This is a genomic window from Chryseobacterium sp. SSA4.19, from assembly GCF_022601875.1.
GTDB lineage: Bacteria > Bacteroidota > Bacteroidia > Flavobacteriales > Weeksellaceae > Chryseobacterium.
The window spans coordinates 1-57,671 of record NZ_JAKVIP010000019.1 but is presented as its reverse complement, the minus strand read 5'-3'; the positions used below and the strand labels follow the sequence as shown (position 1 = coordinate 57,671).

The 57,671-nt window shown below is 37.8% G+C and carries 46 protein-coding genes (1 of these 46 running past the window's edge); 27 read left to right on the top strand and 19 right to left on the bottom strand.

All coding sequences use genetic code 11. The features are described 5' to 3' along the window. The 5 genes from MKJ01_RS13620 to MKJ01_RS13600 form a co-directional block, all read right to left on the bottom strand. Nucleotides 1-1,580, bottom strand: partial view of a prolyl oligopeptidase family protein gene (locus MKJ01_RS13620; RefSeq protein WP_241614646.1) — the 5' portion only. Its footprint begins 532 nt before the window's first position; the window shows 1,580 of its 2,112 coding nt (coding positions 1-1,580); the start codon lies at nt 1,578-1,580; its stop codon lies beyond the left edge, outside the window. A gap of 91 nt (nt 1,581-1,671) precedes the next feature. Then, the gene (locus tag MKJ01_RS13615; RefSeq protein WP_241614645.1) at nt 1,672-3,204 is read right to left on the bottom strand and encodes a T9SS type A sorting domain-containing protein; all 1,533 of its coding nucleotides are present in this window, start codon (nt 3,202-3,204) and stop codon (nt 1,672-1,674) included. Between the two features lie 139 nt (nt 3,205-3,343). Further along, the gene (prfA, locus tag MKJ01_RS13610) at nt 3,344-4,429 is read right to left on the bottom strand and encodes a peptide chain release factor 1 (RefSeq protein ID WP_241614644.1); all 1,086 of its coding nucleotides are present in this window, start codon (nt 4,427-4,429) and stop codon (nt 3,344-3,346) included. 165 nt (nt 4,430-4,594) lie between these two features. Then, nucleotides 4,595-7,432 (bottom strand): alpha-amylase family glycosyl hydrolase, encoded by a 2,838-nt coding sequence (locus MKJ01_RS13605; protein ID WP_241614643.1) that lies wholly within the window; start codon nt 7,430-7,432, stop codon nt 4,595-4,597. A 231-nt stretch (nt 7,433-7,663) separates the two neighbouring features. After that, nucleotides 7,664-9,733: a T9SS type A sorting domain-containing protein gene (locus MKJ01_RS13600; RefSeq protein ID WP_241614642.1), complete on the bottom strand. Its 2,070-nt coding sequence runs from the start codon at nt 9,731-9,733 to the stop codon at nt 7,664-7,666. A 136-nt stretch (nt 9,734-9,869) separates the two neighbouring features. Here MKJ01_RS13600 and MKJ01_RS13595 point away from each other — a divergent pair, with 136 nt between their 5' ends. Continuing rightward, complete coding sequence (locus MKJ01_RS13595; RefSeq protein WP_241614641.1) at nt 9,870-10,736, top strand: helix-turn-helix transcriptional regulator; 867 nt, start codon at nt 9,870-9,872, stop codon at nt 10,734-10,736. Between the two features lie 97 nt (nt 10,737-10,833). On the opposite strand, the gene MKJ01_RS13590 is transcribed toward MKJ01_RS13595, so the two are convergent. The 3 genes from MKJ01_RS13590 to MKJ01_RS13580 form a co-directional block, all read right to left on the bottom strand. After that, nucleotides 10,834-11,127, bottom strand: coding sequence for a hypothetical protein (locus tag MKJ01_RS13590; protein WP_241632656.1), 294 nt, complete (start codon nt 11,125-11,127; stop codon nt 10,834-10,836). A gap of 113 nt (nt 11,128-11,240) precedes the next feature. Beyond that, nucleotides 11,241-12,308, bottom strand: coding sequence for a serine hydrolase (locus MKJ01_RS13585; protein ID WP_241614639.1), 1,068 nt, complete (start codon nt 12,306-12,308; stop codon nt 11,241-11,243). A 75-nt stretch (nt 12,309-12,383) separates the two neighbouring features. Beyond that, nucleotides 12,384-13,991 (bottom strand): fumarate hydratase, encoded by a 1,608-nt coding sequence (locus MKJ01_RS13580; protein ID WP_241614638.1) that lies wholly within the window; start codon nt 13,989-13,991, stop codon nt 12,384-12,386. 170 nt (nt 13,992-14,161) lie between these two features. Between MKJ01_RS13580 and MKJ01_RS13575 the strand changes: the two genes are divergently transcribed. Both MKJ01_RS13575 and fumC read left to right on the top strand, forming a co-directional pair. Then, entirely contained in the window at nt 14,162-14,608 is a 447-nt protein-coding gene (locus MKJ01_RS13575) for a hypothetical protein (RefSeq protein WP_241614637.1), read from the top strand. Nucleotide 14,609: 1 nt separating this feature from the next. Continuing rightward, complete coding sequence (gene fumC / locus MKJ01_RS13570) at nt 14,610-16,004, top strand: class II fumarate hydratase (protein ID WP_241614636.1); 1,395 nt, start codon at nt 14,610-14,612, stop codon at nt 16,002-16,004. A gap of 196 nt (nt 16,005-16,200) precedes the next feature. Here the strand turns inward: fumC and MKJ01_RS13565 are convergent, their stop codons facing one another. The 9 genes from MKJ01_RS13565 to MKJ01_RS13525 form a co-directional block, all read right to left on the bottom strand. Further along, nucleotides 16,201-17,238: an outer membrane beta-barrel protein gene (locus MKJ01_RS13565; RefSeq protein ID WP_241614635.1), complete on the bottom strand. Its 1,038-nt coding sequence runs from the start codon at nt 17,236-17,238 to the stop codon at nt 16,201-16,203. Between the two features lie 29 nt (nt 17,239-17,267). Continuing rightward, complete coding sequence (locus tag MKJ01_RS13560) at nt 17,268-17,873, bottom strand: hypothetical protein (protein ID WP_241614634.1); 606 nt, start codon at nt 17,871-17,873, stop codon at nt 17,268-17,270. After that, nucleotides 17,860-18,420: an RNA polymerase sigma factor gene (locus MKJ01_RS13555; RefSeq protein ID WP_241614633.1), complete on the bottom strand. Its 561-nt coding sequence runs from the start codon at nt 18,418-18,420 to the stop codon at nt 17,860-17,862. The genes MKJ01_RS13560 and MKJ01_RS13555 overlap by 14 nt, the downstream gene beginning before the upstream one ends. Nucleotides 18,421-18,538: 118 nt before the next feature. Then, nucleotides 18,539-19,357: a T9SS type A sorting domain-containing protein gene (locus MKJ01_RS13550; RefSeq protein WP_241614632.1), complete on the bottom strand. Its 819-nt coding sequence runs from the start codon at nt 19,355-19,357 to the stop codon at nt 18,539-18,541. Nucleotides 19,358-19,495: 138 nt separating this feature from the next. Continuing rightward, complete coding sequence (locus MKJ01_RS13545) at nt 19,496-20,716, bottom strand: aminotransferase class V-fold PLP-dependent enzyme (protein WP_241614631.1); 1,221 nt, start codon at nt 20,714-20,716, stop codon at nt 19,496-19,498. Nucleotides 20,717-20,871: 155 nt separating this feature from the next. Then, nucleotides 20,872-21,516 (bottom strand): 50S ribosomal protein L25/general stress protein Ctc, encoded by a 645-nt coding sequence (locus MKJ01_RS13540; RefSeq protein ID WP_241614630.1) that lies wholly within the window; start codon nt 21,514-21,516, stop codon nt 20,872-20,874. 54 nt (nt 21,517-21,570) lie between these two features. After that, entirely contained in the window at nt 21,571-22,509 is a 939-nt protein-coding gene (locus tag MKJ01_RS13535) for a ribose-phosphate pyrophosphokinase (RefSeq protein WP_241614629.1), read from the bottom strand. Between the two features lie 85 nt (nt 22,510-22,594). After that, entirely contained in the window at nt 22,595-24,052 is a 1,458-nt protein-coding gene (locus tag MKJ01_RS13530; RefSeq protein WP_241614628.1) for a hypothetical protein, read from the bottom strand. 9 nt (nt 24,053-24,061) lie between these two features. Next, nucleotides 24,062-25,294, bottom strand: a complete 1,233-nt coding sequence (locus MKJ01_RS13525) for an OmpP1/FadL family transporter (protein ID WP_241614627.1) — start codon at nt 25,292-25,294, stop codon at nt 24,062-24,064. Between the two features lie 274 nt (nt 25,295-25,568). Here MKJ01_RS13525 and MKJ01_RS13520 point away from each other — a divergent pair, with 274 nt between their 5' ends. The 5 genes from MKJ01_RS13520 to MKJ01_RS13500 all read left to right on the top strand — a co-directional run bounded on the left by MKJ01_RS13520 (nt 25,569) and on the right by MKJ01_RS13500 (nt 32,923). After that, the gene (locus MKJ01_RS13520) at nt 25,569-26,993 is read left to right on the top strand and encodes a regulatory iron-sulfur-containing complex subunit RicT (RefSeq protein WP_241614626.1); all 1,425 of its coding nucleotides are present in this window, start codon (nt 25,569-25,571) and stop codon (nt 26,991-26,993) included. Continuing rightward, entirely contained in the window at nt 26,986-27,450 is a 465-nt protein-coding gene (locus tag MKJ01_RS13515; RefSeq protein WP_241614625.1) for a gliding motility lipoprotein GldH, read from the top strand. Before MKJ01_RS13520 ends, MKJ01_RS13515 begins: the two co-directional genes overlap by 8 nt. Nucleotides 27,451-27,456: 6 nt before the next feature. Then, complete coding sequence (locus MKJ01_RS13510) at nt 27,457-29,835, top strand: transglycosylase domain-containing protein (protein ID WP_241614624.1); 2,379 nt, start codon at nt 27,457-27,459, stop codon at nt 29,833-29,835. A gap of 75 nt (nt 29,836-29,910) precedes the next feature. Further along, a complete protein-coding gene (locus tag MKJ01_RS13505) occupies nt 29,911-31,452 on the top strand; it encodes a YdiU family protein (protein ID WP_241614623.1) in 1,542 nt (513 codons plus the stop codon). A 193-nt stretch (nt 31,453-31,645) separates the two neighbouring features. After that, a complete protein-coding gene (locus MKJ01_RS13500) occupies nt 31,646-32,923 on the top strand; it encodes a DUF6080 domain-containing protein (protein ID WP_241614622.1) in 1,278 nt (425 codons plus the stop codon). A gap of 280 nt (nt 32,924-33,203) precedes the next feature. Here the strand turns inward: MKJ01_RS13500 and MKJ01_RS13495 are convergent, their stop codons facing one another. Continuing rightward, nucleotides 33,204-33,743 carry a hypothetical protein gene (locus MKJ01_RS13495; RefSeq protein ID WP_241614621.1) on the bottom strand — a complete coding sequence of 180 codons (540 nt, stop codon included), beginning with the start codon at nt 33,741-33,743 and terminating at the stop codon, nt 33,204-33,206. A 184-nt stretch (nt 33,744-33,927) separates the two neighbouring features. Here MKJ01_RS13495 and MKJ01_RS13490 point away from each other — a divergent pair, with 184 nt between their 5' ends. The 15 genes from MKJ01_RS13490 (at nt 33,928) to MKJ01_RS13420 (ending at nt 52,206) form a co-directional block, all read left to right on the top strand. After that, complete coding sequence (locus MKJ01_RS13490; RefSeq protein ID WP_241614620.1) at nt 33,928-35,292, top strand: c-type cytochrome; 1,365 nt, start codon at nt 33,928-33,930, stop codon at nt 35,290-35,292. Between the two features lie 22 nt (nt 35,293-35,314). Beyond that, complete coding sequence (locus MKJ01_RS13485) at nt 35,315-38,374, top strand: TAT-variant-translocated molybdopterin oxidoreductase (RefSeq protein WP_241614619.1); 3,060 nt, start codon at nt 35,315-35,317, stop codon at nt 38,372-38,374. Nucleotides 38,375-38,399: 25 nt separating this feature from the next. Then, nucleotides 38,400-39,797: an NrfD/PsrC family molybdoenzyme membrane anchor subunit gene (nrfD, locus tag MKJ01_RS13480; RefSeq protein ID WP_027386891.1), complete on the top strand. Its 1,398-nt coding sequence runs from the start codon at nt 38,400-38,402 to the stop codon at nt 39,795-39,797. Continuing rightward, nucleotides 39,784-40,305 (top strand): DUF3341 domain-containing protein, encoded by a 522-nt coding sequence (locus MKJ01_RS13475; protein ID WP_027386890.1) that lies wholly within the window; start codon nt 39,784-39,786, stop codon nt 40,303-40,305. The genes nrfD and MKJ01_RS13475 overlap by 14 nt, the downstream gene beginning before the upstream one ends. Then, on the top strand, nt 40,298-41,032 hold the full coding sequence (locus MKJ01_RS13470; RefSeq protein ID WP_241632652.1) for a cytochrome c: 735 nt from the start codon (nt 40,298-40,300) through the stop codon (nt 41,030-41,032). The genes MKJ01_RS13475 and MKJ01_RS13470 overlap by 8 nt, the downstream gene beginning before the upstream one ends. A gap of 8 nt (nt 41,033-41,040) precedes the next feature. Next, on the top strand, nt 41,041-42,372 hold the full coding sequence (locus MKJ01_RS13465; RefSeq protein WP_241614617.1) for a hypothetical protein: 1,332 nt from the start codon (nt 41,041-41,043) through the stop codon (nt 42,370-42,372). Between the two features lie 129 nt (nt 42,373-42,501). After that, nucleotides 42,502-43,506: a hypothetical protein gene (locus MKJ01_RS13460; RefSeq protein WP_241614616.1), complete on the top strand. Its 1,005-nt coding sequence runs from the start codon at nt 42,502-42,504 to the stop codon at nt 43,504-43,506. 224 nt (nt 43,507-43,730) lie between these two features. Beyond that, nucleotides 43,731-44,747, top strand: a complete 1,017-nt coding sequence (locus MKJ01_RS13455) for a hypothetical protein (protein ID WP_241614615.1) — start codon at nt 43,731-43,733, stop codon at nt 44,745-44,747. A 139-nt stretch (nt 44,748-44,886) separates the two neighbouring features. Next, complete coding sequence (locus MKJ01_RS13450) at nt 44,887-45,756, top strand: GLPGLI family protein (protein ID WP_241614614.1); 870 nt, start codon at nt 44,887-44,889, stop codon at nt 45,754-45,756. Between the two features lie 60 nt (nt 45,757-45,816). Then, nucleotides 45,817-47,016, top strand: a complete 1,200-nt coding sequence (locus tag MKJ01_RS13445; RefSeq protein ID WP_241614613.1) for a hypothetical protein — start codon at nt 45,817-45,819, stop codon at nt 47,014-47,016. A gap of 5 nt (nt 47,017-47,021) precedes the next feature. Further along, the gene (locus tag MKJ01_RS13440; protein ID WP_241614612.1) at nt 47,022-47,558 is read left to right on the top strand and encodes an adenine phosphoribosyltransferase; all 537 of its coding nucleotides are present in this window, start codon (nt 47,022-47,024) and stop codon (nt 47,556-47,558) included. Between the two features lie 206 nt (nt 47,559-47,764). Then, complete coding sequence (locus MKJ01_RS13435) at nt 47,765-48,472, top strand: hypothetical protein (protein WP_241614611.1); 708 nt, start codon at nt 47,765-47,767, stop codon at nt 48,470-48,472. Nucleotides 48,473-48,475: 3 nt separating this feature from the next. Then, nucleotides 48,476-48,994, top strand: a complete 519-nt coding sequence (gene ribH, locus MKJ01_RS13430; protein WP_241614610.1) for a 6,7-dimethyl-8-ribityllumazine synthase — start codon at nt 48,476-48,478, stop codon at nt 48,992-48,994. A 202-nt stretch (nt 48,995-49,196) separates the two neighbouring features. Then, on the top strand, nt 49,197-51,281 hold the full coding sequence (locus MKJ01_RS13425; RefSeq protein ID WP_241614609.1) for an LTA synthase family protein: 2,085 nt from the start codon (nt 49,197-49,199) through the stop codon (nt 51,279-51,281). 73 nt (nt 51,282-51,354) lie between these two features. Further along, complete coding sequence (locus tag MKJ01_RS13420; protein WP_241614608.1) at nt 51,355-52,206, top strand: neutral zinc metallopeptidase; 852 nt, start codon at nt 51,355-51,357, stop codon at nt 52,204-52,206. A 53-nt stretch (nt 52,207-52,259) separates the two neighbouring features. Here MKJ01_RS13420 and MKJ01_RS13415 read toward each other — a convergent pair whose 3' ends face one another. Further along, nucleotides 52,260-53,081 carry a GLPGLI family protein gene (locus MKJ01_RS13415; protein WP_241614607.1) on the bottom strand — a complete coding sequence of 274 codons (822 nt, stop codon included), beginning with the start codon at nt 53,079-53,081 and terminating at the stop codon, nt 52,260-52,262. A gap of 146 nt (nt 53,082-53,227) precedes the next feature. Here MKJ01_RS13415 and MKJ01_RS13410 point away from each other — a divergent pair, with 146 nt between their 5' ends. The 4 genes from MKJ01_RS13410 (at nt 53,228) to sufD (ending at nt 57,396) form a co-directional block, all read left to right on the top strand. Beyond that, nucleotides 53,228-53,557 (top strand): iron-sulfur cluster assembly accessory protein, encoded by a 330-nt coding sequence (locus MKJ01_RS13410; RefSeq protein ID WP_241614606.1) that lies wholly within the window; start codon nt 53,228-53,230, stop codon nt 53,555-53,557. Between the two features lie 66 nt (nt 53,558-53,623). Continuing rightward, nucleotides 53,624-55,072: a Fe-S cluster assembly protein SufB gene (sufB, locus tag MKJ01_RS13405; protein WP_241614605.1), complete on the top strand. Its 1,449-nt coding sequence runs from the start codon at nt 53,624-53,626 to the stop codon at nt 55,070-55,072. Nucleotides 55,073-55,228: 156 nt separating this feature from the next. Further along, complete coding sequence (gene sufC / locus MKJ01_RS13400; protein WP_241614604.1) at nt 55,229-55,972, top strand: Fe-S cluster assembly ATPase SufC; 744 nt, start codon at nt 55,229-55,231, stop codon at nt 55,970-55,972. Between the two features lie 116 nt (nt 55,973-56,088). Continuing rightward, on the top strand, nt 56,089-57,396 hold the full coding sequence (sufD, locus tag MKJ01_RS13395) for a Fe-S cluster assembly protein SufD (protein WP_241632654.1): 1,308 nt from the start codon (nt 56,089-56,091) through the stop codon (nt 57,394-57,396). Nucleotides 57,397-57,671 lie beyond the last annotated feature (275 nt).

The window sequence follows — 57,671 nt, the reverse complement described above, 5'->3', positions numbered from 1 at the left end:
TTGAATACATTTTTCTTATCCATTTTGGTTCCTGCATCATGCCATTTTTTACCGTATTCACCACCACCGCGAATGTTGGGAACTGCGTAAATCCCGCCATTTTCCATCCAGATGGCATTTACAACGGAGAAAGCCGGCTGTAAACTGATGTTGAAGCCTCCATAAGAATAAAGAATCGTCGGGTTTTTACCGTCAAGCTTTGTTCCTTTTTTATAATTGATCATCATCGGGATTTTCGTCCCGTCTTTTGAGGTATAAAACACCTGTTCAGAAATATAGTTATCCGGATTGAACTTTACTTTCGGTTTCTGGTATACTTCTGATTTCCCGGAATCCGCATTGAATTTATAGGTTGTTCCCGGCGTAATGTAATTGGTAAATGAGAAATACAGCTCTTTTTCTTTTTCTTTTCCTCCAAAGCCTGAAATATTTCCTTTTCCGGGAAGGGTAATTTCCCTGACCATTTTTCCGGATCTGTCAAACTGTTTCACCTGATCAATTGCATCAATCATGTAGGTTGCGAAGAAATAACCTCCTCCGGTCGTGATTCCCAACACATTTTCTGTCTGAGGAATTACATCTTTCCAGGTGTCAGGTGACGGATTTTTAATCGTGGTCTTTACCAGACGCATATTCGGTGCATCTTTGTCTGTAAAGATATAGAGATCATCCCCCTGGGTATCCACAATATTCACATTGATGTCAAAACCTTTATTAATCTGAATAAAATCACCTCCGTTTTTTAGATCCTTGATATACAACTCATTCCCGTTTGTGGCATTGGCTGCCGATATTATTAAATACCGCTGATCCTCGGAAACGCCTGCCCCCAGATATCTTCTCGGTGTTTTATCACCTCCGAAAATCAATTGGTCTGACGACTGCTTCGTTCCTAATTTATGAAAGTATACTTTGTGCTTATCGGTCATTCCGGAAAGTACGGTTCCTTCTTTCGGCTTGTCATAGCTTGAATAATAAAACCCTTCATCTCCCTGCCAGGAAATCCCGCTGAATTTCACATCGGTTAATGTTTCATCGATTTGTTTTTTGGAAACGGCATCAATAATGATGATCTTATTCCAATCGCTTCCGCCTTCCGAAATGGAATAGGCTGCTAAATTCCCTTTTTTATTAAAGGACAGCTGAGAAAGTGAAGTTGTTCCTTTTTCTGAGAATTTATTAGGATCCAGGAAAACTTCGGTTGCTTTTGTTTTATTATTTGTCCTGTATAAAACAGATTGGGCCTGAAGGCCATCATTTTTGTAATAATAGGTATAATCTCCTTCTTTGAAAGGTGCTGAAATTTTTTCATAATTCCAGATGTCTCTCAGCTGATTTTTAATCTGGTCTCTGAAAGGAATTTTAGAAAGATAATTCTGGCTGTAGCCCACTTCTTCATCCACCCATTTTTTGGTGGCTTCGGAATCATTTTCCAAGTCTCTGTACGGATCTGCTACGGCAGTCCCGAAATAGGTATCAGTTTGGTTTCCTTTTACGGCTTTAGGATAGGTCATTTTTTGAGAATAGAATGTCGCTGAAAATAATACTCCAGCGGTTAGTAATATTGGTCTGAATTTCATATGAAGCTATTTCTCCAAAAATAAGGAATCTGTTTAAATAAAAAAAGCCATCAGATAGACTGACAGCTTTCTATAATTATTTTCAGGAATATTAGTTTTTGATAAACTTCAATGATTGCCTGATATCTTTTGTCTTTATCTGAATAATATAGTTGCCTTTTTGCAACTCCTGAACATGTGTTTCTGTATTGAACTGAGAACTTCCGTTCTGCACCATTTTTCCGGAAACATCGAAAATACGGTATTCAAAACTGTCATTCCCTTTATTTTTGTTTTGAATGGTCAATGTATTGCCAACAGGATTTGGGTATAACGCTAATGAACTCTGGCCAGTATCAACAGCAGTATCGTTTACTCCTAAGAAACCACCCGTAAATTTAGTTAAATAACTTGAATAGCCATACACTCCGCCACTACTTCCGGAATAGCTGAGTACAAACGAACCGTCACTGAGAACGAACAGCCTTTGAACGTCTTCCGCTTTTACTCCTGTTGACGGCGGTGTCGTATTAAATATCTGGTAGCCGTTGGATGATGTTGAGTAATCAATGGTTCCATTTCCATTGAATCTCATTGAGAACAACTGCGTATTAATATTGGCCGTCCAGAAATTGCTTACATTTCCCATCACCAATATTTTGGAATTCGGAAGCACTTTAATCTGTGAAATATATAAAGTAGGAGCATTGGCAAATGAATAATTCGGTGTTCTTCCTCCGTTTGAAAATCCGGTGACAAATGCACCATCCGAGATTTGGATTTTAGACAAAAATACACTGTCATATCCCCCGGAAGCGTAATGTAAAAGCAAAATAGAATTATTTGAATAATCATATTCAAAATTCGTTACTGCAGATTGAGTACTACTCGGCATAATGATACTTCCGTTATTTCCGAAAGAAGTATCATAGGTTCCATCTGCTAATCTTCTTTCAATATACGACTCATTGATGTTGGTAGAAGTATTCTTTTTTGAACCTACCAGTAGAAATTTTCCATCATTCTGACGATATAATTTTATAGGGTTAAAAGTGCCAAGCGCAAGAATCCCATTGGTTCCGAAACTATTGTCTTTAATTCCATTAGCATTAAATTTCACTATGAAATCTCCCATGTCATAACCAAGTACATAGCTGTTTCCGGCATCATCAACAACGATATCATCTGCCGTACCATTCTGTCCCAAAGATATTTTTGTAAAGCCATTGGTCCCGAAGGTGGTATCTAAAGTCCCATCTAAATTTACTCTTACAATAAACATATTATACAAGCTATAAGTCGGGTTGGCATTGGCTCTTCCGATAATAATTATTTTATTATTGTGCAAAACCATTTTTTTCACAGATTCGCTTTCATTGATCGAACTGTAGCTGTCGACATCAATTATCTTTGTTCCAAAAGCTGCATCAACCACACCATTCTGATTGATTTTATTGATGTTAATATGGGAACTTGAGTTGTATGCCGTCATAAACTGTCCGTCCGGCAGCATAATCGCATCTGAGAGTGTCGTGCTGTTGATTTTTCTATATCCGCTTTCGCCAAAAGAAGCATCCAAGCTGAAGGTCTGCGCTGTTGTAAAATATGAAATTGCTAAAAGCAATAAAAAGTAGTATTTCTTCATGTATTATCAGTTTTATTTAATTATTTTAAATAGTTGTTTATTAAAATATTTTTGCAAATATAACCTTTAAAGATTAACCATATGTCAATAAAAAAGCCTCTAATAACAGAGACTTTAAAATATCTTATAATAAAAAATATTAGTAATTTTCTTCTTCGCCCTTCATCTTCTCAGCATTTTCTGCCATAATCACGGCATCGATCATTTCGCCGATATCGCCATTCATATATGCATCCAGATTGTACATGGATTTATTGATTCTGTGGTCGGTTACCCTTCCCTGAGGATAATTGTAGGTTTTGATCTTTGCCGAACGGTCCCCTGTAGAGACCATCGATTTTCTCTGGGCAGCAATATCACCCTGAACTTTCTGCAATTCGATGTCGTATAGTCTGGTACGAAGCATTTCCATTGCCAATTCTCTGTTCGCCAGCTGGGAACGTGCCTGTTGACAAACAACTACCATCCCTGACGGCTTATGCGTTAACTGTACTTTGGTTTCTACTTTGTTTACGTTTTGTCCACCTGCTCCGCCTGAACGTGAAGTCTGCATTTCGATATCTGCAGGATTTAATTCAAAATCCACTTCTTCAGCTTCCGGAAGAACAGCCACTGTAATAGCCGAAGTGTGAACCCTTCCCTGCGATTCAGTTTCGGGAACACGCTGTACCCGGTGAACTCCTGATTCGAATTTCATGATCCCGTACACCCCTTCGCCTTCTACTTTCATGATTAATTCTTTGTAGCCTTTTGCTGCTTCGTTAGCATCTGTTACTTCATGTCTCCATCCTTTGGTTTTGAAGTACATGGTATATGCCCTGTAGACATCTTCAACGAAAATTGCTGCTTCATCACCACCGGTTCCGGCACGAAGTTCCACAATAACGTTTTTATCGTCTGCAGGATCTTTAGGTATTAAAAGTACCTTCAGTTCTTCTTCAAGGCCCGGAAGTTTAGCCTGAGCTTCAAGTTTTTCTTCTTTCGCCATTTCGACAAGATCCCTGTCTGAACCGTCTGCAATAATTTCTTCAGATTCTGCAATATTGTCTAAGGCGTTTTTATATTGATCGTAAACACGTACAATTTTCCCTAAATCGCTGTATTCTTTGTTTAAAGATGAATATCTTTTCTGATCCGAAATTACGTCTGGCTGTATAATAAGATCTGCGACCTCATTATATCTCTGTTTTATCGCTTCTAATTTTGGAATTAATGATTTAGACATTGTTGAAATTTAATTTGCAAAGATACGGATTGATAGGTAACAAAAAAAGCTCATTTTTATGAGCTTTTTTATATTTCACCTGATGTTTGTTATTATGCTAAATTATTTTAAAAATTAAGTTTATAATTCTATTGATTCAACATAAACATCTGATTTAAAATTTAGTTACTGAATAATCATTTTTTGGATGGCCGTTCCATTATCGGACTTTAAATGTATCAGATAAGTACCTGCCGGATAATCTGCTTTAAGATCATATATTCCGTCTTCATCTTTCAATTTAAATGAATCCAGCTTTTTGCCGCTCAGGTCATAAACCGTAATTTCTCCTTTTTTAGCTTTATGGTAAATTAATTTCGCCATTCCGCTTTTTACGGGATTATCTGCAACCTGAAGTGATAATCTGTTAGATACATTTTCATCAGCTACAGATAATGATCCTGTATAATTTTCGAAAATCCTGAAGTCTCCCGGCTGGAGCGTAACCGGATTTGTGGTTGAGGTGATATTTAAAACCGCATTATCCATTAAATTCTGCCACTGACCCGTATACGGAAAATAAGGGACTACATTTTGTACTGTCGTGGAATAATTTGCCAGAACTACAATATTTTTCACGCCGGCTGTCAACAGATTATCATAAATATAAATTCTTGTAATTAAACCGTTCGGATCATTGGAAAGATTGTTAGATTCAACAGTATATGTTTTTGATCTGAAAACAGGATACGTATTCCGAATACTAATGATTTTCGCCCATGTATCATACACCGATTTTCTGTTGGCATCAGTGTCATAGCCCAAAGAGAAGGCAACCGGCTTTTCATCTGTTCTGCATCCGTTATTAATTGATCCGTCTGCACATCGGTTAATGCTGAATTCATAGCCCAGTTCCCCAAACTGCCAGATCATTTTCGGGCCGGGGATGGTAAAGAATGTTGCTCCAAAAGCTTTCATCCTTTCCAGAGCTGTATTTAAATTCTTAACATCATAGCTTCCATTTACTGCACCATAGGCAAGATTTTTAAACATCAGCCTTTCTTCATCATGACTCTCGCCATATCCTACGGCATTCATATTCGTAAAACCATGAAGTGCATGATTCATTCTGTCAAAGTTGCTGTTTTCTTTATAACCCATGGTATTCTGATTGTAGGATCCGTTTTGGTTATTCCAGAGCATTACGCCTTTCCCCTCTGCGATTCTGTAATTGGCCCATTGCTGCTCTTCCTGATCTGTCCCCAGATGCTCAAAGATTATATAAGAACCAGGATCGATTGCCCATTGTTTGTCTGCGTAATTTTTCAGGATATCTACCCGATCCTGCTGATAGGCATTGGTACAGGCTTCATCGGTTTCAGAACAGTTCTGGGTAAACCCTTTTGTTAAATCCCATCGGAAACCGTCAATTTTATATTCTGTCAGCCATTGCTGAAGACATCTTTCCACATAATATTGCGTGGAAGGACTTGTATGGTTGAAATCATTAAATACATTATAAGAATGTTTAGGAACGGTATTAAAGTAAGGATTGTCAGCTGCTACATTTCCGTAACCATCCCCATCAGGATCTGTATTCCAAAGCCTTACCAATGGCGAACGTCCGGTGGCGTGGTTAAAAGCGACATCCAAAATCACAGCAATTCCGTTCTGGTGGCAGAGATCAACAAATTCCTTAAACTTTTCCGGAGTTCCGTACGCTTTATCCAGGGCATAATGGAAAGAAGTATTGTAGCCCCATGAAAGATTTCCTTCAAACTCCATGATCGGCATCAGCTCGATTGCATTAATATTCAATCCTTTCAGGTAATTGATTTTATTGATCAGTGACTGCCAGTTTTTCTCCTGTGTGAAGTCTCTCAATAATAATTCATACACAACCAGATTTTCTTTTGCCGGACGCTGGAAATTATTTACTTGCCAGTTATAAGCGGCCTGCCCTGTTTTAAACATGGAAACCTCAAAACCCTGTCCTGCAGGAAACGGAGGTAAATTCGGATATGTTGTCAATGATATATACTGATCATCGTAGGAAGATAAAATTTGTGGAGAATATGGATCTGCCACTTTTCTCAGGTCATTGGTTCTGTATTGGAAAGTATACAGTTGCTGTGGTGTCATCCCGCTCAGTTCAATCCAGTATAAATCCGGATTTGTAGTATCTCGTTTCATCAGAAAAGCATCATTCACCATCCAGTTATTGAAACTTCCAATGACATGAACAAAATTTTTAGCCGGTGCATATAAGGCCAGGCCTACTTTTGTATTGTCTGTAGGGTGATAGCTGATTCCCTGCCTGATCCAGCCCGGTATTGCTTCCGAAACTACCGTTCTCGGAACCTGTACCGTAAATGTGGAAGTTTTCGAAGTTGAACCCTGCGTAGCAATCAATTCCATATTCGCATCTTCCGTAACCGTATAAGTGTAAGCATATGAGGTAGCAGGAACCGATGTGGAGTGCACAACAGTTCCGTTAGCCTTTAACTGAAAGGTTGCATTTACATTGGTAGCCGCTGTAATATTGACAGAATTTCCTGTTGCCACAGAGGTCAGACTATTGGGTGCCGGATTAGTCAGAGTCAAGTTTAAAACTCCGACATTCACAAAAATATCGGGTGAGGTCTGGTGATTTCCTGTTTTATCTTTCAGCAGAAAACCGAATCTTCCGATCCCGGTTCTGCCATAGAAGGCAGTAGGTGTAAAGGTTAGCGAATAGGTATCCGTTGCGGAATTATATTGTAACCTGTTCGTCTCATTAGAATTGTTCCAACTGCCGTTGGTCGGGCAATCCTGACTGTTCTGATAGTTAACATCGAGTGACAAGGACCATATATACACTGCATTGTTTGAAATTCCCCATGCCGCTTCATCGATCTGATTCCCGTGTATTGTCAATGTAATGGCATCTGTTTCATTAAACGGATTCGGAGTGATGGTATAGCTTATCTGTCCAAATACAAATGTGATGAGAAATAACAGTGTGCCGGAATAAAATTTTTTCATATCGTTAATTTATGACTAAAATAATCCATTTTCAGCAATCTTTCCGGCTTTTCATGAAAAAGATAAATTTTATAAATTAAACCATCATTTGTTTTAATCCTCTTTATGATTGTAAATAAGCGATCTATTTTATCTCATTAAAAGTTCAGGCGCGGGCTCTGCCCGCGCCTGAACCAGCTATCATTTAAATAGCAGCCTCAACAAACTTTACTGATCATTATTACCATAAAATTAGTTTTTAACTACTTTTTTAGACAAAGTCTGACCATTCCTGAATTTTAATTCCACAATATAGATTCCGTTAGAAAGATTCTGCATATTAATCTGATGATCAGAAAAAGGAACTGACATATTTTGTCCTAAAATATTGCTTACTGTTACCGTTTCAACAGCTAAATCTGTTTTAAGGTACAGAACTCCATGAGTAGGATTAGGATAGATCCCGACAAGTTTAAAAAGAGGTACATTCTCGGAAGTAGACAGTCCGGCAAGGTCCTTCGTGCACCGCACCGATTCTCCCTGTCCTCTTGGGCCTCCCGAACCCGGTGTTACAATAGAAGAACCTATGTATAAATATTTTCCTCCTGAATTCGCTGTCCCTGAACTCCAGTAATATCCTCTTGTTCCCACGTACGTAAATTGACCATTTGTATTGCTTCTGTATCCTGCAGCAGGCAATTTCAGGTAGCTTGCATAGGCCGAGGCCGGATTATTTATTCCTTCTGCAGCTACCAAGCCGGTCCAGTCTGCCTGAGAGGGCAGTCTCCAACCCTGTCCTATGGCATGGCAAGGATCAGCACCGATCGTGGAGGTAACACTTGAACCTGAGGTCGCATTCCACGCATCACTGGTTGCATTGGTGGCCCACCACGAACCTGTTCCTGAACCTAATATAAATGAGCCTGTTCCTGTTAAACCGTCAGGAGAATTCGGAGAAGGAGTTCCAGCAGTCGCAGAATTTCTCAGTTGATGACCGTCATCCCATCTTCCCCACTGGAACAGATCTCCATACGAACTGGCATCATCAGAAGATGTGGCGACCCGGGAACTTCCTAAATTCTGCTGGAGCCATATCTTACCATCTGCTCCCCTTACGGTTGTATAAGATACCGGCTGGCCGCGGTAATTAAATTTGACACATCCGAGATCACCTGTATTGCTATCAGGATCCACATTGTTACAAGGTGTTGTAAGGGATATTCTCTTTACTTTTGTACCATCCTGGGAATAGGCCAGAACCAAATAATTATTGGTTTCATCTACGGCAAGGTCATTAAACTTTGCCTGCCCGTCTGAAATAAAATCTCCTCCGAAGCTTCCCCACGTTTGTGTGGCTGTATCTAATTTATATACTGTGTTCCGTAAAAAATCATCATTTTCCCAGCGGCTTGCCACTACATAAGGAATTCCTTCAGAAGTAACAGCTATAGCGACATGCTGGACCTTACCTGTTGAAAAATTGTTATTTCCCACCTGCAGCCAGCTGGTACCGTCAAATTTTTTAACGTTTAGCTTTTTTCCGTTAGCCGAACTTGATACATACGCTACATATAAGTTATTCTGCGCATCGATAGCAAGATCAGAAGTATACTGTTCACCGGACGATGCTGCATCGACAATACTTCCTCCTACCAGCGACCAGCTGTCAGAAACTGTTGCTGAAGTGGTATTTTCATATACTTTTACTTCGCCGGATGTGCTGCAGGCATACACTTTGTTGTTGGTTCCGATGACCATTTCCGCAAAACTTGATCCGTTAGAAAACCCGGTATTGCCCACCTGTTCCCAGGTTCCATTTACATACCGCTGAACGGTACCTGAGTTATGCGTTGAATAAGTAAACAAAATATTGGCAGGCGAAACTGCAGAAGCCTGATAATTAACCTGTGAAATAGTAGGCTTCGGAAGCTGCGTCCAGACTGAACCACTAAACCGGCGAACTTCCAAACCTGTATCGGGATATCCTGCCTGATTGGTATAATAAAGATTTCCTGACCCGTCAATTGACAATGAATTATAAGTTGCTGTACCTGTCGTAATTCCTGCACTGCCTCCAACGTATGACCATACATTTCCATCAAACATCTGAACAGAACCTTTTGCCACAGAAACATCATAATAGGAAATAAAATATTTCCCTCCATAGATTACCAGATTATTGTAACTGGTTCCGCCTGCAGATACAGACGGTACACCTCCTACATCTTCCCATTGCTGAGCATAGGTAGAATTTTTTAAACAGATTATAAATATCAACAGAATCATTTTCTGTGCTACAAAATATATTTTTCTAAACTTCATAAATATTATTTTTATTTATTCTAAATTATAATTAATTTTGTGCAAAAGTAAACGTCTGTTAGAATTTAAAGTTATCATTTTCAACATTTTTGTTATCGGATATTGATATAACTTAAATTATATTAAGGATTTGTATATGAAGCGAGCCAGTAAAAAAGTAGTATTCAGTTCAGAAGAAATTAAAATTGTAATTCAGGACGATCCTCATCCTAATAAACTCTCAGCTTCTTTCAGTATTCAAAGCAAAGCAAATTTTGACCTTATCTTTTTGTTGAGCCCTGATATCTATCTGATAGGAACCGATTGTGAAAAGAAATTTCTATTTAAGAAAAACCAGTATTTTCTTCATTATTGTCCGTCAGAAAGTCATGCGGAATTGTGGACAGAACATCAGGAAACTTTAAAATATTTTCATATCCAGATCAATTACAATTATATTTTCAACCTTATCAATCCTGAAGTCAGTAATGAAAATGCAGAAATCCTGGCAAGTATGGTTAATAACCAATACATCTTTCTCAATAAATTGGCTCCGCCTTACATGACTGTTGAAATGCATATTATTTTAAAAGAAATCATCAGCTATTCTAAAAAAGGCATGATGCAGAAATTATTTGTTGAAGCTAAAATCATCAAACTTTTGATACTCATATTCGAACAGTTCAATGAAAAAAATACACTTACTGCAATGCCTCAAACCCCGTTAATCATCAGAAGGTTTGTAGATGAAAATTATCAAAGAAATATTAAGGTTGAAGAAATAGGAAAAACAATAGGAATTAATCAAAATACCATCAGAAAATCATTTAAAGCACACTATCATATGACGGTAAGCGATTATATGGCTGAATTAAGAATGCTGAAAGCAAAAAAGCTGATCATCAATAAAGAAATGATGATTAAAGAAATTGCTATAGAATGCGGTTATGAGTATGTACAGAATTTCTCCAGAGCGTTTAAAAAGAAATTCGGTATCTCTCCTGAAAAATTAAGAAATGAATAAACGAAAAAAACCACTTAATAAATAAGTGGTTATATATGTTGTTTTGCTTTGATATTGCTTCCTCAGAATTCAGGTGAGAAAACAATGACAAAATCAATTAATGATGATGTCCGTGACTGTCGTGGCTATGATCATGGATGAATGGACCATGACCTTTAGGCTCATTGTAAATAACCTCTGCACCCTCCTGCTCATATACCATTTTACTTCTGACATCTTCCGGATCAAAAGCTTTTACTTTTCCGAAATATTCTTTTAAGCCTTCGGTTAACCATAAAGGAATGACAAAACCGAAAAACATGAAAATACACCAGAATCCTACTAGGAACATTATAATGAAGAATACGGTCCAAAGGAACTGGTAAAATGGCCAAAATGCTGATAAAATCATTATCATTTCTTAAAGATTTTAGGCAAAAATAGGACTTTTTATTTTTTTATACAAAAGATATGTATCCTAATTTATTATTTATTTTGATTTTAAACTAATCTGCTAAGGCTAAATTATTTTTTTAGATCATTCAGAGCCACTTTTGCAATATCTTTTACAACCTGAGTTGGTGAATGGCAGTCGCAGTTGCTCAACCCGATCACATATAGATCCTCATCAGGAATATAGACGCCCATAGATTTAAAACCGAAAATACTTCCGCCGTGTTCCCTTATTGATATTCCGCCAATATCTTTCAGGTGCCATCCATACCCATAGGTGAACGGTTCTCCGCTATTAAGTCTATATTTTGTAAAAGCTTTTTTAGTATGTATAGCATCAAGAATAAGGTTTTTATTCAGGGCATTATGCCATTTCACCATATCCTCTACGGTAGACATGAGAGATCCTGAAGCAAAAGGAACACTGAAATTAATGACAGTCTTGTTAACATATCCGTCACTCTTCTGGTGATAGCCATATGCTCTATTTTTAATAATTTTCCTGTCGCTTGCATAATAAGAATGATCCATTCCTGCCTTTTCAAAAATATTTTTCTGGATAAAGTCGTCGTATTTTTCACCGGAAACCCGTTCAATAAGATAGCCCAATACTACATATCCTGAATTGTTATAATCAAATTTTTCTCCCGGCCTGAAATCAACCGGCTCATTTTTGAAAAAATTGACCATTGCCTCAGGAGACATTTCCTTCTGAGCTATTTCTGAAAGTGATTTCATTTTAGTAAAATCCTTGATTCCGGAAGTGTGTGTAAGCAGATGATGAATGGTAATAGAATTGCCGGCCGGATAATCCGGCATGTATTTAGAAACAGGATCATTAATATTAAGCTTTCCCTGGGCTTCCAGGATCAGAATGGCAACCGCAGTAAACTGTTTGGTCATCGATCCGATCTGAAAAACATTGTCGGGGGCCATATTGACATCAAGTTCTATATTGGCTTTACCAAATGCCTTTTCATACACAATTTTCCCTTTTTTTGAAACCAGGAAAACTCCGCCGGGACCGTTTGGATCGCTAAATTCAGTTTTGATGAGGCTGTCTATCTTTGAAATAAGCTGTGCATAGGATTGATTAGAGACACAAATACACAATAATAAGCTTAAAAGAAAATTTTTCATAGTTACTACTTTGTATTGCAAAAGTACAGTTTAAAAAAGTACCATGCAATACAAAGTAGTATTTATTTTACATTTTTAGTGTGACAGATCAGCGAAGAAATCATTCCCTTTATCATCGGTAATAATAAATGCCGGAAAGTCTTTTACTTCAATTTTCCTAACGGCTTCCATTCCCAATTCAGGGAAATCCACAACCTCAACAGAAACGATATTGTCTTTAGCTAAAATTGCGGCAGGCCCACCGATTGATCCGAGATAAAAACCGCCATATTTATTACATGCATTGGTTACATCTGTCGTTCTGTTTCCTTTTGCCAGCATGACCATGCTTCCGCCATGGCTCTGGAATTCATCCACATACACATCCATTCTTCCTGCCGTTGTAGGTCCGAAACTTCCTGAAGCCATTCCATCCGGTGTTTTTGCCGGGCCGGCATAATAAATCGGGTGATTTTTGAAATATTCCGGCATAGGCTGCCCGCTATCGATAAGCTCCTTGATTTTTGCATGGGCGATATCTCTTGCCACGATCAGGGTTCCGTTAAGTTTTAACCTTGTTTTAATCGGATATTTAGAAAGCTCAGCTAAGATTTCTGCCATTGGCTGGTTCAGATTAATTTCTACAGCTTCTTCAAGGTGTGGTGGAGTTGCAGGCAAAAATCTTTTCGGATTCTCTTCTAATTGCTCCAGGAAGATGCCTTCTCTGGTAATTTTTCCTTTAATATTACGGTCTGCTGAGCACGAAACCCCCATCCCGACCGGACAGGAAGCAGCATGGCGAGGAAGCCTGATTACCCGCACATCATGGGTAAGGTATTTCCCGCCAAACTGTGCTCCGATTGAACTCTCCTCACAGATTTTCTGGATTCTGGCTTCCCACTCCAGGTCCCTGAAAGCCTGACCGGCTTCATTCCCTTGTGTCGGAAGGTAGTCATAATATTTTGCTGATGCCTTTTTCACTGCAGCGAGGTTTGCTTCCGCAGAAGTGCCACCGATCACCAAAGCCAGATGATATGGAGGACAAGCTGCTGTCCCGAGATCTGAAATTCTTTCTTTTACAAAAGCCTCCAATGATTTTTCATTCAGCAAAGATTTTGTCTTTTGGTACAGGAAAGTTTTATTGGCAGAACCTCCGCCTTTTGTTAAGAATAAAAACTCATAGTAATCTCCTTTTTTAGCATAAATATCAATCTGTGCCGGAAGATTGGATCCTGAATTCTTTTCATCAAACATGGTTAATGGAACGACCTGAGAATATCTTAAGTTTCTTTTCTGATAGGTATTGTAAATTCCTTTGCTTAAATATTCACCATCATCAACCCCGGTATATACATTTTCACCTTTCTTCCCCATCACAATGGCCGTCCCGGTATCCTGGCAGGATGGCAAGGCTCCTTCTGCAGCTACTGCGGCATTCTGCAATAGGTTATAAGCCACAAACCGATCGTTATCGGTAGCTTCAGGATCATCAATAATTCTTTTAAGACTTGCCAAATGGGTAGAACGAAGCATAAAAGAAACATCAGCCATAGCTTCTTCGGCCAGCAGCTCAAGGCCTTTTGGATCAATCGTTACAATTTCTCTATCGCCTAACTGTTCAACTTTCACATAATCTGAAGTTAATTTCCTGTATACCGTATTGTCTTTCTGAATCGGGTACGGATCCTGATATCTAAATTCCATTCTTCTTTTTATTTGGGTGCAAAAATAAAACTTCGTGAAAAATGCAGAACAAAATCATTCATTTAGATTGATATTTATAATCGTTATAAATTGTGAGGTTGTGAGTTTATGATTAATTTTATAAAACATTTTTTAATCTTAATTTTTACAATAATTTTAATTGAAACTTAATGAAAAATATTTTAATCATACTTTTCTTTCTTATTACTTATAGCAATAGCTTTGCTCAGAAAAAATCAGATTTTTCTAATCTTACAGGAATTTGGACAGGAAAGATTGATGAAAATCAAGTCAAATTTGAAGTTTTAGAGAACAATCCAAAATCTTTTACATTTTCATTTATTAATTTTCAAAATGAAAAGTTTATTATAAAAAAATCTGATATTACAACAAATGAAAAAAATGAAATTGTTATCAAAATAAAAGAAGCAAAATTTTCCTCGGAAAGATGGGAAAAATGTGTTTTTTCTACAGGAATTATTACGATTTCCAATTTATCACAAAGCCGTATGACTTTAAACTTAAAATCTGTAGGACCAACGTGTTGGATAATGGATGATGTATCAATAAATATGGACGATATGGATAACACTGAATTAATAAAAAGAAATAAATAAAATGAATTACAGAATAGAAAAAGACACCATGGGTGAAGTGCAGGTTCCTGCTGATAAATTTTGGGGCGCACAGACCGAGCGTTCAAGAAACAATTTCAAAATAGGGCCGGAAGGTTCTATGCCACATGAAATCATTGAAGCTTTTGCGTATTTAAAGAAAGCTGCAGCTTTCGCTAATGCAGACCTGGGAGTTCTTCCTGCTGAAAAAAGAGATATGATTGCTAAAGTCTGTGATGAAATCCTTGAAGGCAAGCTGAACGACCAGTTTCCATTGGTGATCTGGCAGACGGGTTCCGGAACGCAATCCAATATGAATGTAAATGAGGTTGTTTCAAACAGAGCCCACGTCAACAATGGAGGTACTTTAGGAGGTAAATCTGAAATCCATCCTAATGACGATGTGAACAAATCCCAGTCTTCCAACGATACTTATCCGACTGCAATGCATATTGCGGCTTATAAAAAGGTAGTTGACGTAACCATCCCGGCAGTTGAAAAACTGAGAGATACTTTAGCTGAAAAGATGGAAGCTTTTAAAAATATCGTTAAAATCGGCAGAACACACCTAATGGATGCTACTCCATTAACTTTAGGACAGGAATTTTCAGGATACGTGGCCCAATTGAATTACGGAATCAAAGCGTTGAAAAATACACTGCCTCACCTTTCCGAGCTGGCTTTAGGAGGAACTGCAGTAGGAACTGGCTTAAATACACCACAGGGATATGACGTAAAAGTAGCGGAATATATTGCCAGCTTCACAAATCACCCTTTTGTAACGGCTGAAAATAAATTTGAGGCTCTGGCTGCACATGATGCGATTGTAGAATCTCACGGCGCCTTAAAACAACTTGCCGTTTCTTTATATAAAATTGCCCAGGACATCAGGCTGCTGGCTTCAGGGCCGCGTTCGGGAATCGGGGAAATTCATATTCCGGAAAATGAGCCGGGTTCTTCCATCATGCCAGGAAAAGTAAATCCTACTCAAAACGAAGCCATGACAATGATTTGCGCACAGGTTTTAGGAAATGACACCACCATTTCTTTTGCGGGAACCCAAGGAAATTACGAACTAAATGTATTCAAACCGGTAATGGCTTATAATTTCTTACAGTCTGCACAGCTGATTGCAGATGCCTGTATTTCGTTCAATGATCACTGTGCGATAGGCATTGAACCCAATAATGAAAGAATCAAAGAGCTGGTTGATAAATCTTTGATGCTCGTAACTGCTTTGAATACGCATATCGGCTATGAAAATGCTGCTAAAATTGCAAAAACAGCCCACAAGAACGGGACAACTTTGAAAGAAGAAGCGATCAATCTTGGTTTTGTAACTTCCGAGCAGTTTGACGAATGGGTAAAACCGGAAGATATGGTAGGCAGCCTGAAATAGAATTCACCCCATAAAAACAAAACACTCCGTAGAAAATTCTGCGGAGTGTTTTGTTTGTTAATTTGAATGTTGATTATCTTACCTCAATTCATATACCAATTAAATTCTTCTATTTTAATAAATGGTCTTTAAAATAATTTTATGTTTTCCTGAATGTTTGACTTAATGGGATACCCATCAAAATTATCTTTCTGGATTACCATCCCAAAGCAATTCCGAAAACCAAAGCTTTGTCATTTTCAAAGTAAGAATCCTTAAAGAAATTGCTGAAATCTTTTTTAACGAAAAGGCTGATATTGTCATAAGAAACCGTAACCTGCGCACCGTATACAAAAGGGTTTACCTGATAATTTGACCGGTCACGGAAGCTTTGGTTATCTCCTTTCACAATATTATTCGTTGACATTTTAATTCCGCCATAGACATTGGCACTCATTCTCAGCCCGTCCGAATAAGGCCTGTACTGTACATCCATTCCTGCATTTTGCAGCTTTGAAAAATTATACTGAAAACCAAAAGGAACCATCAGGTAACCTGTTCTCAGCTTAGCTTTATCAAGACTTCCTTCATATTTTGCAAGAAAAACATTTTCGTTCTGTTTTGCGAATACCAGGTTGTTGTCTGTACGAACAGTTCTCCATGAGAATCCTAAACCTGAGATCAATCCCCACGGGCTGGTTCTGCTGAACTGATAATTAAATTTCAAGCCAAATTCAAAATTGTTGGCATACCCTAAATTTTTATCCAGGTCGTTGTCTGGTTTATCATTCGTTAAAGTCATGATTCCGTAAGAAATATACCCGTCAAAACTTTTCTTAGGCTGAAATTTTTTCAAAAGCTTTTCTTTTAATTCCTCGTTTGAGCTCACATCAGAATTTAGAAGAGAATATCTTACCTGCTTTTGAATCATCTGATCCAAATCGAATCCCAGTCCTGCAATTCTTGCATCAATCTTTTGAGAGTAAGCATCTGCAATCTGCGCTTTTTGTTTACTGAATTCAGATTTGTCTAAATTTTTAGCCTGCAGAACCGATAATTCAGCTTCCATCAGTTTCTTTTCTTCCTGAATGATTTCATTGATTTTTACTGCATATTCCTCTACTTTTTCCTTTACAATCGGGCTTACTGTAGTATCTTCTTTGGGCTGAAGATTTAAACTCAATGTCCTTCTCTGTGCATTGATTGACGTAATAATAAGGCACAACATTCCTGTGATGATAAATTTCTTAATCATAGTTTTATTATTTTTTAGTTTAATCTGGATTATTTTGTATTCAGATCGATGGTGGCTACATTACTTCCATCCTTCGATTTTTCAATGACATCTTTATGTTCAACGGAGAAAAGCAGTGTAGAAGGATCAACATATCTTTTTTTATTCTGAACCTTTACCGAATCTGTTTTTGCAATGATTTTCAAAGGCGGATTCTGCGTAATTTCAGAAATAATTTCCGGAGAGTTCTCTTTAATCAGAGGACGGTCACTTTTAAGAAAAACTTTTTCTTCGGGTTTTGATTCTGCAAAATTATCTTTATTCTGAGGTAGTTTTTTCTGAAGGCGGGGTACCATTACGGTCTCAGAATTTATTTTTTCAGATTGGTCAGAATATTCTGTTTCTAAAGATGGGCTTTTAACTGAATTTACAATAGGTGCTTCGGATTTTTCATCTTTATTAAAAAATAAAACCGATCCCAAACCAAATATCAAAACAAAACATGCCGCAAATAAAAACCTGTTAAAAACAGGTTTTCCAGAGCCTGTATTAACTGTTTGGGATTGAATTTCTGACCACAAATCTCTTGAAGGATTTATTTCCCTGTCATCAATTTGTTTTTTTATATAACGTTCTATAGGTTTAGCAGTTTTCATTTGCTAGTGCTTTTTGTTGATTAAAATAAAGTTTTCTTAGTTTCTCTTTTGCCCGGAACAACTGTGTTTTACTTACGGCCGTAGAAATATTCAGAAGCTCAGCAATTTCCTGATGTGAAAACTCTTCCAGTACATAGAGGTTAAAAACCATTTTGTAATTATCCGGCAGTTGATCCAGCAGTTCCTGTGCATTAAAATTAAAATCCTGTTCTTCTTCATGAATTTCTTCAAGATAGGAGGAGCTTACCTCATCAAGATAAAAAACGGTTTTACGGCTTTTAATAAAGTTAAGGCATTCATTCACAACAATCCTTCTCGTCCAGCCTTCAAAGCTGCCTTCTTCCCGGAAGCTTTCTATATTTTTGAAAATTTTACAAAATGCTTTAATCAGACAGTCTTCTGCCTGATACAGATCACTGATGTAACTTCTGCTTACACTCAGAAATTTCTTTACATTCTGATCATAAAAGATTCTTTGTGCTGCCGGATCCTGTTTTTTCAGGCGGCTCAGCAAATCCTCTTTTTTATTTCCGATCAAAAGCTTCATAATTATTGTTTCTATTACTAAGACAAAGAAATATAGAAAAAGTTACACTTGTAAAATATTTTTTAAAAAATTTAATTATAAAATAGAAAAAGCTCCTGAAGTTCAGAAGCTTCCATGTTTACTGTTTAATGATTTTTTTCCTTATTTTTAAATGATCAGTCGTAATCTGAATCATATAAGTACCTTTTGAAAGATCTGACAGGTTGTAAGAATCTGATTTTTCCCTAAAAGTTTTTATTATCTTTCCTGACATATCGATTACAGAAATAATATATTTTGATTTTAAATCCGATCTAATAATATAAAGATGATCTTTTACCGGATTGGGATAAATATCAAATATATTTTTGACCGAGACATCAGATGTTGATAAAAGATCTGAATAAATCACCACATCATCGACAACTGCGCCATACGAGTAATCACCGGCATCATCATATATGAATCTGAGTTGGAAGTTGGGACTCATATAAGGAGTTAAGTCAATATCTGTTGCTTCTGCATAAGTATCGACATAAAATACAAAAGCACCAGGATCGAGCCCCCAGTCTCCGGCTTCACCGGCAAAAATAAACACCTGTGCCCATGAAGTCCCGTCAAAAACCTCAACCTTTAAAGTAGAATCATCATTATACATCATATTGGCATATTTAAATGATAATTTCAGACCTGCAGCGGCTGTCAGATTAATTACAGGTGAAGTTAATGTTGCATTGGAATTAACACCTGACTCGCCTGAATTATTGTCATCAAAGAATGCTGCGCCACTCGGAAATGTTGCAAAACTATTTCCAGTTCCTACTGTCCAGTTTTCCGATGTATCGGGATTATTGGCTACCCAGCCGACGGGTAATACTCCACCCTCAAAACTTTCAGAAAATAGCTGCGCATTACTCGATCCGGCAGCGAAAATAAATAAGAATACATATTTTTTCATGATTAAGTGATTTAAAAGTATTATAAATTTAATATTTAATTTTGACTGATACCACACTTATCATTTAAAAAAATTTCATTACTTAAACAGAAAGGCTCCTGAATGGAGCCTCTATTGTAAAATGATGATAAAACTATCCTAGGTTAACATCCGTTGTGCTTTTTTTACACCTTCGACCAACAGATCAATTTCATTAAATGTATTATAAACGGCAAAACTCGCTCTTACGGTCCCGGCAATCTTAAAGAAATCCATAATCGGCTGCGTACAGTGATGCCCCGTTCTTACAGCAATTCCCAATTTATCGAGAATCATCCCGACATCAGAAGCAATTCCTATTCCCTCAAGATTAAAAGAAACGACACCTGTTCTGTTCGCTTTTTCACCATAGATCCTGATTCCTTCCAGTTCCAAAAGATGTTTTTGAGCATATTCAAGTAAGGCATTCTCATGATTGCGGATATTTTCCTGCCCCACCTTCAGGATGAAGTCTACCGCTGCACCCAAAGCAATATTTCCTCCTACATTTGGGGTTCCTGCTTCATACTTAAAGGGCAGTGCTGCATACGTGGTTCCGGTAAACGAGCAGGTAGCAATCATTTCTCCTCCTCCATGAAACGGGGGTAATTCTTCAAGAAGCTGTTGCTTACCGTATAAAATTCCTGTTCCCATCGGAGCATACATTTTATGTCCGGAAAAAACAAAAAAATCGCAATCCATTTTTTGGACGTCCACGGTAAAGTGCGGAGCCGACTGGGCGCCATCGATGACAATATAGGCATCCGTATGTTTTCTGGTTCTTGCTATAATTTCTTCAATTGGATTGATGACTCCCAATGCATTGGAGACATGATTCAAAGAAACTACTTTTGTCTTTTCGCTTAAAAATCCTTCAAACTGGTCAAGGTCAAGAATCCCGTTTTCATCGATAGGGATCACTTTTAACTGCGCGCCTGTTCTTTCACAAAGCAACTGCCAGGGAACAATATTGGAGTGGTGCTCCAGATAAGAGATGATAATCTCATCATTTTTTTTAAGTTTCTGTGTTAAAATATAAGAGATAAGATTCAATCCTTCTGTAGTCCCTTTGGTAAAGATGACTTCAAAATCATGTTCAGCATTAATAAATTTCTGAATTTTCCTTCTGGAACGCTCCATTTCTTCCGTAGCCAACTGACTTAAGGTATGAATTCCCCTGTGTACATTGGCATTAATTTCCGTATAATACCTATTCCAGACTTCTAAAACAGAATCCGGTTTCTGTGATGTTGCTGCATTATCTAAGTAAACCAACGGCTTACCGTTTACCTGCCTGTCTAATATAGAAAACTGACTTCTTACTTCCTGAATGTCAAACATTTATAAAATTTTAAATTAACGTGTCCTTATTTAGAACCCTTCAAATTTACGGCTTTTTTCTGAAAAGTGTCATGCATAAAATCATGATAGATGTAATCTAAAAATAAAAACCTGCCATAAAATGACAGGTTTTATATAATGTAAATAAGTAATTCTTATTCTGCTGCAGTGGTTTCTTCTGCTGCCGGAGCTGCTCCTTCTTCAGTTGCAACTTCTTCTTCTTCATCATCTTCAATTGCTGCCCCTCCTTTCATTGCATTTCTAGACATCTTAACAGCAACTACTACCGCGTTGTCAGGGTGCATGAAAGAATATCCTTCAGTTTTGATTCCTCCGATGTATAACTTGTTACCGATTCTTAACGGAGTAACATCTACAACGATTTCGTCTGGTAAGTTAGCAGGAATAGCTTTTACCTTTAATTTTCTGAAAGACTGACGTAGAACACCACCAGCCACAACACCTTTAGAACGACCCGTAATTCTTACCGGAACTTCCATAACAACCGGCTTGTCATCAGCTAATTGATAGAAATCTGCGTGAAGAATTTTATCTGTGATCGGATGGAACTGAATATCCTGAAGAACAGCCGGAATTGTCTGACCATCAACCTCAATAGATACCGTGTGTGCTTCAGGAGTATATACCAAACCTTTGAATGCTCTCTCTTCTGCAGAGAAATTCAATGGCTCACCACCTCCGTAAACAACACAAGGAACTAATTCAGCATCACGTAAAGCTTTTGTCGACTTTTTGCCCACGCTTTCTCTTTTTGTACCTTGAATTGTAATAGATTTCATTTATAAAATTTTAAAAATTGTTTTAAATCAAAATTGCAAACTATTGAATATCAATTAAATAATAAATTTACTGCTAATTGACTGGTGTTCATGAACCATCTTCATAACGTCCGCAAATAATGGGGCGCAAGATAGCACTTTTATTTTAGTTGACAAATTATTTTTTACAGGAATTGAGTCAGTTACAATCACTTCCAGTAATTTTGAGTTCTCAATATTATCGTACGCCTTTCCTGAAAGTACCCCGTGAGTAGCCATTGCTCTTACAGATTTTGCACCTTTTTCTATCAGGATATCTGCTGCTTTACAAAGCGTTCCAGCCGTATCAATCATATCGTCGATAAGGATCACATTTTTACCTTCCACATCCCCGATAAGGAACATCTCCTCCACTACATTGGCTTTTTTCCTTTCCTTATAAGCAATTACAACGTCTGCCCCCAAGTGGCCGGCATAATTTTTTGCTCTTTTTGCTCCTCCCATATCCGGGGAAGCAATGGTAAGGTCTTCCAGGTTCAGATCTCTGATATAATCCACAAAAATCGTAGATGCATACAAATGATCTACCGGAATCTCAAAGAACCCCTGAATCTGGTCTGCATGGAGATCCATTGTCATTACTCTTGTTGCTCCGGCTGCAGTCAACAGATTTGCTACCAATTTAGCTCCGATGGGTGCTCTTGGCTTGTCTTTCCTGTCTTGTCTGGCAAGCCCGAAATAAGGAAGAACGACTGTAATACTTTTAGCAGAAGCTCTTTTTGCAGCGTCAATCATTAGAAGAAGTTCTAAAAGATTATCTGCCGGGGGAAATGTAGATCCAATCAGGAAAACTCTCCCTCCTCTCACGGATTCATCTAAAACGGGCTCAAATTCTCCGTCGCTGAACTCCTGAAAGTTGATTTTCCCTAATTGCTGCCCGTAATATTGGGCAATTTTCTCTGCCAAGTCCTTACTCGTCCTTGTACAAAATAGATAACTTAACTGATCGGCCATTTTTACTTTTTAAAAGATTTTGCAAATTTAAAAAAAAACCACAAGAATTACTCTTGTGGTTTCTAAGTTTTTATTTTATCAATAATTACGGAAAAGTAACACCGGAATATGTATTCGGATTTACCTGTGGTAATGTGGACTTGTATTTATCATTAATTGTTTTAATGAATTCGTTGGCTATGATTGCATATCCTCTGCCGGTAAGGTGAACTCCATCCAGTGAAAATGCCCCGCCACTTACAAAAGTTGCTGTGTATTTTACACCGTCCCAAACAATTCCGGATTTGGAATTAAGCTCTTCCATTTTAGCATTCATATCTACAAATGCAAGGTTTTTGGCTGTTGCAACATTCTTAATTGTTGTGTTAAATGCCGTTGTTGCCGTTGCCACTTTTGCAGCTTCAGCTTCTGTCAAAACAAGCTTATCTTCCAAAGGAACAGAAGTTCCACCTCCCGCCTGCGGAGTAAGCACTTTACTTGCAGGTAATAAAATGAAATCTTTCGCTGTGGTCTGTCTGTACTTCGGAAGTCCGGGAACAGTTGATAAATCCTTATCAACAATTACAGCTCCGTTTGCCATAGCACCAGTCGTAAACTTTATAAGCCTTCTTTGGTATTCGGCATCACTGATCGCTCCTAAACTTTTAGCCTGGGCCAACCCTGCATTATATACTGCATAACCTCCGTTTAGCTGAGTAACCTGGGCAGCGGTAAGATTCGTTAAAGGCATTGCCGGAACTCTTGTAAAATAAGGTACACTTGTTACATTAGGAATATTGGCTATGATTCCTTTTCTTGTTGTCCCCGCAGGAAATAACAATCCTACTAATGCTGTATAGGAATTGGTAAAGCCTACACCAGGGACTCCGTCCACCGGAGTAATCGGGTTAGAGCCATCCCCACCCGAAGTAGCATATCCCAGAACATCATTATTTCCTATCCATAAAGATATAAAGGTTGGATTTTGTGCCAATGCATCAGCTACAACTGATGTTGATGCTGATGTTGCAAATCTTACAAAATACGGATTTGCAGTTGGATTAGTCGGAGTAAGTCCCGCAGGATTTCCATAACCCGGAGCAAGCAAGTGGAAAACTTTAGCCCCTGGAACACCCATATTCTGGTAAGGTCCGCCGGAAGAAATAATATCGAGAGGAGCGCCCGGAGCAGTTGGTCCCGGAGACAGTGAACCGTTTACAAGGCTTAAAACATATTTTCCTGCAAATTCCCCGGTAGTCGGGTTAAATAAATTGGTAAAACCTCCGGTATTATTTGGCATTAAAGGCTGTTTAAATTGTCCTCCGCCGGCAAGCTTCATCTGCATGGCAATCATATTAGGATAAGATTCATTCTGCCCGGAACTGTAAAGTGCCCCGTCTCTGTATCCGGAAGTCAAAGAATTTCCAAGCGCAACATATTTGGAGAAATCAGCCTCACCTTTAGTGACAACTACATCATTTACATCAGTATCAAAATCATTTTCGCAGCTCGTTGTAAAAAGCATTGCGGAAATTGCGAATGTAGAAATTATAATTTTTTTCATAGTCTTCAATTAAAAAGGGTTATAAGATAAACCTAAACCTAAATAGAATGCCTTAGCCTTAGCCTGTCCGTAAAAACCGAGAGTTGAGTTGTTTACATCTCTCGCCTGAGGCATTGCATATCCTCCTGCCACATCAACTCCAAACTGTTTCAGCTTGAAGCCTACTCCACCTGTCACAACATATGTGTTGAATGATGGTGTTTCAGGAATAAAATGTTCGTCAGAATAAGGAGATTCATCATAATAAGCTCCCAAACGCCCATAAATCATGTTACTGAATGCATATTGGGTTCCCAATCTGAATGTTTTGGAATTTCTGAAGTTCTTAGGAGAAACCGAAACTGTAGGATCTGCTTGATTCCCGACAGGAGCAGTAGCAAAATCCAAGGTCAGCTTGCTGTATCTTTCCCATCCGTGATAGTTAAAATCTGCAGAAACTAACCATTTTGGAGTGATCTTGTAGGTTAAACCAATTGTATATTCTTCTACCAAAGGCAATGTTGCCGTAAAACCATCTTTTCCGCCGGCATCGAGGCCTAATAAAGGATACACAGAAGATGAAGGGAATTTAAATGTTGCTATTCCGTCCTTCGCTTTCATATCAACAGGTGAACGGTAAGCAACACTTACATCAAGCTTAGGATCCGGTCTGAAATAAAACCCGAAGCCGTAACCATGCCCGCTGGCTTTACTATCCAGATTAAGCTGTCCCCCGAACTGAGTAACGGCTTTATCCCAATTCACAGTACCTCTTGCATAAATATAGCTTGCTCCAAAAGCCAACCAGTCATTGAATTTGTAGGAAACCATAGGCTGGAAATAATAACTTTTAAGCTCAAGCCTCTGAACCATTTCTTTTCCTTCCCACTGTTCCGGCCATTCAATCGTACTACCGAAAGGAGTGGAAAAACTGAATCCGATCGACAATTTATCGACTGGCTTATAAGCTATTGCCGCATAAATAGGCGTCCCGATAGGATTATCGGTTTCCGTACTCTGCAAGGTATTCAGGTTTTGAAAAGTAACCTTATTGCTTGCTCCAAATCCTCCGGCAACAATACTTAGTTTTGAGGGAATAAATGACATTCCTGCAGGATTAAAGAATGCCACACTTGCATCTTCAGCATGCGCACTGGTATGCGCCATTGCCAATTGTTTTACCCCTTGCAGAGAAACCCTGAAGCCTCCTGCATAAGATAGAACACCTGCCAGTAATGCAGTTGATACTACTATTTTTTTCATAGACTATTATTATATAAGTCAAATATAAAATTATTTTGGCTAAGCCTGTTAATAAATCATAAATTTTTAAACGATATATAAAAAGAAAATTATGTTTAAAATAGCATCATGATAAATCCAAGGCTAATTTATATAGTTATCAACGCTTTAAAAAGAATATTACTCAACTTTTCTCTTTTTGTTTAATCCCAAACACTGTTATTTCTGAATATTTGATTATTTTAGACCTGATAAAGATAAAAATCATAAATTTGCAAGATTAAATATATATTATATGAGTTGTGGATGTAAAACATCCGGCGATTCTGCACATTCTTGCGGACCCAAGAAAACCGCGAATGGCTGTGAAAATGTAAATACCTGTGGTAATAGTTATAAATTAAGTGTTTTTGACTGGCTTTCCAACATCAACAATCCCGCGCCGAACCGATGCGATTTTGTAGAAGTTAGATTTAAAAATGACAGAAAATCTTTTTATAAAAATATAAATAATATTCCGTTACATATAGGTAGTGTAGTTACAGTAGAATCAAGTCCCGGACATGATGTAGGTGTGGTAAGTCTCACCGGAGAACTGGTAAAGATTCAGATGAAAAAGAAAAGATTTTCAGAAGAATCTACCCTAAAAATATACAGACAGGCCAACCAGAAAGATCTGGAGGTATGGCAGGAAGCAAGAAAAAAAGAAGATACAATAAAAATAGAAGCCCGGAAAATTGCTCACAGGATCGGTCTTGAAATGAAGATTACCGATGTAGAGTACCAGGGAGATGCTTCAAAAGTTACGTTTTTTTATACCGCAGAAAACCGTGTGGACTTCAGACAGCTGATTAAAGAATATGCGGGAGCTTTCAGGACGAAGATTGACATGAAGCAGATCGGCTTCAGGCAGGAAGCGGCAAAAGTCGGCGGAATCGGATCTTGTGGAAGAGAGCTGTGCTGCTCAACATGGCTGACGGATTTCAGATCTGTCAATACCAACGTTGCGAGATACCAGCAATTAAGCATCAACCCACAAAAACTGGCCGGACAATGCGGTAAGCTTAAATGCTGTCTGAACTATGAGCTGGACAGCTATCTTGATGCGTTAAGCCACTTCCCATCTTCCTCAACTACCTTAGACACCGAAAAAGGAAGAGCATTCTGTATTAAAATCGATGTTTTCAAAAAGAAAATGTGGTTTGCGTATGTAGACAGCTCTATGGCATGGTATGATTTTGATATTGACCTGATTAAAAAATTGATCGCAAAAAACAAACGCGGCGAAAAAACACTTCCTCTTGAAGAGTTGAAACAGCCCGATATCCCATTGGCAAGTATTGATCTGATTCAGGAAAACAATGTGGACCGTTTTGAAAAGAAAAACAGAGGCAACAACAGGAACAGAAATCAGAACAGCAGGCCGAATAACAATCAGAATGGACCGAATCAGGGACAAAAAAGAAATCAAAACAGGCCTGAGAGACAAGACCGTCCCGAGCGTTCTGAAAGGAATGAAAAAACCGAAAGACCACAAAGACAGGCTAATCCAAACGATAATTCTGCAGGTCATCCAAGACAGCAGAAATCCCAACAGGCAAAGCCTCAGATGGAAAAAGCAGAAATAGTGACTGGGCCTGACGCTGAAAAGAAGCCGGCTACTCAGAATAAGAAAAAGTTTAAAAAGAAATTTCCTCCAAAAAAAGATAACAATGCGTAAAATTTTAGGGTTATTCTCATGTATTCTTTTCTTAAGCTGTCATTCTTCTTCAGAAGGAGACGTAATGATGCACTCTGTTGACAGTAAATGGAATAAGAAAAGCGAACAAAAATTTAATCTTGAAATTTCAGATCCTGAACATCCTAAAAATATTATATTTGTTGTAAGAAACAATAACGAGTATCCTTACAGCAATATCCGTTTAATTGTCAATTTCACCAATCTTCAGAATAAGAAAAAGGAAACCGACACGTTAAACTACATCCTGGCCAAACCAAACGGAGACTGGCTGGGAACAGGATTCGGTGATACGAAGGAAACTTTGTTTCAGTATAAACTGAATTACAGATTTCCGGCAAAAGGCAAATATGAAATAGGCCTTACTCAGGCTATGAGAAATGATATTTTACCGGGAATTGAAGACATTGGAGTAAAATTAGAAACGGATAAACCGTAATCATCAATGGAAGAAAACAGATCTAATACAGGAAAAAAAGGGAAAACCTTCCCGCTTCCTCCCAAAAAGAAAAATACTGCCTGGAAAAAATGGGTAAGAATCATCTGGGTAGGACTCATTGCTGTTGTTTTAGGAATTTCAGGACTTTTCTTTGCCGTTTCCCAAGGTTTCGTTGGAGAAATGCCTGATGTGAAAGAACTTGAAAACCCGGACATCTATGTGGCTTCTACAATTATCTCTTCAGACGGAGTCGTGTTAGGGAAATTTGAAAAAGAAAAAACACAGCCTATTATTTACAAGGACCTTCCTCCTTTCTTAATCTACGCCCTTCAGGCTAAAGAGGACGAACGTTTCAAAGAGCACTCGGGAATCGATTTACAGTCCGTTGCCAGAGCCGTGGTATATGGCGGGGGAAGAGGTGGCGGTTCCACAATTACCCAACAGTTAGCAAAACTTCTTTTTACAAATAGAGTTTCTCAGAATAAAATTGAAAGAGCTTTCCAGAAGCTGAAGGAGTGGGTGGTTGCCGTAAGTCTGGAAAAAAGATATACCAAGGAAGAAATTGTCACTTTATACTTCAATAAGTTTGACTTTTTATATAATGCAAACGGAATTGAAATGGCTTCCAAGATTTATTTCAACAAAAAAACATCACAGCTTACCTTACCGGAAGCCGCTATGTTTGTAGCCATGCTTGAAAACCCGGTAAAGAACAATCCGATGAGAAATCCTGAAAGAGCAAAAACCAGAAGGGATGTTGTATTGGATCAGATGCTAAAAACAGGGTATATTGACCAGGAAACTTTTGAAAAAGCTGTTGGAACTCCTATTACGCTGGATTATCATCCGATTAAAAATATAAATGATGATTATTCAGCTTATTATAAATTTTATCTGAAAAAGGAAATTGACAGTTACCTTAAAGATTATGAAAAGGAAAACGGTAAAAAACTGAATCTTTATAAAGACGGTTTAAAAATATTTGTAACGCTTGATTCTAAAATGCAGAAATATGCTGAAGATGCAATCAGGGAGCACTTGACAGACCTTCAGAAAAGATTTGATGCAGAACAGAGAGGAAGAAAAAACTGGCCGTTCTACTATCTGAATGACAAACAGATTAACAGCCTGATGCTTCAGGCCATGAAAAGAACCGGCCGTTATAAGCAGTTGAAAGCAGCAGGGGTTTCCGAAGATTCTATCATGATTGAATTTAAAAAACCAATAAAAACCTCTCGTTTTACCTGGGCAGGCGAAGAAGAAGTAGAAATGTCACCTTGGGATTCTATCAGATGGCATAAAAAAGTAGCTCAGGCAGGCTTGATGTCTATGACTCCCGGGACAGGTGAAATTAAAGCCTGGGTAGGTGGTATCGACTGGCAGCATTTCCAGTATGATCATATCAAACAGGGAAAAAGACAGGTAGGATCAACATTCAAGCCGTTTGTATACGCAACAGCCATTATGAAACTGGGAATGACACCATGTTCTGTAGTTTCTAATGCAAGTTTCAATAAAGGAACCTATCACGTTCCCGGAAGAGGTGGTATGCTTACTCTGAAAGATGCTTTGGCACATTCTCAGAACCCGGTAGCCTTGCGCCTTGCTGAAATGACAGGAACACAAAGCGTTATTCAAACAGCAAGGGATCTTGGGGTTACGGAAGATATTTCTACCAGTTTACCAATGGCCTTAGGTTCATCAGATATTACGATTTACGAAATGGTGGGAGCCTACAGTACTTTCGCAAATTATGGAAATTACAATAAACCGGAAATGATCTGGAGAATTGAAGATGCGAATTCAAGAGTAATTAAAGAAGTAAATGTAGAACCGAAAGAGGTAATGAACCCGATGTATGCCTACACCATGATAGAATTAATGAAAGGTGTAGCACAATATGGTACTGCTTCGGGGGAATTAGGAAGAAAAGGGATCTCAAAAGATATAGAAATTGCCGGTAAAACAGGAACAACACAGAATAATTCTGACGGATGGTTTATGGGAATTGTTCCAAAGCTTGCCACAGGTGCATGGGTAGGCTGGGAAGACAGAGCCACTCACTTTTACGGAACTGGTGAAGGGCAGGGAGCAAGAATGGCGTTGCCGATCTGGGCTATATTTATGAAAAAAGTATGGGCAGATAAAACGCTAGGAATTTCCCCGGAAGATAAATTTGTAAAACCTTCCGAATGGAAAGACGGCTGCTCCAACCTTAAAGGTTTAGGTGCCGGCTATGGGGACGACGGTGGCCTGCAGACGATTGATGAAATTAAGAATCCGAGGCCTGCAGAACCTTCCGGGCCTAAAAACTCAGGCAAAAAAGAAGAAAATGTGAATGAAAACCTGAATACAGGGGAAGACATAGATTTTAATAATAAATAAATTCTCTTACAGATATATACAAGACCTTTCAAGTGATTGAAAGGTCTTTTCTTTTATAATCAATATCTTTGAGCTATGAATACTGAAAACATACAACAGCCCTTTATAAAAATATTTCCCGGAGATCTGTCAAACAATCCCATGCAGAGAAACACGCCAAAGGTCTTGTTCTCCACCATAAAGCCTGCGGGCTTCGACCATCCTAAACTTGTCGCTTTTAACGAGCAGCTTTCAGAAGAAATAGGCATGGGGAAATTTGAAGAAAAAGATCTTGATTTTCTGGTTGGAAACCATCTTCCGGAAAATATTAATAGCTACTCTACTGCCTATGCAGGACATCAGTTCGGAAACTGGGCAGGACAGCTAGGCGACGGAAGAGCGATCATTGCCGGAGAAATTACGGATGCTTCCGGAAAAAAAAGTGAGATCCAGTGGAAAGGTGCCGGAGCGACACCTTATTCCCGACATGCTGACGGAAGAGCGGTATTAAGGTCATCCGTCCGGGAATATCTGATGAGTGAAGCGATGTTTCATCTGGGAATTCCAACAACCCGTGCTTTGAGCCTGGCTCTTACAGGAGAAGACGTTGTCAGGGATATGATGTACAACGGAAATCCGCAATATGAAAAAGGAGCTGTGATCATCAGAACAGCCGAAAGCTTTCTTCGGTTCGGACATTTTGAATTGATGTCTGCCCAAAGAGAATACAAAACCTTACAGGAACTTGCTGATTATACCATTAAAAACTACTTTAAAGAAATTACTTCAGAAGGCGTACAGAAATACAAAGACTTTTTTGAAAATGTAAGCAGAAAGACAGCTGATCTTATGGTGGAATGGTACAGAGTAGGATTTGTTCATGGAGTGATGAATACTGATAACATGTCAATTCTGGGTTTAACAATTGACTATGGTCCTTATTCCATGATGGATGAATATAATTTAAATTTCACGCCCAATACGACTGACCTCCCGGGAAGAAGATATGCTTTCGGAAAACAGGGACAGATTGCCCAGTGGAATCTCTGGCAGCTGGCCAATGCGCTTCATCCTTTGATCAAAGATGAAAAATTTCTGGAAGATATCCTGAATGATTTCGGAAGCTACTTTTGGGAAACCCACGACAGAATGCTTTGCAAAAAATTTGGGTTTGATCAGTTGCTTACCCAGGATGAAAAATTCTTTACAGGCTGGCAGGAACTGATGCAGGATCTTCAGTTTGATTACACCCTATTCTTTAATCAGCTCGAAAAATTTAATGATCTGAAAGATCTGAAAAATCAGTTTGAAAATGTTTCGTATACTTTTCTGGACGATGAGAAAATTTCAAAACTTGAAAATTTTATAACAACCTATCATTCAAGATTGGAAAAAAATATTGTTTCAAAGGAGAAATCTGCAGAAATAATGAGGACAGCAAATCCGAAATTTATCCTGAGAAATTATTTGCTTTATCAGTGTATCGAAGAGGTTCAAGAAGGCAGAATGGCAATGTTCGATAAATTAACACATGCATTAGAAAATCCATATGAAGAAATTTATCCTGAATTTTCAGTAAAAAGACCTTCAAAATATGATAATACTTCGGGATGTTCCACACTTTCCTGCAGCTCATAAATCAAGTTAAATCTCTCTTACGCTATCAATCTTCGGAGATTAACATAGTGAAAAAGTTGAAAACGGATGTTATATAGAAATAGCATCCGTTTTTTATAAGAAGAATAAATCTACAGCTGTTTTACAGACGCATTTATTTATAGATGTATCAAAATCGCTTCAGATTTTATTTTATTTTTGCACAAACTTATCAATGGTGTCAAAATTTAAATCGAAATTTATCAATATTCTTAAACTTTTATTTCCTTCAACAGGCATTGAGCTGGTTGTTTTCCTTTTTTTTCTGGTAGTTTACGGATATTTAGGCTCTTATATTGCCATTCATCATAAGATTATTTTTGACAGCAGAATTCCCTGGGATGCCTATTTCAGCTTTGATAATAAATCCATTGTAATGACTGGTGGAAGCTTTGAAAGACATCCGCTCTCCTATTATTTTTTCAATTGGATCCGTGAACTGGCATTATTATTTTCAGACGGTAAAATGGATGGAAATTTCAGATTTGCTTTGGCCTGGTTCAGCAATATTGCAGTAAGTCTCAGTATTCTCCAGATCTTTAAATACCTGAAAAATATTATTCAATTGCCTTTGGCTGTTACGCTTTTATTGGTCTTATTCTTCGGATCCTTTTCAACGCCGATATTACTTTCATTTACTCCTGAAAATTTCACTTATACCTTATTTCTGCTGACCTTATTCAATTATTATTCAGCGATAAAATTGAAAAAAGAAAAGAAAATTCCGGCACTGGCGTTGGTTTTTTCAGGAATTACAATCGGTGGTTTAACGGTAACCAATATTATTAAAGTTTTTATCCCTGTTCTTTTTGAGAAAGATTTGTTCAGAAGCTGGAAAAAATTTGGACATGCTGCTTTGAGAGTCGCTTTTGTATGCATTTCATTTATCCTGCTGTATTTAAACCGGATTGATTTTAAATATCAGAATATTTTCAGCAAAACCAGCGAACAGTACGAAAAATTTTCAAACGTGAAGTCCACGCCCATGTGGGACATGATTTCTTCTTATTTTTTTGGTGGAAATATACTTTTTTCAAACTTTTTGATTCGTGACAAGCATAACATGAAAGGCTTCGATTATAAAGGTATTATTATGGATGTATATTCATCATGGGTCCCTTACATTTTCATAGCTGTATTATTGGGCCTTATCCTTTGGAGTTATTATAAAAATTTCAATAATAAACTTGTACAGGTTCTGATGATTTCATTTTTTTTAGATATTGTCATTCACTGCATTATGAGATTTGGCATCCATACTTCCTATATTTATGGCGGACACTTTGTTTTTGTCTACCCTCTTTTACTGGGATGGCTGTTTTATGCCTACAAAGAATCACCAAAAATACTGTCTTTTCTGAGTGTAATTTTATGCATTTTATGGGTATATCTGGCAACAAATAATTATTTAAGAATGACGGAATTTTTTTGGTTTTTAAACCAATATTACTAAAATTAAGATTTAAGAAAGGACATCTACAGTTGTATTAATTCGGAGCAAACAGGATGATCTTAATTCGTCACAAAGGATTTTAGTCTTTTAATCTTAGAAGAAAAGCTCATTTAATAATTTTATATTCAGTATATCCTATTTAATTTACTTTTTCAGGACCCTAAAAATTTTGAATTTTATGTAAATAAAGTCAGTTTTTACTGATTTAACCAACATTTTACACACAAAAAAGCCGAGAACAAAGTCTCAGCTATTAGTGGTTTCTGTATTTAGCAGTTTTTTATTTTGCTTCTGCACAAAAAATTCTGTACTGTACAGGAATTGCAGATTTAAAATATTCTCTTACCCTTGCAAGGTCTGATGATGCACTCTGCTTGGTAAAGTAGCTTCCTGCTAAAATTTTATAATTGGGCCTCAGGGAAGCATCCGTTTCTACTTTCAGATTAGGAAATCTCTTCCTGAAATACGACTTTACTTCATTTGCTTCTTGATTACTTTTCACCGTTGTAATCTGAATCTTATATCCTAAAATCCTTGGATTTCTCCTGCATATTTCTGCATTAGTAAGCCCTCTGCTGGGAACAAAAATTTTTGCAGGCTTGGGAGCACTAAAATCGTCATCATCATCCCTTGAAGATACCGCTGTAGTTGTTCTTGAGCATCTGTCTTCAATACTTTCCATGGCTGTATTTACTTTGGAATCCATCGTAATCGTAAGTTCGGTTCCCGCCAAAGTATCTTTTTTTACAACCTGCTGGGCATCAATATTATAAAATGACAACAGAGCGAGTATTGAAAATATTTTAATAAACTTTTTCATTTAAACTTGTTTCCGCAAATTTAGGCAATTTAAAAAATTATACCAAACAGAGTTATTTAGAATCGATACAAATTAAACGTAAATGACATTTTCCCCTTTGCATATACCGTTAAATTGATGTTAAAAATATTATTTTTGCGGGATTGATTGAATGTTCAATATTTACTAACATAAGATAATTTAAATGATTAGTTGGAGAAAGCATTATAGACAAACGTTGATTGCAATAGGCTTATTGTTATCAACAAGTGCTTCAATTTACGGGCAAGAAGGCGATCCGAACAATGGTGAGAAACTTTTCAAAGCGAATTGTACTGCATGTCACGCACTAGACAAACAAGTTGTAGGACCACCTCTGAAAGGGGTTGTAGAACGCGTAAAAACAGAGGGTGGTGTAGACAGAGACTGGCTTCACAAGTGGATCAAAGACAATAAGTCTTTGAGAGCTTCAGGAGACAAATACGCAAATGAAATTTTCGAAAAATACAACAAGACTGAGATGCAGGTCTTTCCAAATCTTACGGAAAAGGATATTGACGACATCTTAGCGTATACAACTAATCCGCCGGCAGCACCTGTCGCTGATGATAAAAAAGCAACGACTGCTGATAATGCAAATGCAACAGCAGCTCCGGCAAGCAGCTCCACAACAAACATCGTAATTATTTCTCTTTTAGCAATTGCAGCATTACTGGTCTGGATATTGGTTAAGCTTAGACAATTGGTAAAACTAGGCCAATCCGAAGATCTGGCAGGGCTTAATGAATCAAGAGTAAAATCGTTCAGCGAGATTTATGCGAAATACCATTATGTAGGAAAAGGTTTAATTGCTATCCTTGCACTTTTGGCTGCTTACGGGGTTTGGAACTGGATCATGTGGATCGGAGTTTACAAAGGATACAAGCCTGAACAGCCTATTTATTTCTCACATAAAATACACGCAGGAGAACAGAAGATTGACTGTCAACTTTGCCACTCCAGTGCTAAATATGGTAAGGTATCTGAGATCCCTTCTATGAACGTTTGTATGAACTGCCACAGAACAATTTCTGAATATAATGCAGAGCATTACATGGAGCCAGGAAAAGATAAAGCATTCTATGACGGGGAAATCCAGAAAATTTATGCTGCTACAGGATGGAATTCTGAAAAACAACAGTATACAGGAAAAACCCAGCCGGTGGAATGGACAAGAATTCACAATATGCCGGACTTTGTTTACTTTAACCACTCACAGCATGTGGTAGCCGGTGAACAGGCAATCATCAATTCTTTCAATAAAAAGAACCCTAATAACAAAATCGACGTTGTTTGTAAAGCGTGTCACGGAAAAATAGATACCATGAATGTTGTTCAGATGGCTAATGACTTTACCATGGGATGGTGTATCGAGTGTCACAGAACTACTGAAGTTGATATGAACAACGGCTATAATAAAGAATACTTCAAGAATCTACATGACAAGTTGAAAAAACAATACCCTAAAGATGGTGGTAAGATTACGGTAGATGCTATTGGAGGTCTTGAATGTGGTAAATGTCATTATTAATAACTAAAAATTAGAAGTATAAATGGCTTCAAACAAAATACAATTTAGAAGTATTCATGAACTTAAAGATCCGGCTTTAAACAATAAGTTGGCTCAGAAAGAGTTCCAGGAAGAAATTCCGGTAGAAGATTTTCTTGGGGATGCAGAACAGAACGGATCCGGTACTTCAAGAAGAGATTTCTTAAAATTATTAGGATTCTCTACAGCAGCCGTAACGTTGGCTGCGTGTGAAGCTCCGGTAATCAAAACAATTCCTTATGTGGTAAAGCCACACGATATTATTCCGGGAATCCCTAATTATTACGCTTCAACATATTTCGATGGTTTTGACTTTGCTAGTGTCTTGGTAAAAACACGTGAAGGAAGACCGATTAAAATCGAACCGAACCCGGCTGCCGGCGATTTGGGAAAAACAAGCGCAAGGGCTCAGGCAAGCGTACTTTCATTATATGATAATGATAAAGTAAAGCAGCCAAAGTTTGAAGGTAAGGACGAAACTTTTGATAAGGTTGACAGTTTTGTCATTAAAGGATTGGAGGAAGCTAATGCAGCAGGTAAAAAAATTGTGTTATTATCACACTCTTTTGCCTCTCCTACTTTCAAAAAGCTATTCACAGAATTCAAAGCAAAATATCCAACAGCAGAATTAGTAACCTATGATGCTTTCCCTTATGCTGCAGCTTTAGATGCCGCACAGGAAGTTTTCGGAACAAGAGCATTACCGGTATATGACCTTAGAGGGACAGAGTTGGTAGTGGCATTCCATGCTGATTTCTTAGGAGATTACAATGCAGCAAGCCTTGAATCTTCTTATGCTGCAGCCAGAAAACCGGGAGCCAATATGTTGAGACATATCCAGGTCGAATCCAACATGTCATTAACCGGAGCTAATGCTGACTCAAGAATCAGATTAAAGCCAAGCCAGGTTAACAAGACCTTGGTTGAAGTGTACAATGCTATTGTTGGCGGAGGCACTTCTGACAAAGCAGCTTCTGAGATTGCCAAAGAACTTCAGACAAAAGGAAGCAAAGCTGTTGTTTTTGCAGACGGTTCAAAAGGAGCTCAGGTTTTAGCTCATTTAATTAACCAAAAATTAGGATCCGTTGCTTTCACAGGTAAAGCTAATTTCTTAAAAGATTTCGATAAGGCAAGATTTGAAGAATTTCTCGGATGGGTAAATGGAGGCCAGGTTGGCGTATTAATTGCCAATAATGTAGACCCTATTTATTCTTATCACAAAGGTGAAGACTTTAAAAAGTCTTTGGCAAAAGTTCCTTATGTAATTGCTGTTGCGGATAAGAAAAACGAAATGTACAAAGCAGCGAAAGCTGTAATTCCTGTAGCTAACTGGCTGGAATCTTGGGGTGATGTTGAACCTCAGACAGGAGTATATTCATTAATGCAGCCTACGATTCAGAAAATTTACAAATCAAGACAGATTGAAGAATCTCTATTGGTTTGGAAAAATGGTAAAAACAATGCTGCCAATAACTATTACGATTATTTAAAAGCAAGTGCTTCTTCTATTTTAGGAGCGACTTCTTTCAATAAAGCTTTATATAACGGTATCAATGTTTCTTCAAATGCTACGACATTGTCTTATGCAGGAGGCAACGGAGCACAGGCAGTTGCCGAATTAGGAAACTTCAAGTCTTCTGATCTTGAACTTGTTTTATACACCAAAACGGCAATGGGAGACGGAACTCAGGCAAACAATCCTTGGCTTCAGGAACTTCCTGATCCACTGACAAGAATGTCTTGGGACAACTACCTGACCATTTCACCGAAAGATGCGGAAAGATTAGGACTTGAAAACGATCTTAATGCAAGAATGCAGCTGGATGGTTCTATTGTGAATCTTACCGTAAACGGAGTTACCGTAAAAGATGTTCCTGTATTTATTCAGCCTGGTCAGGCAGAAGGATCAGTAGGTCTTGCGCTTGGATATGGAAAGAAAAACTCAGGAGCTACGGCTGATACCGGAGTAAATGCTTATCCTCTGTTTGATGGTTCCAACCTGGCAGTTTCCAATATCAAATTGGAAAAGACCGGTGAAGATCATGAATTTGCAGGAATCCAGCTTCAGAACACCTTAATGGGACGTTACGAGATTGCTAAAGAAGTTCCTTTGGCTGAATTCTTAAACGTTGCATTCGATGACGAGCATAAAGGGTGGAATAGACCTTTAGAATATCATACCATCAGCGGAGCTCTTCCGGCAAGAAAAATTGATCTTTGGGACGCTTTTGATGATACTGATGGCCCTCACTTTAACATGTCTATTGATCTTAACTCCTGTACAGGATGTGGATCATGTATCATTGCATGTCAGGCAGAGAACAACGTTCCTGTTGTAGGAAAAGAAGAGATCAGAATGTCCAGGGATATGTATTGGTTGAGAATTGACCGTTATTATTCTTCAAGACAGAAAGTAGAGGTATATGAAGGATTAAAAGAAGGAATGGCTGTACCTGAATTATACGGTACTGCATTCGGAGACGGAGGAGCACTAAACCACCCTGCGGACAATCCTGATGTAATTTTCCAGCCGGTAATGTGTCAGCACTGTAACCACGCGCCATGTGAAACAGTATGTCCGGTAGCGGCTACTTCGCACGGTAAGCAGGGCCAGAACCATATGGCTTACAACAGATGTATCGGTACAAGATATTGTGCGAACAACTGTCCATATAAAGTAAGACGTTTCAACTGGTTTACGTATAACCTGAATGATAAGTTCGATTTCAATATGAATAACGATCTTGGAAGAATGGTATTGAATCCGGATGTAGTGGTAAGAACAAGAGGGGTAATGGAGAAATGTTCATTATGTATCCAGATGACTCAAACTACTATTCTTGAAGCGAAGAAAGAGAACAGAGTGGTAAAAGACGGTGAATTCCAGACAGCTTGTTCAAAAGCCTGTACTACGGGATCTATCCAGTTCGGTGACATGAATGACAAAGCATCTGAAGTTAGAAAGTTATATGCTGACAACAGAAGATATTATTTACTTGAAGAGATCGGAACCAAGCCAAACGTGTTCTATCATACCAAAGTAAGAAACAGAGTAGAAAAATAAAGTTTAAATAATAAATAGGTAAAAAATGTCAGGACATTACGAAGCTCCGATAAGGGAACCTCTAATTATTGGTCACAAAACTTATCACGATATCACAGAAGATATTGCACGACCTATCGAAGAAAGAGCAGGTAAATTATGGTGGATTTCATTATATGCAGCCTTAGTTCTTTTCATCTATGGATTCGGGTGTATCGCCTATACAATCGGGACAGGTATTGGAGCATGGGGGCTTAACAGAACTATTAACTGGGGTTGGGATATTACCAACTTCGTATGGTGGGTAGGTATCGGTCACGCCGGAACCCTAATCTCAGCAGTATTATTATTATTTAGACAAAGATGGAGAATGTCTGTAAACCGTTCTGCAGAAGCAATGACGATCTTTGCAGTAGTACAGGCAGCAATCTTCCCGGTAATTCACATGGGTAGAGTTTGGGTAGGATATTGGGTATTCCCTTTACCAAACCAGTTCGGTTCTCTTTGGGGGAACTTCAACTCTCCCCTACTTTGGGACGTATTTGCGATCTCTACTTATTTCTCTGTATCCACGGTATTCTGGTTTATGGGATTAATCCCTGACTTTGCTATGATCAGAGACAGAGCAAAGACACCTTGGACAAAAAAGATTTATACATTCCTTGCCTTCGGCTGGGGTGGTAAAGCAAAACACTGGCAGAGATTCGAAGAATTATCATTGGTTTTGGCAGGTTTGGCAACTCCGCTTGTATTCTCGGTACACACTACTGTATCTTTTGACTTCGCCACTTCGGTTATTAAAGGATGGCACTCTACGATCTATCCTCCATACTTTGTTGCGGGAGCTATCTTCTCAGGATTTGCAATGGTACAGACGCTATTGTTAATTGCAAGAAAGGTATGTCACCTTGAAGACTATATTACAATGTATCATATCGAAATTATGAATATTGTAATCATTCTTACCGGTGGTATGGTAACCGTAGCTTATGCCACTGAATATTTTATCGGATGGTATTCAGGATCAAGATATGAAGATTTCACTTATCTTTCTCCAGGTGCAGCCGTAGGACCTTACTGGTGGGCTTTCTGGGCATTGATTACGTGTAACCTGATCATCCCTGCACTATTCTGGTTTAAAAGAATCAGAACCAACATTATTGCAACGTTTATTATTGCATTAATCATTAACATCGGGATGTGGTTTGAGCGTTTTGACATTATCGTTATCAACCTTTCCAGAGATTATTTACCTGGATCTTGGACGATGTTTAAGCCAACGATCATTGATGTAGGCGTATATTTAGGAACTATCGGATTCTTCTCTGTATTATTCTTACTATATGCAAGAACATTTCCTGTAATCGCACAGGCTGAATTAAAATCGATTTTGAAAATCTCAGGTGAAACTTATAAAGCAAAAGAAGGAGATGAGCACCACTAAAATTGTATACGGACTTTATGCTGACGACGATGATTTGATGAACGGCGTGAAAGCATTTAACGATAAAGGAATCGCAATAAACGAGGTGTATACTCCGTTTCCGGTTCACGGGCTAGACAAAGCTTTGGGGTTAAAGAAAACAAGAATTTCTGATGCTGCCTTTCTCTACGCTCTTTATGGGGTTACCATCGGTTCTACAGTAACCTGGTATGTAATGAATCACGACTGGCCTCAGAATATTGGCGGTAAGCCAGCTTTTGACTGGGCACACAATATGCCTGCGTTCGTAGTTCCTATGTTCGAGCTTATGGTATTCTGTGCTGCTCACATGATGTCATTGACTTTCCTGGTAAGAAATAAAATGTATCCCGGAGCACCTGCACAAAACCCTGATCCGAGAACAACAGATGATAAATTCATGATGGAATTCGTAACTGAAGATGTAGAATCTGTAAAGCAGCTGCTTATTGAAACCGGAGTTGAGGAAATAACTGTTAAAGATGCTTAGAATGAAAAAGAACGTACTAAAAATTACAGCAGTTTTAGGTTTAACAATGGTTTTACTTAACTCTTGCGGACCGAAAGAGAATACACCGTTAGTATATTTCCCTGATATGTATTTTCCGGTAGCTTATGATCCTTTGATGAAAGCTCAGGATGCCTATTCAGATCATGAAAATGAAATTCCCGCTTTCGTAAGAAATAACGGAGCGACAGGGCTTTCTCCGGTAGAAGGATCAGTAGCACAAAATAAAGATGGCGTTTTTGAAGAAGGCTTGCTTCCAAAAAATGTTGATGAATATAATGCAGGCTATGATGCATCTAAAAGCATGACATCCTCTCCTTTGAACCCTGCCAATGCGGCTAAGGATATTGAGAGAGGAAAACTGCTGTTTGATAAAACATGTGCAGCTTGTCATGGTGTTGGTGGTGACGGACAGGGACCAATCGTACAGACCGGAGCTTTCTCCGGTGTTCCGAACTATGCTGACAGAGAAATTACTGTGGGATCTGTTCATTATGTAATAACAAACGGTAGAAATGCAATGGGATCTTATGCGGGTCAATTGAACGCGGGAGACCGATGGAGGGTGGCAATGTATGTGATGAATGCCTTTAAAAAAGGAGCAGCAGCACCGGCAGCCGCTACGGCAGCAACAACTACAACACCGGCAGCAGCTACTGCATCGACATCAGAAGCAAAAACTGAAACCACTACCGCAACTAAAAAATAAGAAAAGAAATGTATAGTTTTTCACCAAAATTAAAATCAACTTCTATAATCCTTCTTGTTGTAGGTTTAGTTCTATTTGCTGTAGGTTTCTTCTTAAACAAAGGAATTTCCACTGAAAAAATAGAACACATGATGGAAGCGATTCACGTTTCCGGTCATACCGCTCCTACCCACTCCAGTGAAATGGTAGGTCCTCAGGATCATGCAGCTCACCTTGAGCACGCTGAGCTTCAGATACACAATCAGCCTTTAGCGGCCATACATTTTGTAGCTGTATTTTTCTTTGGAGTAAGCTGCTGCGTATTATTCTTTTATTCTATTCAGCACGCTGCACATGCAGGATGGCCAATTATCATCACAAGGGTAATGGAAGCTATTGCTTCTTATATTCCTTATGGAGGAGCAATTCTTATCATTTTAATGATTCTTAATATCACGCATACCGGACACCTTTTCCATTGGATGGACCCGGAATTGACAGACCCTGAATCTGCTCATTTTGATGTGATCTTATTTGAAAAAAGAATATTCTTAAATATCCCTTTCTATGCGGTAAGAACATTGATCTATGTGTTAGGAGCTTCGTTCTTTGCATGGAAATTAAAATCACAGTCTAAAAAAGTAGATGAAACCAAATCAAGAACCGAATATCAAATGCTTTACAGATGGGCAGTAGGGTATATCGCATTCTTCGGATTTGCTTCTGCAGCCTGGGCTTGGGATTGGTTGATGTCTATTGACCCTCACTGGTATTCTACGATGTATATCTGGTATTCAATGGTAAGCTGTCTTTCAAGTGGTATCGCAGTAATTATTTTACTAAGCGTTTACTTAAAGAAAAACGGATTCCTTCCTCAGTTTAATGACAACCATTTGCATGATTTAGGTGTTTTCCTATTCGCAACAAGTATGCTTTGGACGTATACATGGTTTGCTCAGTTCATGCTTTATTGGTATGCCAATATTCCGGAAGAGGTAAATTACTTCTTCGGAAGATTCCAGCACTACTCTCCTACGTTTTTACCGATGCTGATCGTTAATTTCTTATTACCATTATTGGTGTTGGTAAGCAGCAGCATTAAGAGAAACTACAAAGTAGTAACGATTATGGCAGTAGTGGTAATTTGCGGACACCTTTTGGATTACTTCAATATGGTAATGCCTGGAACAGTAGGACCTTACTGGAAAACTCCTGAAGTTTTCTTATTAATTGCAGGGGCAGTCCTGTTTGTAGCAGGATTATTTATGTTTACCGTGCTTTCAGCATTATCCAAACTTAAATTGATTCCTACAGGAAACCCTTACTTACATGAATCTGAAATTTATGAGTACCCTTTCTAAGGAATTTGTAACAAGATAAAATTTTAAAAGACTGATTATTAAATAATCAGTCTTTTTTTGTGCCTGTAGGCAACCTTTAAAAAAATCTGTGGTCCTATGAATAGAATAATAACTTTAAAATAATATCCAATGAAAAAAAATTACATCCTAACTTTACTGTTTGTATTGTTATTTAGTTTCGCTTACGCACAAACCACCACTTTCATTTCAGAAAAAACAGAGCAGCCGATGACGAAAGTTTCAGTCTTCGGGAAAGACGGAAGCATTATGGCCTATTCTGATATTGACGGAAAAATAGAACGAAAATTATTAAACCCTTCACAGGAAAAATTTCAGCTTGTCTATGATAATATCTTGCTGGGAACATTTTCTTACGCTGAACTTGATAAAGACATCGTACAGTTAAACGACAGGGTAAAAGATATCGAACCTATCGTAATCAAAAATAATAAGCCCGCAAAATATCTTCTGATTAAGGGTAACTTTAATGCTTACGTTACGGTAAACAATATGCTTAATTGTTATATAGACGGAATAGCCACCTATATTTTCGATAATAAGAACAAAAAAGTAAAAGAGATAAAAATACAACAGTATCGTATTTTCAGGCTGGAAAATGCAGATAATGCAAAGAAGCAGGCCGGAGCCTGGGACTACAATACGCTTTTAAAATTGCCTGCACTAAGACATGCAGGAAACCTTGAAAAATATGACAACAGCAAATTTAAGGTAAAAGAGCTCAAAACACCGGCTAAAGATGAAATAGAAATCAGTGCCGAAGACCTTCAGGATAAAGAACTTTCTTTTTTTGGCTATCGACTTTTTGATGTTCGTGGAGTGGCTCATTTCTCTTTTGAAAAAAATTCAAAAAAAACGCTTCGTGATTTTAATGAATACAATGAGATTGTATTTTCAAAATTCAAACATAAAACTGAACCGGAATACAATCAAATCATTTCCTATAAAAACTTTTATCCAACCGAACTTGAGTTCAGCAATGACAATAATATTCCGGGAGTAAAGTACAACAAAAATCAAAGTAATTACACCTCGAAATATTGGGAGGAAAAAACATTCCCTAATATGCAGGCCGTTTTCAGTTCATTTTTTAAAGATGATTTAAAAGAAAAATAAATTCTCTGCTAATAATTTTTATTAAATGTATTAAATGTACTCTATCTAGATATTGATTCCTAAACGCAACATGCATTTACACGAATCTTATATTTACTAGTATTCTTATTAAGCGATAAAATTTTAAAAGACTGATTAAAATAATCGGTCTTTTTTTGGCCCTTAGGCAACCTTTTGAAAAACATCTTGTCTTATAGATAAAATAAACTTTAAAATAATAAGTCATGAAAAAGCACCAAATTCTAACGCTACTGTTTGTATTTTTATTCAGCATTACCCATGCACAAACCATTACTTTTATTTCAGAAAAAACGAACCAGCCGCTTCCAAAAGTTTCTGTGTTCGGGAAGGACGGAAACATTTTGGCATTTTCGGATATTGATGGTAAAATTGACAAGCAACTCATAAAGCCAGATCAGGAAAAATTCCAACTGGTCTATAATAATATATCGGTAGCCACTTTATCGTATTCTGATATCGATAAAGATGTCATCAAAATTAATGATCGGATCAAAGATATTGAAACGGTGGTTATCAAAAATAATAAACCCGCAAAGTATATTCTTATCAAAGGGAACTTTAATGCTTATGTAACCGTTAACAACAAACCTAATTGCTATGCTGACGGAATTATAACCTATATTTTCGACAATAAAACAAAAAAGCTGAAAAGTACGAATGTAGAACAGTACAGGGTCTTTTCATTATCAGATGCAAGTACAGATAAAAAGAAAACATCCTTCTGGGATTATGCAAACTCGTTGGACCTTCCAAAACTTAAATATGTAGGAAACCCCGATGAGCTTAAGATAAAAAATAAAAATATTAAAGAGCTAAAAGGGGACCTTAAGGACCAGATCGAAATTTCTCATGGAATGGCTCAGGATGAGGAATTAGGATTTTTAGGATTCAGGTTTTATGATTTCAGAAGAATTTACAATATGTCATTTGAAAAGGATTCAGAGAAGACCCTGAAAGACTTCCTGGAATATAACGAGGTAATTTTTATGAAACTTAAACACAAAAGCGAGCCCGACTACAATCAATTGGCTTTATATAATAATTTTTACACTACAGAATTCAGTTTCAGTAATGATAATGACATTAAAAAAGTAAGATTCAACAAGAGCAGCAGCAACTACCAGACCTCTTATTGGCAGGATCCGTCCTTTCCCAATATGCAGACGGTCTTCAGCAACTTTTTCAAAGGCGATTTAAAAGAAAAGCCAAATGATAAGTAAATCAGTTCTCCATATTCTGTCTTTTGTAAACGGAGAAATATCCCGTTGCGGACTATTTTCAGTTCGTTCTTTAAAGGTGATCTTAAGAGCGCCAGAACATCATTCGTTAAATCTAAAAACCTATTAAATTAAAAGAAGCATGAAAAAGATACTACAAACAGCACTCACTGTAATTGTTATTCTTATCAACGGGCAGAGCACGGCAACCCGTTTTTTCTACGAATTAACCTATAAACCTAATAAGGATTCTGCAAAACTGGAAAAAGAAATGATGGTATTGGATATTGATCAGAACAGATCCCTTTATCAATCCTATAAAAACATTCAGATTGATTCGATAGCAAGTGTAATGATAAAAGAATCTTCAAATACTGGATTCCCGGATTTCAAGAAAATCGGTAATAGACGTACTCAGTTTACGCATCAGATTTCAAAAAGATACCCAATCCGTGAGGTGCTGTATAAGGACCACATTTCCATGGATTATTATTCCTACCGCGAAAATCCGGAGTTGGTGTGGAAAATTTCAGATGAAAAACAGAAGATCGGAACATATAATGCACAGAAAGCAATTGCCGATTTTGCCGGGAGAAAGTGGATCGCCTGGTTTACCACAGAAATCCCTTTCCCGGACGGGCCTTATAAATTTTATGGACTACCGGGATTGATTGTAAAAGTCGGTGATGAAGCAGGGAATTATTCTTGGGAACTGAAAGGCAACGGAAAAATAGATCAAATCGCAGAAGCCTCTTTTGTAGAAGGGTTAATGAGTAAGACAGGATTATTTGTTTCCAAGGAAATCACAAAAGAAAAATTTACAGAAAAATATGAGCAATATAAAAAAGATCCTCTTGCAGGGATGAAACAGATGCTGGGACAGATTCCCTCAGACGTAAAATTATCCGATGAATTTTCATTGTCGAAAGAGATGAGAGCAGCAGAAAAACAAATGAAAGAAAACCTTGCAAGAAATAATAATAGCATCGAGCTTCCCGGCAGAAATAAATAAAAAAAATAAAAACACTTACACATAAAGGGTTTTTACTAAATTTGTGGCAAACGGAAAAAAATGAAAAAATTTTCTTTTCTACTCATCTTCAGCTTATTGCTTTTTACAGCATGCAAAAAAGATCATGTAGATGCTACCAATACCAAAACTTTGCAGTCGAGTATCAATGATATGACGGCAAGCCTTTCTACCATTAAGCAGATTAAATTCAATGAAGCACTCTATATTCTTAAAACTTTTGGCGTAGAGGCAGACGGAGATGTTGCAGAGCTAAAAGCCCTCGGACAGCTTATTAACGGAAAGAAAGTTCCTGAAATTATGGCAATGGCTGACCAGGTTGCACAGAAAAACGGCATTGAATGGGCAAGTAATGCGCCGCCATCCTTAGGGGAAATGAACATCTTTGGCGATGACAAAGCAAAAGAAAGTGACCCGAATGATATAAAAGCCAACTCATTAAGCATTCTCATCAATCCTACCGGAGACGATGGAGCCGGAGCACCGACCGCTTTGCAGATCGTTCCAAGACTGATCGACAATTCAGGGAAGCCCGTAGCGTTTACGGGGGCCGGATTAGAAGCAACCCTTGAGGTATTCAGCAACGGTGTGAAGTTATCGACTGCCAAAAACCTGATGCAGGACAATAATTTTAAGGGATTTAATTTAAAATTCTCCTCTATTCCCGCAGCTAAAGTAGTCGATAATAAAATTGACATCACCGTATCAGTAAAAACAACGGCAAAAACATTCAAAATGACAAAAATCGGGTTGGATGTAAATCCTTCTTTACTGAAAGTTCCGGTTCCGCAGGTAGTAGATTCAACCGCTGTCATTCAGGATCCCGCTGTAATTGATCCGAACAATCCGGGAGCAACCGTACCTTCGGCAACTACAGATCCTAATGCTACGACAACTGTTCCGGCAACACCAAAACAGCCGGTTGTAGATCCTAAAAATGTCGTATCCGGGTTTTTGAATAACGTAAGTTCCCAGAACCTGAAAGCGGCATACGGAGCGGCAAGTAACCCGAGCTGGGGAAGTTATGAATCTTTTTCTAATCCCAACTCAGGATTCGGTGCTGTAAAAAATGTAAGTGTAAAGAATATTTCTTCAAACCTGGCAAATGCGAATGTAGCCAGTGTCAGCGCTACATATGATGTAACCGATAAAAGCGGGAAAACAACTTCGCTAAGAGCTACTTTCGGTCTTAAAAACGTAAACGGAGAATGGAAAATCTCCAGCTATAAAATTAATCCATAAACAGTATGGCGTCACAGGAACTCATCAACAGGCTCGAAGAAAAAATTGAAAACATATCGGATTTTCCTGTTCCGGGAATCCAGTTCAAAGATATTTCACCCATTTTTCTAGATCCGAAACTATATGAAGACGTTATTGCTGATCTGGTTTCTTTCAGTAAGGGAAAAGTTGATGCAGTCTGTGGAATTGAAAGCCGTGGCTATCTTTTCGGAATCGCCATTGCAGTAGCTTTGGAAGTTCCTTTTATCTTAATACGGAAAGCCGGTAAACTGCCGCCGCCGGTTATTTCAGAAAAATATGATCTGGAATATGGAAGCGCTGTTATTGAAACCCGCAGAGGACAGATCAGGCCGGGGCAAAGAATACTGGTGCATGATGATCTTCTGGCGACAGGAGGAACAACAGAAGCCGCTGCAAAATTAGTGGAAAAACAGGGAGCAACAGTTGCACAGTTCAGTTTTCTGATCGGTTTAAAAGATTTAAACGGGGAAGAAAGATTGAAAAGATTCAATGCAGAAGTATATCATATTTTAGAATATTAATCTGTAAAATTATATTTATATTAAACTGTAAAATTATATTTAAAAATGCTTTGTAAATTTCCTTTACAAAGCATTTTTAATAACTGATCATTAATAAATTATACAGCAAGCTTGACATTTGTTTCTTTTTTATCAATAATCCTTACAAAGTATTTTGTAAATCATTCAGAAACAATTAAATTTGCATTTCAATTTTTAATAAATTTATGGCAAAACTTACAAAGAATGCTCATAACGAGCAAGAAGGTAAAGAAACAGTGGAGTTTTTTAAAGATCTTGACAGAGAGGCTTTAAACACAGAAAGATTCCTTGAGAAATATTCAAAACCATTAGGTATTGTTTTTGGAGTGCTGATTTTAGGCGTTCTGGGATTCTTCGGTTACAAACAGTTCGTTGTAGCTCCTAAAAACGCTGAAGCTGTAAAAAGTTTTCTGGCTGCTCAGAAAAATCTTGCTGAAGGCAAAGAGAAAGAAGCGTTGGGAGGTAAATCTGCTGCAAACCCCGGTTTCTTAGGAACTTATAACGAATATTCCGCAACTAATATCGGTAAACTTTCAGCTTACAATGCAGGAATTTTAAAATTTAAAGAAGGGAAATTCCAGGAGGCATATGATCTTTTAGATAAGTTTTCGTCTGATAACAAGACGATGATGGCCATGAAATTTGGAGCTATGGCAGACTCGCAATCCGGGCTTAATAAAAATGACGATGCTTTACAGCTGTTAGACAAAGCAGCTTCAGCTTCTGATGACCCTTACACTACCTATTATTTTACAAGAAAAGCAGGCATCCTGGCTTTAGGATTAAATAAAAAAGCAGATGCTAAGAAATATTTTTCTGCTATTGACGAAAAATACCAGGATTATGACAACGGAATGTCCGATTCTTACATTGAAATGACTAAATATTACTAAATAATGGCAACAGTTAATCTTTCTGATTACAAGCCACTTCATATAACCAATGCCGATGAATTTTCAATCGGCATTGTTTTTTCTGAGTGGAATGATTTTGTAACGTATAATCTTCGTGATGCAGCAGTGGAAATCCTTCAAAAAGAAGGTGTAAAATCTGAGAACATTAAACTTTTTCCGGTTCCCGGAGCTTTTGAACTGAATTATGCCAGCATGCAGCTTTGTAAAGAACGCAAATACGACGCAGTTATCTCGATCGGATGTGTAATACGTGGAGAAACGCCTCATTTCGAGTATGTTTGTTCTGCAGTTGCCCAGGGAATAAAAGATTGTAATATTTTAACAGATACTCCTACTATTTTTTGTGTTCTGACAGATGATACTAAAGAACAGTCAATCGCAAGAAGCGGCGGAGACTTTGGCAATAAAGGTGTGGAAGCAGCCGTAACAGCTTTAAGAATGATCAGCTTCAAAAAAAGTTTATCTGATAAAAAGGGGAATATCGGCTTCGGGCATTCATAATTTGACCGGATCTATATAAATCAAAGAGCTATAAAATTTATAGCTCTTTTTCATTTTCAAAATGAATTTGATCTCTTTTTAGACTTTTAATATTTTTTTAAATATTTATAAAATTTCTAAATAATGTGGTATTTTAGGATTTTATATTGAAGAATTCTGTACAAAAACTATATTTGCAGAAATTTAATAGTCTGTTAATCTTATGTTTCTGCAGAAAATAAAACCTTTTTTATATTTAGGTATTTTTTACCTTGCCGTTTCTTTAATTTTAAGAATTGTATTTTTATTTAATCCTATTACAACAGCAAGCTTCGGGATTCTTGAAATATTAAAAATCTTATCAGTAGGTTTTATAAACGACTGTTTTGTCTTTATTTTAACATGTCCCTTTCTGGCACTTTATTTTTTGTTTTTATCCAATTCAAAATATCAAAAGCCTTATGGCCAGATAATTATCGGATTACTGGCTGTTCTTTTTTTATATATCCTTCTTATCCCGAATAATATTTTCAAACAATATGGCGGTTCTATCGCAGAAATAGCATTAGCTTTTATCGGCTTAAAAATCCTTTTCTTCGGGCTGATGTTTTTTTTACCGGAAAAAAGGCCCAGGATTAGGAATATATTATATTTCATCACCCTTTTTTTATATGTTGTGCTGATCGTTTTTAATGCCGTAAGTGAGTATTTCTTCTACAGTGAATTCGGATTGAGATACAACTTTATTGCAGTAGATTACCTTATCTACACCAATGAAGTGATTGGCAATATTATGGAAAGTTACCCTGTTGTGCCGTTATTCCTGATTATTTTTGCCATCGCCGCTTCAGTTACTCTTTTTATTTATAAAAAAACAAAACCTGAACTGCTGGCGCTTCCGAATCTGAAACAAAAATTTATTTTACTTGGGTCATTTTTTATTTTAGTAGGAATCAGTGTATTCGGCTTGCAGCTCACGACAAAGATAACAGCCTCTACTGTTTTTGAAGAAGAAATCCAGGCCAACGGGTTACCCAAATTTTATTGGGCATTCACCCATAACGAATTAGATTATTTCCAGTTTTATCCTAAAATAAATGAAAAGCTGGCGGAAAAAACTTTCCTAAGGCAGTTTTCTCAACCTGTATTAAAGAGACTGATCACTTCAGATCAACCTGAATTAAAGAAAAATGTTGTCTTAATTTCTATTGAAAGTCTTTCTGCAGATTTTATGCAACATTATGGAAATACGGAAAAACTCACCCCTTTTCTGGACAGCCTGGCAGACCGTTCCCTGATGTTTACCAACCTTTATGCGACAGGAAACCGGACCGTCCGCGGCCTGGAGGCATTGACGCTTTGTATTCCTCCCACTGCAGGGGAAAGCATTATTAAGAGAGAAAATAATAAAAATAAATTCACAACAGGAAGCATTTTCAGATCCAAGGGATATGATGTAAAATTCTTATACGGCGGTTACAGCTATTTTGACAATATGCAGGATTTCTTTGCCGGAAATGGTTATGGAATTGTTGACCGCAATAACTTTAAGCCTGAAGAAATTACCTTTGCAAATGTCTGGGGCGTTGCAGATGAAGATATGGCTAAAAAAGCAATTCAGACCATGAATCAGGAGAACCGATCAGGAAAACCCTTTTTCAATCACTGGATGACGGTTTCCAATCACCGTCCTTTCACCTACCCTAACGGGAAAGTTGATATTCCCGGAGATGCAAAATCACGTGAAGGCGGTGTAAAATATACAGATTATGCATTGCGGAAGTTTTTTGAAATGGCAAAAAGACAGAACTGGTATAAAAATACCGTATTTGTGATTATTGCCGATCATTGCGCTTCAAGTGCGGGGGACACTGAGCTTCCATTAGACAAATACAGAATCCCTGCTATGATTTTCTCAGAAGGTTTTATCGAGCCTCAGCAGTTTACAGAAACCATGTCGCAGATTGATGTCATGCCGACTCTTTTAGGATTATTACATTTTAATTATCAATCTAAATTTTTAGGACAGGATGTACTCATAAAAGAATTCCAGCCTAAAGCATATATTGCCACTTATGAAGACCTGGGATTGATAAAAGATAATTATCTAACAGTAGTTTCTCCGGTCAGAAAAGTGAAGCAATATGCTTTGTCACAGCAAAAAAATAAGCTGAACCCTGTATTCAACATCTATTTTGATGAGGCTCCCCTGAAAAAAGCTGACCAGAATAGAAAACTTATTGAAGAAACGGTTTCTGCATATCAGTCAACATCGTTCTGGCTGAAAAAAAATCAACTTAACCGGTAATTTAGTAATAAAAATTATCATCCATTCATAGATTATCTATTTTAAATTTTTAAATTTACATAAATAACAAACTATGAGATGGACAGACGATAGAAGTGGCAATGTAGAAGACCGCCGCGGACTTGGTGGCGGAGCCGTTGTAGGAGGTGGACTTGGGACCCTTATTATTGCAGCCATTGTATTTTTTCTTGGAGGTGATCCTTCAGCTATCCTATCTTCAGGATCTGGTTCAGGCTCACCAAGAACCGAACAAAGACAACTCAGTGAAAAAGAGCTTAAAATAAGGGAATTCGTACAAATGGTTACGGCTGAAAATGAAGAAACATGGACCAAGATTTTTGCAGATAACGGAATGCAGTATCAGCCGGCAAAGGTAATTCTGTTTGAAAATACCACGCAGTCTGGCTGCGGCACAGCACAAGCAGCAATGGGTCCGTTTTACTGTCCGGCAGACCAATCAGTATACATGGACATGAGCTTTTTTAAAGAACTTCAGACACAATTCGGGGCGCAGGTTAGTGAATTTACCATTGCCTATGTAATGGCACATGAAATCGGTCATCACGTCCAGACACTTATAGGAACCACGCAGAAAGTTGATGAATTAAGGCGAAGCGGACAATATTCCGAAGAAGAAATGAACCGGGTTTCCGTAGCCACAGAGCTTCAGGCGGATTTCTATGCCGGAGTCTGGGCCAAGCAGACCGATGCAAGAGAGAAAATTCTGGAACCCGGAGATATTGATGCAGCCATCAGTGCTGCAGAAGCAGTAGGCGATGACAATATCCAGAAAAGATCTCAGGGATATGTGAATCAGGAAAGTTTTACCCATGGTTCATCTGCCCAGCGTAAAGAATGGTTCATGAAAGGTTACAATACAGGAGACATCAGACAAGGGGATACCTTTAATCAGCTTTTGAAATAGGGTTACCTTTTATAAAAAATAATCCCTGGAGAAATTTCTTCAGGGATTTTATTTTACGGCAATTCAATAGGATTGCTGTTTTTCTTTGCTTCATCTTTTATCCGCTCTTCCATACGTTTTCTCATATCGGCAGGATTTGCATTTCCGCCCATTCTCATTGGAGGTGTTGGTCCGCCACCCTGAGACATAAAAGCCATAGGATCTTCCATGAACTTTTTCTGTTGTTTCAGATAATCTATACGTTTTACTTTAACCGTATTCCCGAATTGGTTTAAGGCAGGAAGTTCTGCAATTTTATAATTTTTCATCAGGTCAAAGGAGTATTCCCCTTTATCATCTTCCACTTTCACGATAAGTCCCGGAAGCCCGTTAAATTTATAAGGTCCGTCAGGATAAGGCAGGTCGGTAGTAAACCAGGCCGTCCATTTTCTGCCTCCAAAGTCAGTTTCGGCTTTTTGTACCTTGTACTCTCCTATTTTCCTCGTTTCAGAAGTAATTTTCCAGTTAATCGGCCTGTCTTCCTCGTAAAGGTAAAAATCTCTGCCAATCCTGTCTTTGAAAGAGGTTTTCTGACTGGCTTTATCTTTTTCAATCGTGTAATTTATATTGGACCTTAAGCCTTCCATTTGTTCCCTGTTAAATCCTCTTGCACCACCACTCCGGAAGTTAGCCTGCATAATAGAGTCTCTTTTAATCCTGTTCTCTGAATAAAACAACGATTTTTCCGGAGAAATATCCAGGTATGCATTTTCAGTTTTGACATCATTTTTATCGGAAGCGTCTGGTTTCATTGTAACCTGATAGACAAATCTATTGGTTTGTGCAAAAACGGTCTGCAAAAACAATATGAAAACAAGCATGCTTAATTTTTTCATTATGTGGCTGATTTATGGTTTTGATTTTGAAATGCCAGCAAAGTTAAAGCCATCAATCATAAAAATTGATAAAATAAAATTGCTAATTTTTATATACTAATTATTGTTCGTATTTTTGCACTATTAAATCATTCTAAATAAATACAATGATAAAAGTATCAGATCAAGCAAAAGCAAAAGCCATCCAGCTGATGACAGAAGAGGGCTTTAACGCAGTTGAAGATTATATAAGAGTGGGCGTAAAAAGCGGAGGATGTTCTGGTTTAGAATATGTTTTGAAGTTTGACAACCAAAAAACAGATACAGATCAAATTTTTGAAGACAATAACATTAAAATTGTTATCGATAAAAAATCAATCCTTTATCTCGCAGGAACCGTTCTTGAGTATTCAGGAGGCTTAAATGGAAAAGGATTTGTTTTTAATAATCCGAATGCATCACGAACTTGCGGGTGCGGAGAAAGCTTTTCCTTATAATTAGAAATCAGAAGTTAGCATTCAGCGTCTCGCAGGACTAATCCCTGAGCTCTATAATCTACAAAAATGAATAAATATACTGAAGACGATCTAAGGGTCGATCTAGAAAATAAAAAATACGAATTCGGCTGGGAAACGAAAATCGATTACGAAGATTTCCCAATCGGTCTGAATGAAGATATTATCCGTGCTATTTCTGCTAAAAAAGAAGAGCCGGAATGGATGACAGACTGGCGTCTGGAGTCTTTCAGAATCTGGAAGAAAATGGAAGAGCCGGAATGGGCAAATATCAAATATACTAAGCCTGATTTTCAGGCCATCAGATATTATGCTGCACCAAAAGCAAAACCGGAGCTGGAAAGCCTTGATGAAGTAGATCCTGAACTACTGGCTACTTTTGCCAAATTAGGGATTAACATCGAAGAACAGAAAAGACTTTCCGGGGTAGCTGTGGATATTGTAATTGACTCAGTTTCTGTAAAAACAACATTCCAGGATACATTGGCAGAAAAAGGAATTATTTTTTGTTCAATTTCCGAGGCTATTAAAAATCATCCGGATCTGGTAAGAAAACATCTTGGAAAGGTTGTTCCGAGAGGTGATAACTTTTACGCAGCGCTTAATTCTGCTGTGTTTTCTGACGGAAGCTTCTGTTATATTCCGAAAGGCGTAAGATGCCCGATGGAATTATCTACTTACTTCCGTATCAATCAGGCCGGGACAGGACAGTTTGAAAGAACGCTTGTAATTGCGGATGAAGGAAGCTATGTTTCTTATCTGGAAGGATGTACGGCACCATCAAGGGATGAAAACCAGCTGCACGCAGCAGTAGTTGAGCTGATCGCCCTGGATAATGCTGAAATTAAATATTCTACCGTACAGAACTGGTATCCGGGGAATGAAGAAGGAAAAGGAGGGGTTTTTAATTTTGTAACCAAAAGAGGGCTATGCGAAAGAAAAGCAAAGATCTCCTGGACTCAGGTTGAAACAGGCTCTGCCGTAACCTGGAAATATCCTTCCTGTATCCTGAAAGGTGATGGGTCCATTGGTGAGTTCTACTCTATTGCTGTAACCAATAACTATCAGTATGCCGATACCGGTACAAAAATGATCCATATCGGAAGAAATACCAAATCAACGATTATTTCAAAAGGTATTTCTGCGGGAAAATCTCAGAATTCATACCGTGGTTTGGTAAAAGTAATGCCTTCTGCCAAGGGAGCGAGAAACTTCTCACAATGTGACTCCCTGCTGATGGGTAATGAATGCGGAGCTCATACGTTCCCTTATATTGAGATCAAAGATCCGACAGCACAGCTGGAACATGAAGCGACCACTTCGAAAATCGGGGAAGACCAGATTTTCTACTGTAACCAGAGAGGCATCGATACAGAACGAGCTATTGCCTTGATTGTAAACGGGTTCAGCAAAGAGGTTCTTAATAAGCTGCCTATGGAATTCGCTATTGAAGCTCAGAAACTGCTTGAAATTTCTTTGGAAGGTTCTGTGGGATAGATCTTAAAGTTTAGTATGAGGTATAATTATCATTCTAAGCGTAATAATACGAACGATAAATCTAAAACAGATTTCTCTTTCGAAATGACAAATAAAAAATATAAAGAGGTAAGTATAATTTCGATTTAATCATTACCAAATTATCATATCAAAACTATGTTAAACATAAAAAACCTACACGCCAGAATTGAAGACGGCGCACAAATCTTAAAAGGGATTAATCTTGAAATAAAGCCGGGTGAAGTTCACGCCATTATGGGACCGAATGGAGCCGGAAAATCTACACTCTCTTCCATCATTGCCGGAAAAGAAGATTATGAAGTAACAGAAGGTGAAATTATATTTGATGGTGAAAATATCATTGAAGACGCTCCGGAAGAAAGAGCGCACAAAGGAATTTTCCTTTCTTTTCAGTATCCGGTAGAAATCCCGGGTGTTTCTGTGACCAACTTTATAAAAGCGGCATTGAATGAAAACAGGAAGGCCAACGGATTGGAAGATATGCCCGCAAAAGAAATGCTTGCGATGATCCGTGAAAAATCTGAACAATTAGGGATTAAAAAAGATTTCCTTTCAAGATCGCTTAACGAAGGATTTTCAGGAGGTGAAAAGAAAAGAAACGAGATCTTCCAGATGATGATGCTGAATCCTAAGCTGGCTATTCTTGATGAAACAGATTCGGGATTGGATATTGACGCTTTAAGAATCGTTGCAGATGGTGTAAACGCTTTCAAAAGCGAAGGAAACGCAGTTCTTTTAATTACCCATTATCAGAGATTGCTTAACTATATTCAACCTGATTTTGTACACGTTTTAGCCAACGGAAGAATCATCAAAACCGGTGACAAGTCCCTTGCACTGGAGTTGGAAGAAAAAGGATACGACTGGCTTTTAAATTAATTAAAAGATTCAGGGATGAAAGGCAGATATTTAATGCTGCTTAAAAAATTCCCGGATATGACCGATTTCAGCCTAATAAAAAGAAAAAAATGGTGCAAACCACAGATATACCAGTAATGGCATTAAAAGAACAGATTACAGAAAACCATTATGCTTTTTTGGAGAGCCTTCGTCATAGGTTTTTGGATGAAGATCGAAAATTGGCTCTGCAAAGATTTGAAAACATAGGTTTTCCAACCAAAAAAGACGAAGAATACAAATATACCGGCCTTAAGGAAATTACTGAAAAGGAATATAATTTTTTCCCTACAGAAAATCATAACATCACCAAAGAGCAGCTGGACCAGCTTCATCTGGGCGAAGAAAACTTTGACCGGATTACTTTCGTAAACGGCAAGCTTCGCAAAGAGCTGTCAAAGGTTTCCATTGAAAATGTTGAATTTCTTTCATTTAATTATGCCTTGAATGATGAAAAGCACAGAGACGTTTTTGACACCTATTTTAATACGATTGCTTCAGATAAATCTGCTTTTACAAATTTGAACCAGGCATACTGCAAATATGGTTTTTTTCTGAAAGTTCCTAAAAATGTAGTGATCGAAAAACCGATCCATATTTTTTATATTTCTCAGAACCAGGAAGAAAACACGTTCTATAATACAAGAAACTTACTTATTGCTGAGGAAGGTTCTAAAGTGGAAATTATCGAAAGTCATCATAATTTTGACAGCACTTATGTATTGACCAATTCCGTGACAGAAATTTTCACGTATCCAAATGCAAAGGCAGACTGGCATAAAGTACAGAATGACAATGATACTTCATATCTTATCGACAACACTTTTGCCAAACAGGAAAAAGACAGTTTAACCACTGTAAATACATTTTCTTTCGGAGGTAAGCTGGTAAGGAACAATCTGGATTTTATTCATAACGGATCGAATATCAATTCATTTATGAACGGAATTACGATTATCGGAAAAGATCAGCTGGTAGACCACCATACGGCAGTTCACCATAATTTCCCGAACTGTGAAAGCTATCAGAACTATAAAGGTATTTTCAGCGGAAAATCCCATGGAGTTTTTAACGGAAAAGTCTTTGTAGATCAATTGGCTCAGAAAACCAATGCGTATCAACAGAACAACAACGTTTTATTAAGTGAAGGTGCTGTTATTGATACGAAACCCCAACTGGAAATTTTTGCTGATGATGTAAAATGTTCCCATGGTTGTACGGTAGGTCAATTGAATGAAGATGCCTTATTTTATCTGAGGGCAAGAGGAATCTCTAAAAAAGAAGCCCAGGCGTTGCTTTTGTATGCTTTTGCCAATGATGCGATGCAGAACATTGACATCGAACCTCTAAAAGAAAAAATTTCAAAGCTCTTAGCTGAGAAACTGGAAGTTGATATAGAATTTTAACCTATATAGTTGATAATAAATAACGGCTGTTTCAAGGATGAAATGGCCGTTTTTTATGGCTTAGATTCTTGTACAAAAGGTTTTTTCTGTTAATGATATCAATATAAATCTTTACTTCACTATTTAATTGGCCCTTGTCATAACTTTAGAATTTCTTGCAGTTAATTTTTCCAACCTCACAATTTCACTTATTCGGTTGACACTCTCCCACAAAGTGTGTAAGTTAAAAAGTCAGGGCTTAGATTTTATAATCTGAGCCTTTCTTCAAAAATAAG

Coding starts and splice junctions, on each gene's coding strand:
- MKJ01_RS13485 (WP_241614619.1), top strand. CDS start 35,315: ATGGCTTCAAACAAAATACAATTTAGAAGTATTCATGAACTTAAAGAT.
- MKJ01_RS13545 (WP_241614631.1), bottom strand. CDS start 20,716: ATGTTTGACATTCAGGAAGTAAGAAGTCAGTTTTCTATATTAGACAGG.
- MKJ01_RS13530 (WP_241614628.1), bottom strand. CDS start 24,052: ATGAAAAAAATTATAATTTCTACATTCGCAATTTCCGCAATGCTTTTT.
- MKJ01_RS13420 (WP_241614608.1), top strand. CDS start 51,355: ATGAGATGGACAGACGATAGAAGTGGCAATGTAGAAGACCGCCGCGGA.
- sufB (WP_241614605.1), top strand. CDS start 53,624: ATGAATAAATATACTGAAGACGATCTAAGGGTCGATCTAGAAAATAAA.
- MKJ01_RS13600 (WP_241614642.1), bottom strand. CDS start 9,733: ATGAAGTTTAGAAAAATATATTTTGTAGCACAGAAAATGATTCTGTTG.
- MKJ01_RS13490 (WP_241614620.1), top strand. CDS start 33,928: ATGATTAGTTGGAGAAAGCATTATAGACAAACGTTGATTGCAATAGGC.
- MKJ01_RS13525 (WP_241614627.1), bottom strand. CDS start 25,294: ATGAAAAAAATAGTAGTATCAACTGCATTACTGGCAGGTGTTCTATCT.
- MKJ01_RS13595 (WP_241614641.1), top strand. CDS start 9,870: ATGAAGCGAGCCAGTAAAAAAGTAGTATTCAGTTCAGAAGAAATTAAA.
- MKJ01_RS13615 (WP_241614645.1), bottom strand. CDS start 3,204: ATGAAGAAATACTACTTTTTATTGCTTTTAGCAATTTCATATTTTACA.
- MKJ01_RS13410 (WP_241614606.1), top strand. CDS start 53,228: ATGATAAAAGTATCAGATCAAGCAAAAGCAAAAGCCATCCAGCTGATG.
- MKJ01_RS13550 (WP_241614632.1), bottom strand. CDS start 19,357: ATGAAAAAATATGTATTCTTATTTATTTTCGCTGCCGGATCGAGTAAT.
- MKJ01_RS13590 (WP_241632656.1), bottom strand. CDS start 11,127: ATGATTTTATCAGCATTTTGGCCATTTTACCAGTTCCTTTGGACCGTA.
- MKJ01_RS13440 (WP_241614612.1), top strand. CDS start 47,022: ATGGCGTCACAGGAACTCATCAACAGGCTCGAAGAAAAAATTGAAAAC.
- MKJ01_RS13500 (WP_241614622.1), top strand. CDS start 31,646: ATGGTGTCAAAATTTAAATCGAAATTTATCAATATTCTTAAACTTTTA.
- MKJ01_RS13445 (WP_241614613.1), top strand. CDS start 45,817: ATGAAAAAATTTTCTTTTCTACTCATCTTCAGCTTATTGCTTTTTACA.
- MKJ01_RS13515 (WP_241614625.1), top strand. CDS start 26,986: ATGCGTAAAATTTTAGGGTTATTCTCATGTATTCTTTTCTTAAGCTGT.
- fumC (WP_241614636.1), top strand. CDS start 14,610: ATGAATTACAGAATAGAAAAAGACACCATGGGTGAAGTGCAGGTTCCT.
- MKJ01_RS13535 (WP_241614629.1), bottom strand. CDS start 22,509: ATGGCCGATCAGTTAAGTTATCTATTTTGTACAAGGACGAGTAAGGAC.
- MKJ01_RS13540 (WP_241614630.1), bottom strand. CDS start 21,516: ATGAAATCTATTACAATTCAAGGTACAAAAAGAGAAAGCGTGGGCAAA.
- sufC (WP_241614604.1), top strand. CDS start 55,229: ATGTTAAACATAAAAAACCTACACGCCAGAATTGAAGACGGCGCACAA.
- MKJ01_RS13580 (WP_241614638.1), bottom strand. CDS start 13,991: ATGGAATTTAGATATCAGGATCCGTACCCGATTCAGAAAGACAATACG.
- MKJ01_RS13450 (WP_241614614.1), top strand. CDS start 44,887: ATGAAAAAGATACTACAAACAGCACTCACTGTAATTGTTATTCTTATC.
- MKJ01_RS13565 (WP_241614635.1), bottom strand. CDS start 17,238: ATGATTAAGAAATTTATCATCACAGGAATGTTGTGCCTTATTATTACG.
- MKJ01_RS13435 (WP_241614611.1), top strand. CDS start 47,765: ATGGCAAAACTTACAAAGAATGCTCATAACGAGCAAGAAGGTAAAGAA.
- MKJ01_RS13575 (WP_241614637.1), top strand. CDS start 14,162: ATGAAAAATATTTTAATCATACTTTTCTTTCTTATTACTTATAGCAAT.
- MKJ01_RS13425 (WP_241614609.1), top strand. CDS start 49,197: ATGTTTCTGCAGAAAATAAAACCTTTTTTATATTTAGGTATTTTTTAC.
- MKJ01_RS13475 (WP_027386890.1), top strand. CDS start 39,784: ATGAGCACCACTAAAATTGTATACGGACTTTATGCTGACGACGATGAT.
- MKJ01_RS13505 (WP_241614623.1), top strand. CDS start 29,911: ATGAATACTGAAAACATACAACAGCCCTTTATAAAAATATTTCCCGGA.
- MKJ01_RS13415 (WP_241614607.1), bottom strand. CDS start 53,081: ATGAAAAAATTAAGCATGCTTGTTTTCATATTGTTTTTGCAGACCGTT.
- MKJ01_RS13585 (WP_241614639.1), bottom strand. CDS start 12,308: ATGAAAAATTTTCTTTTAAGCTTATTATTGTGTATTTGTGTCTCTAAT.
- MKJ01_RS13605 (WP_241614643.1), bottom strand. CDS start 7,432: ATGAAAAAATTTTATTCCGGCACACTGTTATTTCTCATCACATTTGTA.
- MKJ01_RS13560 (WP_241614634.1), bottom strand. CDS start 17,873: ATGAAAACTGCTAAACCTATAGAACGTTATATAAAAAAACAAATTGAT.
- ribH (WP_241614610.1), top strand. CDS start 48,476: ATGGCAACAGTTAATCTTTCTGATTACAAGCCACTTCATATAACCAAT.
- MKJ01_RS13510 (WP_241614624.1), top strand. CDS start 27,457: ATGGAAGAAAACAGATCTAATACAGGAAAAAAAGGGAAAACCTTCCCG.
- MKJ01_RS13460 (WP_241614616.1), top strand. CDS start 42,502: ATGAAAAAAAATTACATCCTAACTTTACTGTTTGTATTGTTATTTAGT.
- MKJ01_RS13465 (WP_241614617.1), top strand. CDS start 41,041: ATGTATAGTTTTTCACCAAAATTAAAATCAACTTCTATAATCCTTCTT.
- MKJ01_RS13520 (WP_241614626.1), top strand. CDS start 25,569: ATGAGTTGTGGATGTAAAACATCCGGCGATTCTGCACATTCTTGCGGA.
- prfA (WP_241614644.1), bottom strand. CDS start 4,429: ATGTCTAAATCATTAATTCCAAAATTAGAAGCGATAAAACAGAGATAT.
- MKJ01_RS13495 (WP_241614621.1), bottom strand. CDS start 33,743: ATGAAAAAGTTTATTAAAATATTTTCAATACTCGCTCTGTTGTCATTT.
- MKJ01_RS13455 (WP_241614615.1), top strand. CDS start 43,731: ATGAAAAAGCACCAAATTCTAACGCTACTGTTTGTATTTTTATTCAGC.
- nrfD (WP_027386891.1), top strand. CDS start 38,400: ATGTCAGGACATTACGAAGCTCCGATAAGGGAACCTCTAATTATTGGT.
- MKJ01_RS13470 (WP_241632652.1), top strand. CDS start 40,298: ATGCTTAGAATGAAAAAGAACGTACTAAAAATTACAGCAGTTTTAGGT.
- sufD (WP_241632654.1), top strand. CDS start 56,089: ATGGCATTAAAAGAACAGATTACAGAAAACCATTATGCTTTTTTGGAG.
- MKJ01_RS13555 (WP_241614633.1), bottom strand. CDS start 18,420: ATGAAGCTTTTGATCGGAAATAAAAAAGAGGATTTGCTGAGCCGCCTG.